Source organism: Streptomyces sp. NPDC031418, from assembly GCF_055581605.1.
In genome coordinates this window covers 54,409-111,005 of the sequence record NZ_JBVIJC010000023.1, presented here as the reverse complement: position 1 = coordinate 111,005, position 56,597 = coordinate 54,409, and the positions used below count along the sequence as shown (strand labels likewise).

At 69.9% G+C, this 56,597-nt stretch carries 51 protein-coding genes and 5 pseudogenes (1 of these 56 running past the window's edge); 35 read left to right on the top strand and 21 right to left on the bottom strand.

The annotated features are described in order from the left end of the window. Positions 1–957 carry the final stretch of an alpha-L-fucosidase gene (locus ACZ5CZ_RS30295; RefSeq protein ID WP_468947468.1) on the top strand. It extends 1,350 nt beyond the left edge of the window, so only the last 957 of its 2,307 coding nucleotides appear in the window; the start codon falls outside the window, past its left edge; the stop codon is at positions 955–957. Between the two features lie 505 nt (positions 958–1,462). On the opposite strand, the pseudogene ACZ5CZ_RS30290 reads toward ACZ5CZ_RS30295, so the two are convergent. Continuing rightward, positions 1,463–1,558, bottom strand: a pseudogene (locus ACZ5CZ_RS30290) (transposase); the annotation flags it as partial. A gap of 450 nt (positions 1,559–2,008) precedes the next feature. Between ACZ5CZ_RS30290 and ACZ5CZ_RS30285 the strand changes: the two are divergent. Continuing rightward, positions 2,009–4,963, top strand: a complete 2,955-nt coding sequence (locus ACZ5CZ_RS30285) for an MGH1-like glycoside hydrolase domain-containing protein (protein ID WP_468947466.1) — start codon at positions 2,009–2,011, stop codon at positions 4,961–4,963. An 846-nt stretch (positions 4,964–5,809) separates the two neighbouring features. Continuing rightward, positions 5,810–6,591 (top strand): annotated as a pseudogene (locus ACZ5CZ_RS30280) (ISL3 family transposase); the annotation flags it as partial. Between the two features lie 45 nt (positions 6,592–6,636). On the opposite strand, the gene ACZ5CZ_RS30275 reads toward ACZ5CZ_RS30280, so the two are convergent. From ACZ5CZ_RS30275 to ACZ5CZ_RS30250, 6 genes are all read right to left on the bottom strand, one after another. Continuing rightward, on the bottom strand, positions 6,637–7,032 hold the full coding sequence (locus ACZ5CZ_RS30275; RefSeq protein WP_468947465.1) for a PIN domain-containing protein: 396 nt from the start codon (positions 7,030–7,032) through the stop codon (positions 6,637–6,639). Next, complete coding sequence (locus ACZ5CZ_RS30270) at positions 6,914–7,282, bottom strand: hypothetical protein (RefSeq protein ID WP_468947463.1); 369 nt, start codon at positions 7,280–7,282, stop codon at positions 6,914–6,916. The genes ACZ5CZ_RS30275 and ACZ5CZ_RS30270 overlap by 119 nt, the downstream gene beginning before the upstream one ends. Positions 7,283–7,945: 663 nt before the next feature. Beyond that, positions 7,946–9,361, bottom strand: a complete 1,416-nt coding sequence (locus tag ACZ5CZ_RS30265; protein ID WP_468947462.1) for an NAD(P)/FAD-dependent oxidoreductase — start codon at positions 9,359–9,361, stop codon at positions 7,946–7,948. After that, positions 9,358–10,533, bottom strand: a complete 1,176-nt coding sequence (locus ACZ5CZ_RS30260) for an MAB_1171c family putative transporter (protein WP_468947460.1) — start codon at positions 10,531–10,533, stop codon at positions 9,358–9,360. The genes ACZ5CZ_RS30265 and ACZ5CZ_RS30260 overlap by 4 nt, the downstream gene beginning before the upstream one ends. A 1-nt stretch (position 10,534) precedes the next feature. Continuing rightward, the gene (locus tag ACZ5CZ_RS30255; protein WP_468947459.1) at positions 10,535–11,110 is read right to left on the bottom strand and encodes a toxin-antitoxin system, toxin component; all 576 of its coding nucleotides are present in this window, start codon (positions 11,108–11,110) and stop codon (positions 10,535–10,537) included. Next, complete coding sequence (locus ACZ5CZ_RS30250) at positions 11,107–11,733, bottom strand: hypothetical protein (RefSeq protein WP_468947457.1); 627 nt, start codon at positions 11,731–11,733, stop codon at positions 11,107–11,109. Before ACZ5CZ_RS30250 ends, ACZ5CZ_RS30255 begins: the two co-directional genes overlap by 4 nt. Positions 11,734–12,435: 702 nt before the next feature. Between ACZ5CZ_RS30250 and ACZ5CZ_RS30245 the strand changes: the two are divergent. From ACZ5CZ_RS30245 to ACZ5CZ_RS30225, 5 genes and pseudogenes are all read left to right on the top strand, one after another. Beyond that, positions 12,436–12,528 (top strand): annotated as a pseudogene (locus ACZ5CZ_RS30245) (IS5/IS1182 family transposase); the annotation flags it as partial. 1,178 nt (positions 12,529–13,706) lie between these two features. Further along, entirely contained in the window at positions 13,707–13,970 is a 264-nt protein-coding gene (locus ACZ5CZ_RS30240; protein ID WP_468947455.1) for a hypothetical protein, read from the top strand. Positions 13,971–14,163: 193 nt separating this feature from the next. Beyond that, positions 14,164–14,697 carry a phosphoribosyltransferase family protein gene (locus ACZ5CZ_RS30235; protein WP_468947453.1) on the top strand — a complete coding sequence of 178 codons (534 nt, stop codon included), beginning with the start codon at positions 14,164–14,166 and terminating at the stop codon, positions 14,695–14,697. A 73-nt stretch (positions 14,698–14,770) separates the two neighbouring features. Continuing rightward, positions 14,771–14,989: pseudogene (locus ACZ5CZ_RS30230) on the top strand (transposase); the annotation flags it as partial. Between the two features lie 351 nt (positions 14,990–15,340). Then, positions 15,341–15,742 (top strand): hypothetical protein, encoded by a 402-nt coding sequence (locus tag ACZ5CZ_RS30225; protein WP_468947452.1) that lies wholly within the window; start codon positions 15,341–15,343, stop codon positions 15,740–15,742. A 458-nt stretch (positions 15,743–16,200) separates the two neighbouring features. On the opposite strand, the gene ACZ5CZ_RS30220 is transcribed toward ACZ5CZ_RS30225, so the two are convergent. Continuing rightward, on the bottom strand, positions 16,201–17,154 hold the full coding sequence (locus ACZ5CZ_RS30220) for a helix-turn-helix transcriptional regulator (protein ID WP_468947450.1): 954 nt from the start codon (positions 17,152–17,154) through the stop codon (positions 16,201–16,203). 132 nt (positions 17,155–17,286) lie between these two features. Between ACZ5CZ_RS30220 and ACZ5CZ_RS30215 the strand changes: the two genes are divergently transcribed. From ACZ5CZ_RS30215 to gltX, 6 genes are all read left to right on the top strand, one after another. Then, positions 17,287–17,628, top strand: a complete 342-nt coding sequence (locus ACZ5CZ_RS30215; RefSeq protein ID WP_468947449.1) for an ANTAR domain-containing protein — start codon at positions 17,287–17,289, stop codon at positions 17,626–17,628. A 56-nt stretch (positions 17,629–17,684) separates the two neighbouring features. Then, positions 17,685–17,918, top strand: a complete 234-nt coding sequence (locus ACZ5CZ_RS30210; protein WP_468947448.1) for a hypothetical protein — start codon at positions 17,685–17,687, stop codon at positions 17,916–17,918. A 76-nt stretch (positions 17,919–17,994) separates the two neighbouring features. After that, on the top strand, positions 17,995–18,360 hold the full coding sequence (locus ACZ5CZ_RS30205; RefSeq protein ID WP_468947447.1) for a nuclear transport factor 2 family protein: 366 nt from the start codon (positions 17,995–17,997) through the stop codon (positions 18,358–18,360). 204 nt (positions 18,361–18,564) lie between these two features. After that, on the top strand, positions 18,565–19,155 hold the full coding sequence (locus ACZ5CZ_RS30200) for a hypothetical protein (RefSeq protein ID WP_468947446.1): 591 nt from the start codon (positions 18,565–18,567) through the stop codon (positions 19,153–19,155). Between the two features lie 501 nt (positions 19,156–19,656). After that, positions 19,657–19,851 (top strand): hypothetical protein, encoded by a 195-nt coding sequence (locus ACZ5CZ_RS30195; protein ID WP_468947445.1) that lies wholly within the window; start codon positions 19,657–19,659, stop codon positions 19,849–19,851. A gap of 179 nt (positions 19,852–20,030) precedes the next feature. Further along, positions 20,031–21,407, top strand: a complete 1,377-nt coding sequence (gene gltX, locus ACZ5CZ_RS30190; protein WP_468947503.1) for a glutamate--tRNA ligase — start codon at positions 20,031–20,033, stop codon at positions 21,405–21,407. 18 nt (positions 21,408–21,425) lie between these two features. Here gltX and ACZ5CZ_RS30185 read toward each other — a convergent pair whose 3' ends face one another. The 3 genes from ACZ5CZ_RS30185 to ACZ5CZ_RS30175 form a co-directional block, all read right to left on the bottom strand. Further along, entirely contained in the window at positions 21,426–21,947 is a 522-nt protein-coding gene (locus ACZ5CZ_RS30185) for a hypothetical protein (RefSeq protein WP_385847625.1), read from the bottom strand. A gap of 166 nt (positions 21,948–22,113) precedes the next feature. After that, positions 22,114–24,006 (bottom strand): hypothetical protein, encoded by a 1,893-nt coding sequence (locus ACZ5CZ_RS30180; RefSeq protein ID WP_468947442.1) that lies wholly within the window; start codon positions 24,004–24,006, stop codon positions 22,114–22,116. Then, positions 24,003–25,826: a non-ribosomal peptide synthetase gene (locus ACZ5CZ_RS30175; RefSeq protein ID WP_468947441.1), complete on the bottom strand. Its 1,824-nt coding sequence runs from the start codon at positions 25,824–25,826 to the stop codon at positions 24,003–24,005. Before ACZ5CZ_RS30175 ends, ACZ5CZ_RS30180 begins: the two co-directional genes overlap by 4 nt. Before the next feature lie 457 nt (positions 25,827–26,283). Here ACZ5CZ_RS30175 and ACZ5CZ_RS30170 point away from each other — a divergent pair, with 457 nt between their 5' ends. The 8 genes from ACZ5CZ_RS30170 (at position 26,284) to ACZ5CZ_RS30135 (ending at position 34,468) form a co-directional block, all read left to right on the top strand. Then, positions 26,284–27,054: a TauD/TfdA family dioxygenase gene (locus ACZ5CZ_RS30170; protein ID WP_468947440.1), complete on the top strand. Its 771-nt coding sequence runs from the start codon at positions 26,284–26,286 to the stop codon at positions 27,052–27,054. Between the two features lie 95 nt (positions 27,055–27,149). Then, complete coding sequence (locus ACZ5CZ_RS30165) at positions 27,150–28,721, top strand: aminotransferase class I/II-fold pyridoxal phosphate-dependent enzyme (protein WP_468947439.1); 1,572 nt, start codon at positions 27,150–27,152, stop codon at positions 28,719–28,721. Beyond that, positions 28,714–29,529 (top strand): BtpA/SgcQ family protein, encoded by an 816-nt coding sequence (locus ACZ5CZ_RS30160; protein ID WP_385847616.1) that lies wholly within the window; start codon positions 28,714–28,716, stop codon positions 29,527–29,529. Before ACZ5CZ_RS30165 ends, ACZ5CZ_RS30160 begins: the two co-directional genes overlap by 8 nt. Then, positions 29,526–30,650 carry an SIS domain-containing protein gene (locus ACZ5CZ_RS30155; protein ID WP_468947438.1) on the top strand — a complete coding sequence of 375 codons (1,125 nt, stop codon included), beginning with the start codon at positions 29,526–29,528 and terminating at the stop codon, positions 30,648–30,650. The genes ACZ5CZ_RS30160 and ACZ5CZ_RS30155 overlap by 4 nt, the downstream gene beginning before the upstream one ends. Before the next feature lie 57 nt (positions 30,651–30,707). Next, entirely contained in the window at positions 30,708–31,130 is a 423-nt protein-coding gene (locus ACZ5CZ_RS30150) for a cupin domain-containing protein (RefSeq protein ID WP_385847613.1), read from the top strand. Further along, on the top strand, positions 31,130–31,447 hold the full coding sequence (locus tag ACZ5CZ_RS30145; RefSeq protein WP_385847611.1) for a phosphopantetheine-binding protein: 318 nt from the start codon (positions 31,130–31,132) through the stop codon (positions 31,445–31,447). Before ACZ5CZ_RS30150 ends, ACZ5CZ_RS30145 begins: the two co-directional genes overlap by 1 nt. Beyond that, on the top strand, positions 31,440–33,044 hold the full coding sequence (locus ACZ5CZ_RS30140; protein WP_385847610.1) for a class I adenylate-forming enzyme family protein: 1,605 nt from the start codon (positions 31,440–31,442) through the stop codon (positions 33,042–33,044). The genes ACZ5CZ_RS30145 and ACZ5CZ_RS30140 overlap by 8 nt, the downstream gene beginning before the upstream one ends. 83 nt (positions 33,045–33,127) lie before the next feature. Continuing rightward, positions 33,128–34,468: an aldehyde dehydrogenase family protein gene (locus ACZ5CZ_RS30135; protein ID WP_385847608.1), complete on the top strand. Its 1,341-nt coding sequence runs from the start codon at positions 33,128–33,130 to the stop codon at positions 34,466–34,468. A gap of 99 nt (positions 34,469–34,567) precedes the next feature. On the opposite strand, the gene ACZ5CZ_RS30130 is transcribed toward ACZ5CZ_RS30135, so the two are convergent. From ACZ5CZ_RS30130 to ACZ5CZ_RS30110, 5 genes are read right to left on the bottom strand one after another with little or no spacing between them, the layout of a single operon-like run. Next, complete coding sequence (locus ACZ5CZ_RS30130; protein WP_385847607.1) at positions 34,568–35,905, bottom strand: nucleotide disphospho-sugar-binding domain-containing protein; 1,338 nt, start codon at positions 35,903–35,905, stop codon at positions 34,568–34,570. Between the two features lie 8 nt (positions 35,906–35,913). Continuing rightward, complete coding sequence (locus tag ACZ5CZ_RS30125) at positions 35,914–37,134, bottom strand: 4Fe-4S cluster-binding domain-containing protein (protein WP_385847605.1); 1,221 nt, start codon at positions 37,132–37,134, stop codon at positions 35,914–35,916. Beyond that, positions 37,131–37,646 carry a GNAT family N-acetyltransferase gene (locus ACZ5CZ_RS30120; protein WP_468947434.1) on the bottom strand — a complete coding sequence of 172 codons (516 nt, stop codon included), beginning with the start codon at positions 37,644–37,646 and terminating at the stop codon, positions 37,131–37,133. Before ACZ5CZ_RS30120 ends, ACZ5CZ_RS30125 begins: the two co-directional genes overlap by 4 nt. Next, positions 37,643–38,293, bottom strand: coding sequence for a Type 1 glutamine amidotransferase-like domain-containing protein (locus ACZ5CZ_RS30115; RefSeq protein ID WP_385847602.1), 651 nt, complete (start codon positions 38,291–38,293; stop codon positions 37,643–37,645). The genes ACZ5CZ_RS30120 and ACZ5CZ_RS30115 overlap by 4 nt, the downstream gene beginning before the upstream one ends. Next, the gene (locus tag ACZ5CZ_RS30110) at positions 38,290–39,276 is read right to left on the bottom strand and encodes an aldose epimerase family protein (RefSeq protein ID WP_468947432.1); all 987 of its coding nucleotides are present in this window, start codon (positions 39,274–39,276) and stop codon (positions 38,290–38,292) included. Before ACZ5CZ_RS30110 ends, ACZ5CZ_RS30115 begins: the two co-directional genes overlap by 4 nt. Before the next feature lie 166 nt (positions 39,277–39,442). Between ACZ5CZ_RS30110 and ACZ5CZ_RS30105 the strand changes: the two genes are divergently transcribed. Genes ACZ5CZ_RS30105 through nudC form a run of 8 tightly spaced genes read left to right on the top strand, consistent with a single transcriptional unit; the run spans position 39,443 to position 47,864 of the window. Continuing rightward, positions 39,443–40,405 carry an LLM class flavin-dependent oxidoreductase gene (locus tag ACZ5CZ_RS30105; protein WP_385847600.1) on the top strand — a complete coding sequence of 321 codons (963 nt, stop codon included), beginning with the start codon at positions 39,443–39,445 and terminating at the stop codon, positions 40,403–40,405. Beyond that, entirely contained in the window at positions 40,402–41,448 is a 1,047-nt protein-coding gene (locus ACZ5CZ_RS30100; RefSeq protein WP_385847599.1) for a hypothetical protein, read from the top strand. The genes ACZ5CZ_RS30105 and ACZ5CZ_RS30100 overlap by 4 nt, the downstream gene beginning before the upstream one ends. 11 nt (positions 41,449–41,459) lie before the next feature. Next, positions 41,460–41,690, top strand: a complete 231-nt coding sequence (locus ACZ5CZ_RS30095; RefSeq protein ID WP_385847598.1) for a phosphopantetheine-binding protein — start codon at positions 41,460–41,462, stop codon at positions 41,688–41,690. Positions 41,691–41,702: 12 nt separating this feature from the next. Next, positions 41,703–43,019, top strand: a complete 1,317-nt coding sequence (locus ACZ5CZ_RS30090; protein WP_385847596.1) for an ATP-grasp domain-containing protein — start codon at positions 41,703–41,705, stop codon at positions 43,017–43,019. Beyond that, entirely contained in the window at positions 43,010–44,236 is a 1,227-nt protein-coding gene (locus tag ACZ5CZ_RS30085) for an MFS transporter (protein ID WP_385847595.1), read from the top strand. Before ACZ5CZ_RS30090 ends, ACZ5CZ_RS30085 begins: the two co-directional genes overlap by 10 nt. 21 nt (positions 44,237–44,257) lie before the next feature. Further along, on the top strand, positions 44,258–45,739 hold the full coding sequence (locus tag ACZ5CZ_RS30080) for an AMP-binding protein (protein WP_468947430.1): 1,482 nt from the start codon (positions 44,258–44,260) through the stop codon (positions 45,737–45,739). After that, complete coding sequence (locus ACZ5CZ_RS30075; protein ID WP_385847592.1) at positions 45,736–47,025, top strand: condensation domain-containing protein; 1,290 nt, start codon at positions 45,736–45,738, stop codon at positions 47,023–47,025. Before ACZ5CZ_RS30080 ends, ACZ5CZ_RS30075 begins: the two co-directional genes overlap by 4 nt. Further along, entirely contained in the window at positions 47,022–47,864 is an 843-nt protein-coding gene (gene nudC / locus ACZ5CZ_RS30070) for an NAD(+) diphosphatase (protein WP_385847590.1), read from the top strand. Before ACZ5CZ_RS30075 ends, nudC begins: the two co-directional genes overlap by 4 nt. 232 nt (positions 47,865–48,096) lie before the next feature. On the opposite strand, the gene ACZ5CZ_RS30065 is transcribed toward nudC, so the two are convergent. Next, positions 48,097–48,447 carry a hypothetical protein gene (locus tag ACZ5CZ_RS30065; RefSeq protein ID WP_468947428.1) on the bottom strand — a complete coding sequence of 117 codons (351 nt, stop codon included), beginning with the start codon at positions 48,445–48,447 and terminating at the stop codon, positions 48,097–48,099. A gap of 450 nt (positions 48,448–48,897) precedes the next feature. Here ACZ5CZ_RS30065 and lspA point away from each other — a divergent pair, with 450 nt between their 5' ends. Next, the gene (gene lspA / locus ACZ5CZ_RS30060; protein WP_468947427.1) at positions 48,898–49,401 is read left to right on the top strand and encodes a signal peptidase II; all 504 of its coding nucleotides are present in this window, start codon (positions 48,898–48,900) and stop codon (positions 49,399–49,401) included. 302 nt (positions 49,402–49,703) lie between these two features. Here lspA and ACZ5CZ_RS30055 read toward each other — a convergent pair whose 3' ends face one another. Both ACZ5CZ_RS30055 and ACZ5CZ_RS30050 read right to left on the bottom strand, forming a co-directional pair. Then, complete coding sequence (locus ACZ5CZ_RS30055) at positions 49,704–49,886, bottom strand: transposase (protein ID WP_385847586.1); 183 nt, start codon at positions 49,884–49,886, stop codon at positions 49,704–49,706. Between the two features lie 146 nt (positions 49,887–50,032). Continuing rightward, entirely contained in the window at positions 50,033–51,610 is a 1,578-nt protein-coding gene (locus ACZ5CZ_RS30050; RefSeq protein WP_468947425.1) for a nitrilase-related carbon-nitrogen hydrolase, read from the bottom strand. Between the two features lie 137 nt (positions 51,611–51,747). Between ACZ5CZ_RS30050 and ACZ5CZ_RS30045 the strand changes: the two genes are divergently transcribed. The 3 genes from ACZ5CZ_RS30045 (at position 51,748) to ACZ5CZ_RS30035 (ending at position 54,456) form a co-directional block, all read left to right on the top strand. Beyond that, entirely contained in the window at positions 51,748–52,971 is a 1,224-nt protein-coding gene (locus tag ACZ5CZ_RS30045) for a sensor histidine kinase (RefSeq protein ID WP_468947423.1), read from the top strand. Next, on the top strand, positions 52,968–53,678 hold the full coding sequence (locus tag ACZ5CZ_RS30040; protein ID WP_385847581.1) for a response regulator: 711 nt from the start codon (positions 52,968–52,970) through the stop codon (positions 53,676–53,678). Before ACZ5CZ_RS30045 ends, ACZ5CZ_RS30040 begins: the two co-directional genes overlap by 4 nt. Positions 53,679–53,910: 232 nt before the next feature. Next, positions 53,911–54,456, top strand: coding sequence for a transposase family protein (locus ACZ5CZ_RS30035; protein ID WP_468947421.1), 546 nt, complete (start codon positions 53,911–53,913; stop codon positions 54,454–54,456). A 329-nt stretch (positions 54,457–54,785) separates the two neighbouring features. Here the strand turns inward: ACZ5CZ_RS30035 and ACZ5CZ_RS30030 are convergent. Together ACZ5CZ_RS30030 and ACZ5CZ_RS30025 are read right to left on the bottom strand one after the other, a co-directional pair. Continuing rightward, positions 54,786–55,768 (bottom strand): annotated as a pseudogene (locus tag ACZ5CZ_RS30030) (IS5 family transposase). Between the two features lie 59 nt (positions 55,769–55,827). Continuing rightward, complete coding sequence (locus ACZ5CZ_RS30025; RefSeq protein WP_385847579.1) at positions 55,828–56,007, bottom strand: hypothetical protein; 180 nt, start codon at positions 56,005–56,007, stop codon at positions 55,828–55,830. Between ACZ5CZ_RS30025 and ACZ5CZ_RS30020 the strand changes: the two genes are divergently transcribed. Then, positions 56,006–56,470, top strand: a complete 465-nt coding sequence (locus ACZ5CZ_RS30020) for a transposase (protein ID WP_385847577.1) — start codon at positions 56,006–56,008, stop codon at positions 56,468–56,470. The two genes, ACZ5CZ_RS30025 and ACZ5CZ_RS30020, sit on opposite strands and share 2 nt — an antisense overlap. The last annotated feature ends 127 nt before the right edge of the window (positions 56,471–56,597 follow it).

Genomic DNA, 56,597 nt, shown 5'->3' with positions numbered 1-56,597 from the left:
GGCAACAACCTCTCCTTCACGGTCGGCGCCGACGGCCGGGTCGCCATCAGCGGCATCGACCGCACCACCCACCCCCAGGACAGCGTCGTCGGCGTCACCCTCGACCGCAGCGTGCAGCCCGCCGACATCGCCGCCGGCAAGACCGCCACCGCCGACAGCGAGGAGACCACCCAGGGCAACACCGCCGGGAAGGCGGTCGACGGGGCCACCAACACCCGCTGGTGCGCGAACGACGGCAGCACCGGCCACTGGCTCAGGGTCGACCTCGGCTCGACCCGCTCCCTGACCGGCACCCGCATCGCCTGGGAGAAGGACAGCACCAACTACCGCTACAGGATCGAGGGTTCCACCGACAACAGCACCTGGACCCTCCTCGCCGACCGTACCGCCACCACCAGCACCAGCCAGGTGCAGGTGGCCGTGTTCCAGGCCCAGGCACGGTACGTCCGCGTCACCGTCACCGGGCTGCCGTCCGGCGTGTACGCGTCCATCCGCAACCTGGAGGTCTACGACCGGCCCTTCGGCGTCGCGGACCTGGGCAGCTACAAGCTGGTCAACCGCAAGAGCGGCAAGGTGATGGACGTCGCAGGCGCCTCCACCACCGACGGCGGCTCCGTCATCCAGTGGCCCTGGACCGGCGGCACCAACCAGCAGTGGAACCTCGTGCCGAACACCGACGGCTCCTACCGGCTGGTCAACGGCCGCAGCGGCAAGGTCCTGGAGAGCCCCGGCGGTTCCGCCCAGGGCGCGAGCCTGGACCAGTGGACCGACAACGGCGCCGACAACCAGTGGTGGAAGCTCGTTCCGTCCACCACCAGCGGCTACTACCGGCTCGTCAACGTCCGCAACGGATGGTGCGCCGACGTCAAGGACGCCTCCACCACCGACGGCGCCGCCGTCATCCAGTGGCCCACGACCGCCGGCACCAACCAGGACTGGCAGCTCGTCGCCCTCTGAGCCACGGCACTCGGGGCCGGGCCGCACGGCGGTCCGGCCCTTCCCCGCAGTGCCACGTCCTCCAGCCCCTGAAACGCGTTGGAGTCAGCGCCATGGGACTCTACGACCAACCGCTCGACCGCAGACGGTTCCTGACCGCTGCGGCACCGCCGCCGCCGCACTGCCCGGGTTCTCCGCCGGCAACGCGGCCGCCGCCGTTACCTCCCCTCCGACCACCTGGCGCGGATGGTCGCTACGGCCCGTGCCAATTGGCGGCGACCGACACTGCCGACCCCGCCGGTCACGCCGACGAGGTCTTTGCCTTCACCCGGAGGTGTATCCAGCGCGCCAAACAGGGCCAGCAGGGGAGGACGCCGGATGCGGTCGTGGAGGCAGGCCAAGGATTGTCCCGCTATGTACATGAGGTGGCAGGGGAGGCGTGGGAGCAACAGCCATACTCGACGTGTGACGATGACGGATGTTCATGACCTGCTGCCAGACCCACGGGATCTGTCGGCGTGGGCCGACTGGGGTGCGCGGCCTTCCATGTGGTAATCACCGGCTCGACCAGCGCCCACTGCTCGTCGGACAGGTCGGTCCTGTAGAGCTTGCGCTCGCTCAAGGGGACCAGCCCAGCACGCCCACGGCCGCCGACCGGCCAGGATGCCGTCCTGCCACACGTTCAGGTGACGACAAAGCACCGATGCACTCACATACTGCCTTCTGAGAATGCCGAATTCTGCGTCCACCCGGGATCAGCTTTCGCTTCGTTCCTACAACCGTCGATCGCCTTGCCGGGCGACTGAAAGGGTGGACAGACAAAAGCCTGTCAAGCGCGGCCCCCGCCTATGAGCCAAACTTCAACCAGAAAACCCGGTGACAGCCGGCCCGCCGAACACGGAACCGGTGAACTGCGTGACCACTGCCATTAGATCGCGTCCTGTGCATTGACCAGCCATACCTCGCCGCGCACACTGTTGCGAGCTCAAATGTGAGCGCTAACAAGTCCGCGGGAGGCCTTGCGCGTCGGCATTCCTGTAAATCTTATAGAGTATTTCTTTCAGCCCTTTCCGTGGCGCTGGCCGCCGTCCTGCTGCCCGGTCTGTCGCAGAACGAGGCGAAGGCGGCAACGGGTGCCTCGGTCCTCAACGAGGATGCCATCCTGGCCGCGCAGGGTCTGGCCGATCCGCAGTGGTACAAGGACAACATCCCGTTCCTGGACACCCCGGACGCGAACATCAACGGCGTTTACTACTACCGGTGGGGCAGCTACAAGCGGGCTCTGCGCTACACCACGCCGGGCACCGGGTACATATCCACCGAGTACGACCAGCCTGTCTGGTACTCGGGCAAGGCCTCGTACAGCGGACTGCCGGACGCGGCCGGGTACCACATCCTCGACGGCCGCTGGCTGCGCAACCCGACGTACATGGACGACTACCTGAACTACTGGCTGCGCGGGTCGGGCGAGGCGTCGGCGCGGAGCTACAGCGAGTGGATCACCAGTGCCGCGTACCAGCGGTATCTGGCCACCGGTGACGCGACGCACCTCAAGGCGGACCTGCCGCAGCTCATCGCGCTGTACAACAAGTGGAACTCCAACTTCACCCAGAACATCACGGTCAACGGGACCCAGACGAGCGACAGCCTGTACTGGCAGACACCGGACCGCGACGCCACCGAGTTCACCGAGACGTCGATGCGCAGCACCAACTGGGGCTCGGGCGGCGCCGGCTTCCGGCCGACCATCAACAGCTACATGTACGCGGCGGCCCAGGCGATCAGCAAGATCGCGACGATGACAGGGGACGGGGCGACCGCGAGCACGTTCGCTGCGAAGGCGAGCGCGCTCAAGGCCGGGGTGCAGGATGCCCTGTGGGATCCGCAGCGGCATTTCTTCATGCACGTGTACAACGACAACTCCACCAACAGCGGCCTCGTGGGGACCCGCACGACATGGCGGGAGGCGATGGGGTACGCACCGTGGGCGTTCGGACTCCCGGACGCGCAGTACTCCTCGGCCTGGCAGTACGTGAACGACTCGCAGCGCTTCGGGGCGCCCTTCGGGCCGACCACGCTGGAGCGGGTGCACGACTTCGAGGCCGAGCAGGCCGCCATCGTGCACGCGAACGTGCACAGCAGCTCGAGCGCCTCCAACGGACAGTACGTCGGGCAGATCGACTACTCCGACAGTTCCGCCACGTTCACCGTGAACGCCCCCGGCGCCGGCACCTACCCGGTGACCGTGTACTACGCCAACGCCACCGGCGCCACCTCCACCCATTACCTGACCGCCAACGGGGCCGCCACACCGATCACGGTGAGCTACGCGCCCACCAGCGCGTGGGGCTCGTTCTCCAAGGCGCAGGCCGTGACGGTCCAGGTGCCGATGAAGGCCGGCGCGAACACGCTGAAGTTCGCCAAGGGGACCGGGTTCGACGAACTCGACAAGATCACCGCGAATCCCTACTTCGACTACCAGGCGTTCCCCGCCACCCAGAACCACGACGACACCAACTGCTGCCACTGGGACGGGCCGAGCTGGCCGTACGACACCTCCGCGATCCTCACCGGAATGGCGAACCTGCTGCAGGACTACCCGGCCCAGAACTACGTCACCAAGGAGTCGTACGACACGATGCTGAGCCGGTTCGCCACGCTGCAGCACAAGAACGGCAAGCCGTACGTCGCGGAGGCGGCCGACGGCGACACCGGTGACTGGGTCTACGACGCGTCGGACTTCAGTGAGAGCTGCAACCACTCCAGCTTCAACGACCTGGCGCTCACCGGCCTGCTGGGCATCAAGCCCCAGGCGAACGACACGCTGGTCCTCAAGCCGCTGGTCCCGGACAACTGGAACTACTTCGCGCTCCAGAACCTGCCGTACCACGGCCACACGCTGACGATCCTGTGGGACAAGGACGGCACGCACTACAACCAGGGCTCCAGCCTGCAGGTCTTCCAGGACGGCACGCGGATCTACCAGTCGGCCGGTCTCGGCAACGCCACGATCCCGGTGGCGGCCCCGGTGCTCCCGGCGACGACGACCCGTCTGGAGAACGTGGCCGCCAACGCCTGGACCGCCGACCAGGAGTGGTTCAAGGCCTGGGACAACCGCACCTACACGGCGACCTACCCCAAGGCGTTCGCGTCGTACACCAGCACCACCTCCAACGGCAATCGCTGCCGCAGCGCCAACAACCCCCGCTGCGTACAGGCCTACGACTCGCCGCTGAAGGCGATCGACGGGTACATCGGGTACGACCGGATGCCCGACGACCGGTGGACCAACACGGGATCCACGAACAGCACCGACTACCTCGGCGTGGACTTCGGCTACACCCGACCGGTCAACGAGGTGAAGATCTACACGTACGACGACGGGCAGAACGTACGTGCGCCGCAGAGCTTCGACGTGCAGTACCTGTCGGGCAGCACGTGGACGTCGGTACCGAGCCAGACCAAGGCTCCCGCCACGCCTGCGGCCAACGGGCCCAACGAGGTCACCTTCCCGGCCGTCAACACCTCGCAGCTGCGGGTGGTCTTTACCCCCCAGGCGGGCAAGTCGGTGGGCGTCACGGAGCTGGAGTCCTGGTACCCGCAGAAGACCGTGCAGATCGTCAACAAGAACAGCGGTCTGAACCTGAGCGTCAAGGGCGCAGCGACCACCGCCGGCGCCACGGTCGACCAGGAGACGGCCGACAGCAGCCTCAACCAGCAGTGGCAGCTGGAGCCGGCCGAGAACGGCTACTACAAGATCATGAACCGGAACAGCGGACTCGTCCTGGGCATCTCCGGCGCCTCCACGACCGCGGGCGCCACCGCCCTGCAGTGGGGTGACAACTTGACCCCGGACCACCTGTGGAGCGTCGTCGACGCCGGCGGCGGCTACAGCAAACTGATCAACAAGAACAGCGGCCTGCTCCTGGGAATCCAGAGCGCGTCCACGGCGCCTGGAGCCACCGCTCTCCAGTGGAGCGACAACGGCACCGCGGACCACCTCTGGAAACTGGTGACGGTCGGGTGACGGTCGGTCAAGCGGGCAACAGCCCGTCACAAGCGGGCTGACAGGTCCGGGATCAGCGGCGCGCGGGGCCCGCGCGCCGCCGGCACCGGGGCCGGCGGCGGTAGCGTCCTCGGTGAGGCGATCGGATCACGTCACCCAGAGGAGTTTGTACGTCTCCTCCTCCCGCAGACATGGCAAAGGCCCCGCCGCTCAAGCGACGGGGCCTTTGCCCACATCGGTGAAGGAGGCTCGGGAGCCTCCCCGATCGTGGAGATGGCGGGAATCGAACTCGCGTCCCACGGTGCAGAACCAGGGCTTCTCCGTGTGCAGTTCGCCGTGATTTTCTCGGCCCCGGCGATCACGCGAACAAGTCGCCGACGGCCCCAGTCACTGTTTGGTTTCCCTCTTCACCCCGTGACCGGGATCAAGGTTTAGTTCCCTAGCTGATGCCAGGATCCGGGTCGGGAACAGCCCCGGGCTGACACTCCCTTAGGAGGCTCGCTCTAGCTGCTTATCAGGCAGCGAGGGCGTAAGCCTGGGAGTCGTCGGCCGCAGCTGAGGCCAAGAGGCGAAGACAGGACGAGGCTGAGCGCAAGCACGCCCTGGAGCAGGCCAAGCGTAAGCGCCGGAAGCGCGGGCGTTGAGAGGACAGATGCCGATGGGACGGGCGACCAGTTTTCCAGAGTGCTGGATTTGGTGATCTCCCTTGCGGGATGATCCCGGTGTGCGTGATGGGGATCGGCGGTTCCCCGTCAAGTCCTGCGTGTTGAGTGCCGCTGCGGTATTGACCTGGATCGTGGTGTCCTTCTCGGGGCAGTGGGGGAAGGCCGGCTGGAGAGGTCAGGGAGTTGGGCGGGGCTGGCAGTGCCGTGTCCGGTGTGCGGGACGCCGACGGCGAAGGTGCACGGCTATCACCACCGAACGGTGAGGGACGTGCCTGTCGACGGCCGCCAGGTCGTCGTCCACCTGCGCGTACGGCGGCTGGCCTGTCCGGTCCTGGGCTGCCAGCGGCAGACCTTCCGCGAGCAGATTCCAGGACTGCTGGAGCGCCATCAGCGCCGCACGGTGCGTCTTGTCGGGCAGCTATCCAGGTGACGGGGGAGTTATGCGGCCGGGCGGCCCGACGCCTGGCTGGCCTTCTGGCCGTGCCCGTCTCCCGCAGTACCGCATTGCGCCTGCTGCGGCGCCTGCCGTTGCCGCAGCAGGCGGTCCCGCGGGTGATCGGCGTGGACGACTTCGCCCTGCGCCGCCGCCACCGCTACGCCACGATCATCACGGATGCCGAGACCGGCAGACGCGTCGCGGTCCTGCCCGACCGCGAGGCGGCCACCCTGGAGTTCTGGCTGCGCGATCATCCTGGTGTCGAGGTCGTGTGCCGGGATGGTTCGGCCACGTATGCCAAGGCCGTCCGCCGAGCCCTGCCCGACACGGTGCAGGTCAGCGACCGATGGCACCTCTGGCGAAATCTCTGCGACAAAGTCCGGCTCGAGGTCCACGCCCACGCCGGCTGCTGGGCCACCATCAACCCGCCCCGCCCCGGCGGAGTACGCGAGCAGACCACCCGCGAACGCTGGAACAAGGTCCACGATCTCCTTGGCCGGGGCGTCGGCCTGCTCGACTGCTCCCGCCGCCTCGACCTGGCCCTGAACAGGGCAATCGAGGGCACCTCCTTCTCCCGCCGGGGCGGCGGACGGCTACTGGTTGGGGTGGACGGCCTGGACGGCGGTCCCCGCGTAAGCCTTGGGGGTCAGGGCGAGCAGATACCCCCGGCGGGATGGGCAGCGGAGGGGCGGGCAGCGTGGATGGCGTGGACGGCAGCCCAGGAGTGCCCGAAGCGCAGCAGTGCGGTGGCGGTGACGGCGGCGTCGGTCGAATGCCTCGATCCGGATGAATCGCAGCCCCTTGATGTAGCCGAGCAGGCCGGGCCGCTCGGTGTCGCTGGCCGTCAGCGACAGCACCGGCGCATGCAGGTCACCGACTCCGCCAGAGGCCTGGACGTAGAACGCGGCGACCGCCTCGTTGAACGGACCCTTCGGGCCGAACAGCACTGCGGCGGTGGTGTGGTCCAGGACGACCGTGACCGCTGCCACTACGCGGCCTCCCGGCGTGCTTGCGGAAGGTCGGGACATACCGCAGGTCACGGAAGTGCGCTCCGGGAAGGCCGAGTTCGGCAAGATAGGGGGCCAGCCGCCGCGTCGACGTACGGCGTCCCGACGATCTCGAAAGGCTGCGTCGTACCGCGCCGCGGCCCTCCGAGACGTTGGTGCCCTCGGACAGACAGGTGCCGGGTAGACGGCGGCGGTCGCGGGCGTCGGGATGTTCGGCGAGGGCACGACCCACGGCAGACCGGTGGCGCCGGCGCCCACGGTCCCCGTGACGACGGTGGCGTTGTCGGACCCGTCTGCAAGGTTGGTCGGTGTGCGGCAGAGTGCCGTCGGGCGCTCGGGAGACGACATGGGGCCGGGGCCCCGGGGGACGGCTGGGAGGGCGGCGTCGACTGGGAGGGCTGGCGGGACCACCGGGACATCCGGCGACGGCTCGACCAGGGCGCCGATCCGGAGGCGCTGCCGTGCGGGGAACGGCCCCTGCACCGGGCCGTGGGGTTTGGCTTGCCCGAGGTCGTCGCGGAGCTGGCCGGGCGCGTACGTCGACGCCCGGGAGGACGGTACGACCGTGCTGTGGGAGGCGGTGGTCGGCCACCGGCCGGAGATCGCACGCGTCCTCGTCGCCGCGGTAGGCCGGCGGCGCATCGCGACCCTGGCCAACGTCGGCTACTACGACGGCACGGGACTGGCCTGCGTGGCCGGCATCGACGCGCAGGAGGCCGTACGGCGCCTGGCAGCGCACTGCAGGCCGAGCACAGGGTGCCAGTATCCGAGCGGGCGAGGCACATGGTGCAGCTGGCTGGTGGTGAGCGAGCTGGTGACCAACACCCGCACATACGCTCCGGGCCCGTCTTTGCTGACACTCGAAAGTCTCTCAGACGGGAGACAAGCCTCTCGGTCAGGCGTAGCCGACGGCCTTTCGCTCCTCCGGGGTGAGGGGCGGTTCCTCGAGTGGTGGTTTCACCGGGCCGATCAGGGCGCGGATGAGGACGTCGGGCCGGGCCAGCCGCTCGGGGCCGTCCCGGAGTGTCATCACGTCGGTGACGGCGCGTGCGACGGGGCCGGAGCCGGTGGCGGTGTAGATGAGGCGGTTGACGAAAGCGGCGGCCAGGCGCTCGCCGGCGGTCGGGCCGGTCTTGGTGGCGCCGGCGTAGAACACGTCCGTTCCGGTAGCGAAGGCCCAGGCTGTGGCGACCGGCCGCGCGATGGCTTGCTGCACCCGGCGGGTGAGACCGAGTGAGCCCCACCCGTGCTGCCGGACGGTGTCGCGGAGGATCACGGCGGCCTGGGCGGTGACTGTCATGCCGTGTCCGTACGTCGGGTTGTACGAGGCCACGGCGTCGCCCATGACCAGCAGGTTGTCAGGGAGCGATGTCTTCTCGTAGAAGTGGCGCCGGTTGGCCGTCATGTGCGTCACGCTGATGGCGGTGAGAGGGGTGGCCCTGCTGATCAGATGTCCGACGATCGGGTGGCGCAGTCTCTGGGCGAAGTCCTCGAATTCGTCAGGGTTCTTGGTCGGCTGGCCCCCGCGGGTGCCGGTGAGAGTGACGAGCCAGCGGCCGCCCTCGAGGGGTGTGATGACACCAGACCGCCCGGGACCGTGCCCCGGCGGGTCGGCCTGGACGTTGATGATGGGCCAGTTCGCGGGGAGGCCGTCGGGGGCCTGGTAGACGCGGCTGGCGTAGACGAGTCCGGAGTCGACCTCGCGGACGGCCGGTGGCTGTGTGCCCAGGGTCCGCAGCCAATGGGGGATGCGTGAGGCGCGGCCGCTGGCATCGACGACCAGGTCGGCGAGGAGGGTGTCGTGCTCGCCGGTGTCCTCGTGACGAGTGGTGACGCCGGTGACCGCGGTGGCGTCGCCGGTCAGGCCGATGACGGCGGTGCGCTCCATGACGGTGATGCTGTTTCCGGCCTTGCTCAGCACACGACGCCGGACCACCCAGTCCAGGAGGTCACGGCTGCAGGTGATGGCGTAGTGGCTCTCGGCCCAGCGGCGGAACCAGCCTTTGGGGCTGTAGGCCACCATGCCGGTCGTGAGGGGGATACGGTGGGCGCCGGCCTCGTCGAGTTCCTTGAGCGTGCCTGGCAGCAGCGACTCCATGGCCTCGGCACCGCCGGACCAGAGGATGTGGGTGTGGGCGGCCTGGGGCAGGCCGGTGCGGGGTGCGGGCCGGTCCGGCAGGACGTCGCGTTCGATGACGAGGACGTCCGTCATCTCCGACAGGACGCTCGCGGTGAGCATCGCCGTCAGGCCTCCGCCGATGACGATGGCACGGCGGGGGCGAGTGGGGCTACCTGGAGCGCTGCTGGTCATCTGACTGCACTTTCGTCTGCGGCAGTCCGGTGGACCGCGTCGCTGGGGAGTTCGCGCAGGGCGCGGGAGATGGATACGAGGTCAGCGGCGCCGTCTGCCAGCGGCCGCGCCGGGGCCGCTGGTTGGGTGTCGCCGGTTCGGAGGCGGCCGACGGCTGCCTTGATGGCCGCGGCGTCGGCAAGGGCTTCGGCCTCAGAGGGGGTCTTGCCCTGGGACCGATGGGCACGCAGGTCCTGCTCGCGGCGGTCGTAGTCGATGTAGGCGTGCAGCTGTCGCACCGCGTCACGGACGAAGGTCCTGCGGTGCGTCAGGCGCAGCTGAAGCGAGGAGAACCGGCTGATCGTGACCGGACTGGACGCGGCCGGCACCTGCTGCAGGGCCTGGGCGAGGGGGGCGAGAGCCCGGTACTCGCGGCTGGCCGCCAGGCGTTGCGCCATGCGTTCTCCGGCGTGGGGGACGACGAAGCCGAAGCCGATCAGCAGGCCCACCACAGCGGCGATGGGCGGGGCGAGGTCGGTGCTCATCCAGTTGAGGTCATCGCGGCCGTTCCACCGCGCGATGACGGGGATCAGCTTGGCGATGTCGTAGAGCAGGTTCATGGCATAGCCGACGGTGAGCATGACGACGCCGACGTGCAGCCACCCGGTACCGCGGACCCGGCTTTCCCAGGTCCACAGCAGGGCGGAGGTGAGCAATACGGCCACGGTGTGCGCGAGCAGGTAGAGCAGGATCATTTCGCGCGACCACGGGGTGGTGGCGTAGTACGTGTCGAAATCCCGGGTGCGTTCGACGTGGTGGTCGCCGAGTGCGAAGCAGATCCACAGGCCGAGCGCCACGGTGCCGTAGCTTCCGTAGACGTACCAGGTCGCGCGCCGGATGCTCTCCGGCGTGCCGCCGCGCCACTTGATGATCAGCAGCAGGCACGAAGCGCTGAAACCGGTGAGGAGGCTGTAGACCCAGGGAGCCGAGAAGTTGGTGATCCCTGTCAGGTCGTTCATGGCGGCGATGACGGACGGTGCAGCGAAGAAGAAGACCCCGACTGCGGCTATCAGGAGCCCGCCGACCTGCCGTGCGAGGGGGTTGCGGCCTCCGCGCAGCACGGCCGGCACCTTGTAGAACAGCCCCACGCCCAGCACCACGGCTGTGATCCAGAAGGTGTCACTGATCGTCATGTCAGGCTTGCGCTCCCGGGTAGCCGAGCGAGACGCCGATGCGGCGCGCCACGTCGTCGAGCCGGCGGGCGCCCGGGACCGCGAGCCAGCCGGCCATCCGGCTGCTGAGGAGGAGACCGAAGCCCTCCGCCTCGAGTTCGTCGTCCTGGTTGGAGTGGGAGCGGGTGGCTATGTGGCGCGCTAACTGGGCCCATTCGATCTGGTCGCTCAGCGCCGCGCGGGCGGCGACCGCGGCGTTGCCGAGGTCGTGCCCGCAGTGGCCGGCGTGCATGTGCCACAGCTCGTGCCCGAGGACAACCAGTTGGTGGTCGGGGGACAGGTTCTCCTCGATGACGATGAGGTCCGCGTCCTGCACATCCAGCCACAGGCCTGTGGTGTCCGCCATGTTCTCAGGGAACGCGCGCGTGATCAGCGTGACCGGCCGTCCGCCCCGGCGCTCGCTCATGACCTCGCACAGAGCGGCGAACACGGCGTGCGGTTCGGCGGGAACGTCGACTTTCGCGGCAACGCCCGCGCCGAGGTCAGCCATGAGTTTGCGCTGGTCCTTGGCGGTCTTGCGCGCTGTGGCTCTCTTCAACTGGGGTCCTCCTGGTTGCCCAGGCGCTTGAGCTCGCCCCGGACTGTGTCCAGGTCCGAGACGATGGATGCGACGAGTTTTGCGAGTTGGGCCAGTTCGGGCTTGTTGTAGCTGCTCCTCCGTCCATTGACGCTGCGCACGTTGAGGTCGGCGAGCACCTGCCCCGGGTTGGTCTCCACCTTCAGGTCGAAGACGATCCGCCGCAGTTCCCGCCGAAGTGCGTCGGCCGGCTGAGCGGTCAGGAAGTCAGCCGGGACGCCGTACGCCTTGCACAGGGCGGCACCGACGATGATGTTCGGCTTGGCCTCCCCGGCGACGAGTTTCCTGGTCCACGTGGTGGTTTGGTCGATCGCGGCGGCGATGTCGTGGATGTCCCGCGGAGTACCGTCGGCCGTGGTATGACGTTCGTACAGGAAACGCACGCGGTCGCGGACCATGACGTCGGCCTTGACCTCCGCAGGGGCGCCGCCGGCGAGCAGGGTCCGCACGTCCGCCTCGGTCAGGCCGGTCGTGAGGGAAAGCGCCGTGACGTCCAGGACGTCGTCGGCGCTCTTCCCGCTGACCACACACAACTCCTCCACGGATCTGAGTAGTTCCTCGATCGTGGGCTGGGGCTCAGTCACAGGCGTCTTCCTCGCGGCCGGAACGTGGTGTGGGGCGACAGGGGCCACCGTATGCCCCTGACCGCGCACAGCCTAGAGTCAACGAACATTCGTTGCACGGCTTGAACGTTCGTTGACACGCTTCGCATCGGCGTAGCAATATCCGACCCTGGAACGCTACGCATCCACGCGAACGCAGTGGGTGAAAGTTCAAAAGTGCACGTTCCGTCATGAACGGATGTCAGCACCCTGGGAGTCGCAGACCCGCACTCCCGGCCGGGTGCTCAACGGAATTGAGACCAGCCGTGACGATCTCAGACGCAACGTCACACCCTCGCTCGTCGACGGCAACCCCTGCACGACACGCGTTGGTGACGATCGGCCAGGCCGGGAGCGCCAGTCCGAGCACCACCCGGACCACCCCTGACCCGGCTCACCGCGTGCCCGTGAACGGTCAGGTCCGCGACGGCGCAGAGGGAGCCTCGACGTGACCATCAAGCACATCGCGATGGTGCTTGAGGCCGAAGGGGTGGACGGGCCGGAGAAGTTGCTCCTGATCGCGTACTGCAACAGAACCGATGGCCACGGGTCCTGCCGGCCCGGCCAGCAGTGTTTGGCGGCGGGCTGCGGACCCTCACGCTGCCGACGGGCGTTCGTCCCTGGCTCGTCGGATGCTCGGAGGTTTGCGAGAAGCGGACTGGGACGGTGTGCTGACCCGGTGCGGAAGGTCGGCCCGAGAGAGTGCTGCTGGAAGACCGTGTGTTCCTGGTCGCCGCGTACTGGTGCACGAACCTGACCCAGTGCCAACTGGCCCCATCCTGATGAGCCTCCGGAAGCCCCCAGACTCTGATGGGGTCCGGCTGGTGCCATGCGCATCGGCTGGCCTGAGTCACCGGCGCTGGAATCGCCCCTTCGGCTCGCTGAGAAGACGTCAGGCCCGTTCTGTGCGAGACCACGCAGTTCGCCAACTGTGCGAGTCGGGCATCTGTCCTCCGCTCCGATGCTATCGGCCGACCCTGGCACATCCTCATCCGTTCAACCCGAACCGCCCTGTCAACGATCGTTTCCTAGCCGAAAATGATCGTTGACACTTCGCGCCTGCTCGTAGCACCATCCTCGCGATACGACGTCCTCGATGGATACCGGATGAACTTTCAGCTGGGGTGATAGGCGGCCTACCGGAAGTACGCCCATGGACTCCTATCCCACATTCCTACTTCAATCAACTGGAGGTCTGGGTATGCGCGTGCCAAGAACGGGGGAGGCCCATCGGCTGACGGAAGGCGACTTCACCGAGGGGGATCTGGCCGAGTTCCACCGCCTCATGACGGAGCTCATCACCACGTGCAAGCAGGCAGTAGAACAACATGCCCCAGAAGGCGTGTGGGCCCCATCCACTTCCGGAATCTTCGATCAGTTCGGAGAATCCATGCAAGTGATCGCAGATATGGCCCGAACACTCAACAAGACACGCGCCGGCATACGCAAGATCGGTGGCAGGGCACGCGCACGATTGAACGAGCGTGCCGCAAGGCACACCCCACCCGTGGAAACCTGCCCAATGGGCCAACGGCCTCATCCGGCTGTGCTACGCGGGGGCGGGTCGTGACCTGGCCAAGGGCCGCATCGACGAAGCGAACAACAGGCGTCCGCCGTGCGCTCGTCGGAACACCGCTGACCTTCGTACACAGGCTCCTGCGAACAGCGCATCCACGACCGCACTCAGAAGGCATCTAGTGTCGCATCAGCTAACGTTCGCCCTGTAGGACCGCTGGAAAACTCGTCGGAATAATCTCCCCGCGGCGGCCGAGGATGGCCCCTTTGCGGACCTTGACGACTGGCTGGGCGGACGCGGAGTCGAGGTCTGGGGTGGGTTGCGCGCCGGCGATCCCCAGGCCCGCAGCAGCCCATTCCAGCCGCCGCCATACACCGCCTGACCTGGTCTCTTGTCATCCTCGCTCCTATGATCGGCATCGGTCGAAAGGGAGGGGTGGATGGACCGGACCGTACGCACCGTCAAAGACGTTCTCGCGCTCTTGGACGGGCTCTTCGCATCTGAATCCGAGGCCGGCCGCCTGGTGACAGGGGACGGCAAGGGCTTCTGGGACCGCGTCCGGGGCGGGGATGCCGGTGTGTTGGGCCCACCGGAAGGCGGCTGCGGGCACATTCAGGCGCTTGGCGGCCTGGCTCGCGTCGTATTCGGTTCGTCGTATGAGATCACCTCTCGCTCGTCGCTGGAAGCGGCGGACAGAACATGACGGACAGGTGAGAGGCAGCCAATGGCGCAGCGAAATAGGCAAGTTGGGTGTACGTCGACGAGGTTCTGTCTCTTTGGTCAGCGTCGGGACCGGATGAGGATTACGGCGAACGGGGAGTGCCGCTTGCCTGTCTGTGTTTCCCGAGCGGAGAATCCGGTTGCCCGGCTGCCAGTTCGTCCGCACACTCGCGATCATGATGTCTCACGCGCGCGGTCTGGTCCTTGAACGCTTCCGCTGGATCGGCGGCCACGCTGACGTCTGGCAGTTCTTCCGTGACCCCGAGGCTCTTGCTGCGGTGGTCCGTGCACTGGCCGAGCTGTTCCGGGAAGAAGACGTCACGGCAGTCTGCGGCATCGAGTCGCGCGGGTTCCTGCTGGGCGCGGCAGTTGCCGTCGAGCTCGGCGTCGGCTTCGTCGCGGTACGCAAGGGCGAGGGGATCTTCCCCGGGGAGAAGGTCACCAGGTGCAGCGACCCCGACTACCGGGGTACTCGCCAGGAGCTGCGTCTGCAGCGGATGGTGGTGCACTCCGAAGACCGGGTGCTGCTGGTCGATGACTGGATCGAAACGGGCAGCCAGGCGTCGGCTGTGCGGTCGATGGTCGAGGAATGCGGCGGGCAGTGGGCCGGCTGCTCCGTCATTGTGGACCAGACAGCCCCGGCCCGGCGGGCGGATCTGGGTGTCCGCAGCATTGTCACCGCAGCCGAACTTCCGGCTTGGGGTGGGTAGTCCTGACACGTGTCCGCCTGGCTGGTTACCCGGTTGACCGGATGTGCCTGTCGGATGAGTGATCACTGATGCGATGTGGGGCAGGATCGCGCCACTGATGCCGGCCGATCCGGTTCGCGGGAGGCGGTGGGCCGACCGCCGCCGCCATCGCATGGAGGTACCGCACCAACTCGCCGTGGCGAGACCTGCCGGACGAGCTCGGCCCGTTGCAGACTGCTCACCAGCGCCTCATCAGACGGGCCGTCAACGGCAGGAGCGTATCCTCGCTGCTCTCCTGGCCGCCGCCGATGCCGAGGGCGGCATCGACTGAACCGGACGGCAGTGGCCTGGAAGTCGGAACCCCGGATACGCATCAGGCAGCCACGGCGCCCCACATGTCCCTCGTTGGCGGGCAGGGCCCAGTCAAAATCCGGTTCGTCAGAACAGCGGCGGTCAAGCCGACAGCCTGGCGGGACACCAAACCGACATGCTCGCGATCGGCTACCAGGCCGTCCTGCACATCCAATTCGAGTAAGAGATCTCATGCCGGTGTGGACGTGACCGACTTTCCCGACGACCTGGTCCATGACCCGTCTCAACGAAGTTTGACCGTCCGGGATTCGTCTCATAGAACTTTGCGTCGCAGGTCAGGTACGGTTCGGACGTGACTGAGCACCTTCCTCCCGACGTGGCTGAGGTGCTTGACGCCCTCCTTGGCGACGATGACCCCGTTCACCTTGCGCTCCGCGCCCAGCTGCCGCACCTGCGCGTGCAAGGACGTTGTACGTGCGGATGCGGCACGGGCTACTTCGACCTCGACACGGCCTCGGTTCAGCCGGCACCGTCCGGGCCGGGCACGGTGGTGGCCGCCGACGCCCAGATCTACACCGAGAATGGCGACTGCCCTGGCGAAGTCCTGGTCTTCGCCCAGGCCGGGTACCTCTCCTGGCTGGAGGTCTGCTCTTGGAGCGACGACATGGAGATCACCCTCGCCATGGCTGCTGGGCCGTCTGATGGCGGACCCGCCTGTGGTCAATCTTCGCTGAGACTGATCAAAGTTCGATGAGACGGGTCAGCTGGTTTTGTCCGTACGGCTGTGGTGGCACCCCTACGGGGAGACCGTCCCGGTGCCGGCGGCACGCTCCGAGCTGCGCCACCTGGCCCGCGCCCTCGGAGCCGTTCGGGCCGCGTGACCGGTCGTACCGGACGGCCAGGAGCACGACCCCGTAGTCGTGCAGTTTCTGCAGTCTTGCCGTGTGGTCTTGGAGGAAGAGCGGTGAGTCCTCGGCTGCGGGGCTGCGGCGGTGGCCGGGAGGGTCGACAGGCGCTCGTCGTCGACGCTGAGCCACAGAGGGATCGGCCCGGCCATGCACACGATTCGAAGGCGGCGTCCGCTGTTGCTTGTCAGCTGGCGTTCCTGCCCTCAGTAAGGGCAACCGCCGCTTACACCAGCGCGGTCACCACCGCGGCCTGCACCACGCCCAGCCGGTCACTCGCTGACGGCGGTTGCTGCTACGCCTGTGCTCAGTCGCCGGTCAGGGTGGCGTGGGGCGTGCGCCGGTAGGTGTCGCGGTACAGGGCAGCGAAGCGGCCCGGGTGATGGAAACCCCAGCGGGCCGCGATCGCCGTGACGGTCGCTCCGCTGTCCGGTGTGGCGGTCGCCAGTTCCTGGTGGGCGTGGGCGAGCCGGACTCGGCGCAGGTGGGCCAGCGGGGTGGTGTCCAGGTGCCGCCGGAAGGCGTACTGCAGTGCGCGCACGGTCACATGGGCCGCGGCGGCGATGTCGGCGACCGTCATCGGCTGGTCGGCGTGGTCGTCGATGTAGGCGAGCGCCCGGCGCAGTACCGCGGGATGCGCGTCGCGGCGGTCGGCCGCGGTCGGCTCGGGCAGGGCCGTGTTCGGGAAGGCGTTCAGGACGCTCGCCGCGAGGTACTGCGCGGCGGTTGCGGCGATGAGCGGCTGGTCGGCGGTCTCCGGGTCGGCCAGCACCGAGTCCCGCAGGTGGGCGATGGTCCGGCTCAGCTGACCGGCCGCGGCCGCCGAGCGTGGCCGGTGCCCCGTCAGCCGTACCGGCCGCGCGTCGTCGGCGCCGGCGGCCACCTGGCCCAGCAGCGCTGGGTCCAGCATCGTGATGTTGTAGCGGGCGTTGCAGATGCGCCCGGAGTACGGCAGGTCGGGCGGGGCGAGCAGCACTACGTCACCCGGTCCGAAGGTGTCCTCCACGCCCTGGAAACGATGGTCCCGCACGGTTCCCTCGTACACGTGGCACAGACAGATGCGCCCGAGCGGCGTGACCGAGTAGCTCATCTCGAAGTCGAGGACGAGTTCGTCGACACTCACCGGCGCGATGGCGGTGCGCCGGATCCTGGCCCGGCTGGCTTCCGGGGTGCTGCTGCCGATGCGCATTCGGGCGTAGGCGCGGCTGAGGAAGTCCTCCGTGACCTCCAGATCCGCGCTGTCGAAAGTGAGTGTCTCCACGCCTCGCCCATGCCCGGGCATCACCCGATCATGCCGGGCTGAGCAGGCCGTTTTCGCTTTTCGGCCGGATGCGTGCCAAGTCGTTCGCTTGGTGGCTGGCGCAGGTGTGGCGCCGTGCCGAGGGTGGGCGGCATGACCGGAGACGACGAGGAGACGGACCAGCTGGCGGCGCTTCAGCAGGAGGTGACCCAGCTGCGCACGGCCGTGGTTTCGCACGCCGTGATCGACCAGGCCATCGGCGTGGTCATCTGTGTCGGCGGGCTCCGGCCCGAGCAGGGCTGGGATGTGCTCAGGGAGGTCTCCCAGCACACGAACATCAAACTCCGCCAGGTGGCCGACTGCCTGGTGCACTGGCCGTCCAGCGGGCAGCTGCCCGCTGGAGTGCGCCGGGCCCTGTCCGCGGCGGTGGCCCGGGCCCGGGAGTCCACTGCGACCGGAGAGGACGACGCGATGAGCGGGGTGCCCGTGCGCTGAGGTGGCAGGGCGTTCTCACGTGTGATCTTCAAGGCGCTGTTGGGCGGGTTTTGCGCATGGCGTCGGTGAGGGCGCAGGACGGGAAGGGGCTGCGGGTCCGCCAGGAGGCGGAAGCGGTCACGGTGAGGTGGGTCCCGGCAGCTCAGTTGGATGTCGTCGGGCGGCCGGACGCGGATTTCGAGGGCATCCGCGCCGTTCTGCGGCAAGCGCTGCGTTTGGCGGCAGCACTTGTGCATGAGTTCCGGTATCAGTTGGTGATCATTGCGCCGAGATATGTTCGCGAGTTTTGACGGCGCCACCGTGCCGTCGTCGCATCGGGTGATCAATTCACTGTGCCGTGGCAAGCAGCGTCCGTAGGGTTTGCGTATGACGGATGAGAGTCAGCGGGCTGTGCAGGCAGCCATTGATGGGGAGATGCGGCTTCTCGATCCCGAGGTGCGCGCTTCCCCGGCCCGTGTCCTGGAGCTCTTGGATCCGGAGTTCACCGAGATCGGGGCTTCTGGGCGCCGGTGGGACGTGGAGTCGATCCTCACGGTGACGAGTGGCGGCTCGGTGTGCCCGGAGTCTCCGGTCAAGGTCAGCGAAATGTCCGGAGTCGTCCTTGCTCCGGGCGTCGTTCATCTGACGTACTTCGCCGACAATCAGGGTCGTCGGGCATGGCGGAGCTCTTTGTGGCGTCTGACGGAGACGGGCTGGCGGATGTACTTCCACCAGGGCACTTTGACCGGTTGAGTGGGTGGGACCGCCGCTCGCAAGGGCGGTGATCGCCCTTACCACCCAGGCCATCCGTACCTGGAAGGAACGCCGAGAACAGCTCCAGACCAGCCTCCCGCCCACCGGCGCCGACCCTCTTCCCGCTCTCACCCACCGGGAGGAGCCATGTCAGTACGCGCTGGTCGCTCACGAGGTCCTCGACGCCACCCGGGCCCGGCGGGCGTGGCCGTCTACCTCGACCTCCCCGACGACGTTGCGGCCCTGCCTCCGGAGGCTGTCAAGGGGGCCGTCGACGACCTCGACATGGACACGCTGGACGGCTTCGGAGCCATCCCACAGCCCAACCCTGCCCTGGCCACACCCACTGCAAGACCTCGTCGCACAGTCAACCGCGGCAAGCTGGCACGTTGGCTATCGCCGCCGCGGCTTCAGGCGGCTGTGTACACGCGTTCTCCAAGCCGGCGTTGTAGTCGACATGCCTTCTCGGGGCAGTATCAGCGCATCAGTGGTCTGCTGGTGAGGAGTCGTCATGCCAGCTGCTTGTGCTGTGTCTTCCGGCCGGATCAGAAGCCCACCCCAGGCGCTATCTCTCCGGCGGTGACGCAAGCGAACCTGAAGCAGACAATCTTGCAGAAAGGCGGCTGTGCGGAGGCAGTCCGGCCACCAGCCTCGGTCACGGACCGGGAGAAGAAGCTGAACGCCGGCTCCTACGGCTATACCGGCCGTCTTCTGGACGCTGCCGACCACCTGGTCGGCCCGGAGCCGGGCTGTGACCCGAATGACGCCCGCAACCTGTGGGCAGCAGGAGCCTGAGTCGGGGCATCGGGCGCGGTCACCGGGCCTTGGGCTTGGAATGGTCCCGTGTGGTGTGCGACGGGACACGGGACCACTTCGCTGGCCGCGGCGTCATCCCGCCGGTGGTGCAGCACCGCGGTCTGGGGCTTTGCCTGCGGGGTCAGGGAGTGGGGCCGAGAAGCAACCTACAGCTTTCAGTGCGGCGCTCCTTGGTGGACCAGGTCTCCCGCCAGCGTGCGGCCATACGGTCCGCAGGCGTGTTGTTCGGTGTGGCGGGTCCGGCGTGCCGAAATCCTTCTGGGGGCCGGACTACTGAGGCGGAAGACTTCCAGCGTCCCGCACCATACAGGCCAGATCGGACACCGTCCTGGAGGGCCGGCGTCCGCCTCCGGCGCGTGGGCCGACCGACACTCGCGGGTGTGGGCTGAACCAGGGTTGGGGATGACTGGCAGGCCACCGGCGGAGGCGAATACCCGCGCGTGCGGGCTGAACAAGGGAAAGTCGTCGAACGGCACCACCATGACCGACGACACCCGACGCGCCCTGAACCGTTGGGGGAGCGAGGAGCTGGCCAAGGCGGCCGAACTTGTGGCGGCGTACAAGGGCGTACGGCACCTTGTGCAGATGGGAGAGCAGTACCGTCTATGGCCGTCCGGGGACGGTGAGTTGAGCGCCGTACAGTATCTGGCGCCCGACGGCCTGCGGAGTGCCTAGCGATTCTCGAACCTGCTGCAAAGGGCCATTGATCCGCTGGTTCTTCCGGTTTCCGGCACAGAGCCGTGCCGCCTGGCACCGATCTGCCGGTTCACCGGGCGGGGGTCTTACCGTCGGGTATCGTCGGGCCCATGGCTGCTGCCCCGGTTCGCGTTCGTTTCGCCCCGTCCCCGACCGGCATGTTTCATGTCGGGGGTGCACGGTCCGCTCTCTACAACTGGGCGGTGGCACGCCGCTCCGGCGGCGCGTTCGTCCTGCGGGTCGAGGACACCGACGCGGCCCGGAACAAGCCGGAGTGGGTCGACGGGATCATCAACGCGCTGGCGGCGATCGGCATCCACGAGGAGGACCCGGCCTTCGAAGGCCCGTACTTCCAGTCGCACAACGCCGATCGGCACCGGGACGCGGCCCAGCGGCTCTTCGCGGCCGGCCGGGCGTACTACTGCGACTGCACCCGGGAGCAGCTGAAGGAGCGTACGGGCTCGGACCACCTCGGGTACGACGGGTTCTGCCGGGACCGGGGTCTGGCCTTCGCGGCGGGACGGGCGCTGCGATTCCGGACGCCGGACGAGGGCGAGACCGTCGTGGTCGACCTGGTCCGTGGGAAGCCGGCGTTCCCGAACAGCGCGATCGAGGACTTCGTGATCGCTCGCGGTGACGGGTCCCCGGTCTTCCTGATCGCCAACGTGGTCGACGACCTGGACCAGGGCATCACGCAGGTCATCCGCGGCGAGGAGCACCTGTCGAACACGCCGAAGCAGCAGCTGCTGTGGGAGGCGCTGGGCGCCGAGCCGCCGGTGTGGGCGCATCTGCCGGTGATCGTCAACGAGAAGCGGCAGAAGTTGTCCAAGCGCCGGGACAAGGTGGCGCTGGAGGACTACCTCGCCGAGGGCTTCCTGCCCGAGGCGATGGTGAACTACCTCATGCTCCTGGGCTGGGGCCCCGGAGGCGACCGGGAGATCATGCCGTACGAGGAGCTGGAGCAGCTCTTCCGGATCGAGGACGTCAACACTGCGCCGGCCTTCTTCGACGTGAAGAAGCTGACGGCGTTCAACGGCGACTACATCCGCGCTCTCTCGCCGGAGCAGTTCGCCGACGCCTGCGCGCCGTGGCTGGTCGCCCCGTACGCGCCGTGGGGCCCGGAGGCGTTCGACAAGGCCCTCTTCGAGGCGGCGGTCCCGCTGGCCCAGACCCGGCTGGCGCTGCTGTCGGAGATCACCAGCTATGTGGACTTCCTGTTCCTCGACGAGCCGGCCTGGGACGAGGCGTCGTGGAACAAGGCGATGAAGGCAGGCGCCGGTGACATCCTGTCCGACGCCCGTGCCGCGCTGGCGACCGTCGCGGACTGGAAGGCGGGCGGCCTGAAGGACGTCCTGCTCGCCGTCGGCGAGAAGCACGGCCTCAAGCTGGGCAAGGCCCAGGCACCCATCCGGGTCGCGGTCACCGGCCGGACGATCGGACTCCCGCTGTTCGAGTCCATGGAGTTGCTCGGCCGGGATCGCGTGCTGGCCCGTCTGGACGCGGCGGCCGAGAGGGTGGCCGCCGCGCAGGCATAGCCTGCGGGCCTGTCCCGATCAGATGAGCGTGTACCGCCCCCGTCCGACCCTCCGCACCAGACCCTTCTTGCACAAGCGGTCGAGAGCCGACGACACGACGGAATCAGGCCGCCGGGAGTCGCGCAGCAGGTCCGTTTGCCCCTCGTCACGCAGGCGCTCGATGATCGTGACGAGGTCCCGCGTGCGCAGTGCCTCCGTCGTGGACAGCACGTTGAGGAGCATCTCCTGAATGGAGAAGGGCTTGCTCGCGCGGAATCCGGTGGGGTGGACGATCACCGTCGCGGGCGCGGTCGGCTCCGGCGGAGGGGCCTGCGTGGAGTTCTTCGACGTGACGGCGCGCACGGCGGAGGCCGTCTCCACTAGGCCCGGCTGGAACTCGTCCAGCGAGGTGTTGAGGGTCTCCAAAAGGTTCAGCTTCCGCTTCGCCTCTTCCAGTTGCGTGCTCAGCGACTGGACCGTTTCCGTCTGCGCCCTCAACTGCTGGCGTACCAGCAGCAAGGTCTCGCGCACGACGGCATGACTGTCCGATGCTCTGTCCATGAACTCCTCCGCTGTAGGCGTCCTGCGGATTCCGGTTCAACTTATGCCTGCTGGAACGCAAGGATCGCAAGTCTTGCCGAGTTTGGACAGAGCACGCCCGGAACGCAGAAGCATGAACCCACCGGCCTTTTCCTTGCGCATTCGATGACCGGAAACCGATTCCGGGTCAGGAGACGTGATCGGGGTCGCCCGACGGAGCCGGAGCCAGTCGCATCATGGAGGACGAGGCGATGTACACCCCGTTCACGATGGCGATGAAGACTCCGGTGTGGACGTCCGGGCGCGGCTGATGACCGACCAGATCGATCTCTGCCGTGAACTCCTCCTTCCCGCCCGGAGGCACGCAGATCGGGGCGCTCACCTCGGGCGGCAGACCCAGGAATCGGCGCATCGCGAAAGCGAATCCGATTCCGCCGCGCAGGAGATGTTCGGAGTCGTTGCGCAACGTGCGGGACAGGCCGATGACGCGACCCGACACGGCATCCGTGTCCAACATCCCTTCGAGTGCGAATGCCGGTTCGTCCGATTCCTCACTGGTCCACCAGAGGTCACCGCAACGCCGGCACTGCAGAGTCCGCACCGTCAGACCGGCGTGCACCACATGCGCCATGGTGATGAGGGCGGCCCGGTCCCGCGCACAGTTCGGGCAGGTCACAGGCGTTTGGGACACCTCGCGCAGGCCGTCGAGCGACGGGCCTCCGTAGTTCCAGCCGTTTACATAAATTTCATGGGCGATCGCAGCGGCTGTGGCGTGCTGAAATGCGGCGAGATCGGTCTCGATCCGGGCAACCTGCGAGGCCAGATCCGGCGCCTGCAAGTCCTCGGCGGCCTCGCGCACGCGGACCCGGAACCCTTCCACGGCGAGTGCGTCGACTCCTGGCTCCAGCCAGCACAAGCGTTCCAGGCGCGGCAGGACCACGTTGCTCAGATGGGCCAGGTCCCGGACCGCCCCTTCCTCACGGCGCGTCGCCGTGACCGCCGCCGTGCCCGGCCCGGTGCCCGCTGCCCGCCCGGCCGGCAGGCCGAGGACCAGGCCGGGATCGCCGAGCAGGCCGAAGCGGTTCAGCCAGCCGTTGATCGGATGGGCCCGCTCGTTCAGGCGCTCGACGGCGCGGCCGAGCGGCAGGTTCTCCGCGAGCGCGCTCTCCAGGTCTCCCTGCGCTCCCCGCTGTACGATATGGACGCCCAGCGCGCCCACGACCGCGACGGCGGTTCCTTCCAGCAGTCCCAGGCCCAGGGCCACATGGTGGGGGTAGGCGTTGGTGCCCACGGCGATGGACGAGCAGCTGTGGGTGAAGACCACGGTCGCGTGCAGTTCCGCCGCGGGAAGGCGTTGGTCCTCCGCCAGGTCGGCACGGTGACATCCTGCGCCGTACATGCACGGCATGTGACGGTACGCGGGGTCGACGGCGGGCAGCGGGGTGTCGATCGCGTCGGACCGGCCGCACAGGATGCCATCGGGCAGAGCCGCGCAGCACTCCTTGCCGAGCGCCTTGAGCACCAGCAGCTTCGGTCTGCGCCGGCCGAGTGCGATGACGTCCTCGAACTCGTTGGTGTCCGCCAGCTCGGCGTCTTCGAGCATGGGATGGGTGGCCACGAAGACGCGGTCCTCGGCCGCCGCGTCGGCGGTGAGGCTCCGGTAGACCAGGCAGGTCAGCGCTGCCAGGTCACGAGCGGTGACGACGCCGACCACCGGGCCGTGGGCGCCCGGCCAGTCGCCGGACGCCGTGATGTCGTCCGCCAGGCCGACCACTGCGACGAGTTCGCCGGCCCGCGGGACGAGTTCCGCCGCAAGGGCGCCGGGCTCCACCACGCGGTGCTCACGGCCCGTGGCGACGGCCAGCAGCCGGCCGACGGCGCCCGCGTCCTCGCCGACGCTGATCACCGACCCCGCCCGCGGGGCGGTGTCCACCGACGGCAACCGGCCCTCTGGGAACAGGGACCGGTAGCGGTCCAGCGAGGGACCCGCCAGCACGGGGAAGGGCAGGCCCGGGGTCCAGGCGTTCGCCCGCTCGCGGTATTCGGCGACGTTGGCGCAGGGCACGACATGAGTGTTCACGCGCCGCTCTCCTTCCCCGCACCGGCCGCGAAGGCCGCGACGCGCGCCGAATCCGGGGCGTGGGTCGCCAGCATGCGTGCCTGCGCACCGAGCGTGGCGTGGGTGTAGAAGGCGCGCAGCGGCGGCCTGATCCCCAGGTCGCGGCGGATTCTGGCGCTGAGGCGCCCGAGGAGCATGGAATGGCCACCCATCCTGAAGAAGTCGTCCTCGGGCGTGACGGCGTCCACTTCCAGCAGGTCGCACCACATGGCCGACAGGACCTGCTCCAGCGGGGAGAGGCCGTCCGCGAGCGCACCGTGCGCGGAGTCCCGCTCGCGCTGGTCGCGCTGGGGAACGAACGCGGCCAGGGCCGTGCGGTCGACCTTGCCCATAGGGGTGAGCGGCAGCCGGTCGAGCACCGTCAACCGGGGCACCATCCACTCCGGCAACTCCCGCGCCAGCTCCTCGCGCACCCGGTCGGCCATGCCCGCCTCCGCCGAGGCGGCGGGCACCACGAAACCAGCGAGGCTCCGGTCGGCCTCCTCCCCGCGCACCACGACACAGGCGTTCCCGACCTCAGGGTGGGCGAGCAGCCGCGCCTCGATCTCACCGAGCTCCACGCGGTGTCCGCGGACCTTGACCTGGTGGTCGGTACGCCCGAGGTAGACGAGCACGCCGTCGGCATCCCGCCGGACGAGATCGCCCGTGCGGTAGAGCAGGAGGTCGGGGCGTTCCGGATGGGGCACGAACGCCCGGGCCGTCTGCTCGGGGCGGTTGAGGTACCCCAGGCTGAGGCAGGGGCCCGACATGTACAGCTCGCCGCGCCGGCCGTCGGGCACCGGGTGGAGATCCTCGTCCAGGACGTGGGCCTGTAGACCGGGCAGTGGCGTGCCGATCGGGATGATCCGGGTCTCGTCGGTCACGCCGGAGACCACGTGCCGGATGACGAAGGTCGTGGTCTCGGTGGGACCGTACACGTTGGCCAGGGTGCCGGACAGGGTCGCGAGCACGTCGCGGGCCCGCCGGGGATCCATGGCCTCGCCGCCGACGAGCAGCAGCCGCAGGGGCGCGAACGCGGCGGGGTTCTGCAGAGCGATCTCGTGGAAGACCGACGTGGCTGTGATCACGGCGGTGATGCCGTGGCGCCGGAACTCCTCGGCGAGCAGTCCGCCGTCGGTGAGCAACTCGCGGGGGAGGATGACGAGGGTGGCGCCGGACGTCAGCGTCGCCCATATCTCGTACGTGATCGCGTCGAACGCGGGACTGGTGAGCTGAGCCGTACGGTCGCCGGGGGAGAGGGACAGGTCCGGGTCGGGTCCCGCCACGTTCGTCAGGAAGTGGGCGATGCTCGCGTGCCCCACCAGGACGCCCTTTGGCGTGCCGGTGGTGCCTGAGGTGTAGTACACGATGGCCGGAGTGTCCGGTGCGACGGCGGGCGGCGCGACGAGCGGACCACCCGCGGCCGGAGCCATGTCGACGTCCGGGAGGACCAGCTCGGACGGGAATCGGTCCGCCAGCTCCGGAGTGGTGATCACGCAGGAGGCGCCGCTGTCGTCCAGGATGAACTGGTGGCGGCCGGCGGGCTGTTCGGGTTCCATCGACACATAGGCCGCACCCGCCTTCCACACGCCGAGGAAGGCGGCGACGCGCCGGCAGCCCTGCGGAAGGCACACGCCCACGAAGGAACCGGGACCCACGCCCCGGTCGATCAGCTGGCGGGCGACGCCGTCCGCGACCCGGTCGAGCTCTGCATACGTCAGTTGCTCGCGAGCATCCGGATGGAAAACGGCCACCGCATCAGGAGTCCGCTCGACCTGCCTGGTGAACAGAGCGCCCAACATCCCCTACACCACCCCTCGTTGAATCACGCCCGACGGGTCAGGCCGTGATCCCAGGACTGTAACCCCTGGTTGAGGCGATGAGGAGGCGGACAGGACGTCAGTCCGTCAGACGCCGGGAAATTTTCGGGAGTTGAACCCACCTGCCTGGTTTTCAGCAAGGAACCTTGTGGACATAGGACGTGAAATCTCTCCTGTGCAAGGTGGAGGTCTAGCCTCCGTCTGATCTTTCGGGTTAACTGACGGTCGGCCGAGCACCACGGCGTCCGCGCGTTCAAGTCCGCTCGCGACCGCCGATTCCACCGGAACGACCTTTCCCCGGTTGGCGGTTCGCGCAGTTCCCGGCCCCTCGGTCGCACATCATGTTCAGCGGGGGTAGAAAATGCTTGAAGGCAGCTTCACCGAGGATTCCTCGGACGACCACTGTCGACTCAGAGATCAACTCCTCTCTCCTGAAACCGTGTTGGCCGAGCCCGCCGTGGGCTTCCCGGCCAAGGCGGCAGACTTCCCCGGGGAGATCCTCGACGGACTCGACGGAGACCTCCTGCGGCACGGGCTCGGAGTCGTCCGGCTGGACGAGCCGCTTCCCAACGACGCCTTCAGGAAACTGGGTTCGGCACTGGGAACCGCCATACCCGAGACCGCCCCGGCCGTGCAGCCCTACGTGGAGGACGGCGTCGTCCTCAATCTCCGGGCCGACGCCGGGACGACGCAGGACGTGTCCCTCCAGCCCTTCGCCAGTAATCGCCTGTCCCTGCACAGTGAGGGCAGCGGGCGCTCCGTCGCGGACCAGCCCCGTTACATCGTGCTCATGTGCGTGGAACCGGGCGACGCCTCCGCCTCCACCGTCCTCGTCCCCATGGACGAGGTCGCCGCAGGCCTGAGCGGCGAGGACCTCCGCCTGCTCCGTGCCACTCGCTACGCCGACGCCCCCGGCGTCCCTGCCGTCGTACGGTCCCGCGGGGACCACACGGTCTTCTCCTTCCGCGACTTCCAGCAGGACACCCTGCGATGGGTCTGCGAGGCGGACGGCGCTTCGCCGGAAGCCGTCAACGGCGCCCTCGGCCGCCTGCTCGCCCGCATGTACGAAGCGAGGGGCGCCTCGGGCGTGGTCTGGTCCCGCGGGCTGCTCGTCGTCATCGACAACACCCGGTTCTTCCACGGACGCACGGCGGGGCTGCCCCGAGCCGCGGCCCGGACGCGCCACCTCAAGAGGCTCCGTATCCGCTGAGGCGTCCCGTCTCGTCCCGTCCCGCCCGTGGGTACGCACGCGCAGCGTCCGGAGCGCCACCTACCGGGCTCCTCTTCTCTCCCCTTGGAGACGGTATGCCCCTGTTCGACATCTCTCCGCCGGTCCGTCCGATCAGCCTGCCCCGCGAGGTGCACGACGAGGCCATGAACGCTCGGCCCACCACCCCTCCGGCCGGCCTGTTCACCCCGGTCGTGGACGACGCCACGCTGGAGGTCTTCCAGCGGGCCGTCGACCCGGAAGACGCCTACGAACTGCGCGACCTCTGGCTCGGCCGGGTCGAGCACCGCCTCGGCACCCGGACCCTCCGCCCCGAACAGGCCGAACGCTGGCGGAACTCGACCGTCCGCCGCCAGGTGACCGCCGAGGAGGTCCTCACCTCGCGGGCGACCGTCCGCTTCGTCAAGGAGCTCTTCAACTCCTACTTCCGCGACGACCTCTACGGGCGCCTCCGGCCGGACGCGCGGTACATCCTCTCCGGCGGCTCCGTCGACGAGGAGCAGTGGGGACTTCCCGAGACCATCAAGGACACCCTCCGCTACGCCCTTTCCCGCGACTGGTACGGATACTCCGACTCCTGCGGACGCACCCCGGCGCGCGAGGCCGTCGCCGCCTACGAGAGCGCCCGGATCGCGGACGTCACGTACACCGCCGAGAACGTCGCCCTGACCATGGGCGGCACCTTCGCCGTCAGCTCCCTCGCCGACTTCGTCCTGTCGGGCTCCACGCACACCTCCCCGGCGCTGTGCGCCATTCCCAACTACCCGCCGCTGGTGGAGGCCATCGCCCGACGGACACCGGTGCGCCTGGTCCCGGTCTCCTCGGACGGCGGCGTCATGTCGGTCGACCCGATCATCGCCGCGCTGACCCCCGACACGCCGTTCGTGATGCTCCAGACGGCGGCCAATCCCACGGGTGCCGGTGTGCGCGAAGCCGACCTGGAGCGGCTCATCCGCGCCGCGTCGCCCAACACCATGATCCTCCTGGACGAGTGTCACGAGTGGCTGGGCCCCAAGCGGGAGTTCGGAAAATTCCGTGCGGCCTCCAACGTCATCCGGGTCTCCAGCCTGTCCAAGAACTGGTCGGCCCCCGGCGTGAAAGCCGGCTGGATCGTCGCGGACGCGGCGTTCATCGCCTCCTACTACGAGTACGCCTCCACCAGCTTCGGCGGCCCTCCGTCGTTCCTGTACACCGCCATCGAGGTCCTCGCCCGCATGGAGCGCTGGTTGATCACCGGGGTCACCGAGGTGGGCGCGGCCGAACTGGCCGAGTTCGAGGAGACCTACGAACTCGGGCGCGCAGGGCTCCAGTCCGCCTACGACAGCTATCGCCAGGAACGGGACTCCCGCGAATCCGCGCTCACCACCCTGCGCGACGCCAGCGTTGGCCGCCTCGTCGAGGTCGCGCACGTCCTGCGGCCCGAGTACTCCATCAACACGGCCGCCGTGTTCGACCGCTGGGACGACTCCTACCTCTGCTTCCGTGAACTCCTTCGCGAGACGGGCGTGTCGGTCTACCCCGGCATCCTCAACTTCGGCTTCGGCAGCGGCGTCGTCCGGTTGACCACCGCGCGCTCCTGGACGGACCTGTCGCCCGCCTTCGACCGGATCCGCGCCGTCGTCCGACGGGACGAGGTCGTCCATGCCTGAATTCCACCTCCCCGCCGGGCGCAGGACCGTCATCGGCATGATCCACCTCCAGCCGCTCCCCGGCACCCCCTTCCACGAGGAAGGAACCTTCCGGGACATCCTGGAGACGGCCGTGGCCTCCGCCAGGGCGCTCGCCGACGGCGGCGCGGACGGCTGCCTGATCCAGACCGCCGACCGCGTCTACACCGTCGAGGACGTCAGTGATCCGGCGCGCACGGTCGCGATGGGTCTGATCACCGACGCCGTCGTCCGGGCCGTGGCCGACACGTCTGGTTTCCTCGTCGGTGTCCAGATCATGCGCAACGCCATCAGCGCGTCCCTCGCCGTCGCCAAGGTGTCCGGAGCCCACTTCGTCCGGGCCACCGCACTCGTCGGAATGACCCTCAGCCCGCACGGCATGGTCACCCCCGACCCGCTCGCGGTCGCCGAGTACCGCAAGCGGATCTCCGCCGGGGCCGTGGGGGTGATCGCCGACGTCGACTCGATGCACTTCCGCTGGTTCGGCGGGGAGAAGTCCACCGGAGAGGTCGCCCGCGCGGCCCGCGGCGTGGGGGCCGACGCCGTCACCCTCGCAGACCCCGACGAGGCACGTGCGCTGGAGCTGATCGCCTCCGTCCGCCGTGCCGCCCCCGGCCTCCCGGTCGTCCTCGCCGGCCACACCGATCATGACAACGCCGCCCGGTTGCTCGCCGAAGCGGACGGTGCCTTCGTCGGCACCTGCCTCGAAAAGGGAGGCTGGGGAGGCCGGATCGACGTTGACCGGGTCCGCGCCTACGTCGACATCGCCCGCTCCCTGGAGTCCCGATGACCGCCCCGGCCGGCCCGCCCGCGGTACTGGACCCCATGGACAGCGCCGTCCTCGTCCGCCAGAGCGGGCGCCTCGCCGCCGACCTGCGTGACCTCGTCGGGTTCCTCCCCGACCGCGTGGACACCGCGTGGCGCGAGCTGTACGACCCGGACGGCGCGGCCGGGACCGTCCGCTCCGTGTGCCTGGTCGGTGACGGCGACTCCCTGCACGCGGGCACGGCCGCCGAGGCCGCGTTCGAGTACCTCGCGGACCTGCCCTGTGAGGTCCAGCCCGCTCAGCGCTTCCTCGGATACCACGTGCGCACGGCCGCACCGGGCACCCTCGTCGTGGCCGTCTCCGCCTCCGGCCGTACCGAACGCGTCCTCCAGGGCGTCGCCGAGGCCCGCGCCCGGGGCCTTCGCACCCTCGGGATCAGCGGATCGGCCACCAGCCCGCTCGCCGACGCCGCCGACACCCACGTCACCGTCGGCCTGCCCGACCCCGAGCCGTCCCCCGGCATCCGCACCCACCAGGCGAGCCTGGTCGCCCTGCTCATGCTGGCGCTTCGCCCCGCGGAGACCACCCGCGGCGCGGACTGGGCCGCCCGGGCCCGCGCCGAACTCCTCGGCCTTGCCGATGGTGTCGCCGCGACCGAGGCCGCCGTCCGCGAGCGGGCTTCCGGATGGGGACGGACGCTGACCGACGCCCCCGTGATCGCCGTCCTCGGCACCGGCCCGGCCGAAGGCACGGCCGGCTACGCCGCAGCCAAGATCGTCGAGGGCGCCGGAGTCCACGCGTACGGCCGCGACCTGGAGGAATGGTGGCACGTTGAACGCTTCGCGGGCCCCCTGGACACCCCTGTCGTGGTACTCGCTCCGCCCGGCCCCTCAAGGGCCCGCGCCCTGGAACTCGCCGAGCGCGCCCTCGCCCTCGGCCGGCGGGTCGCCCTCGTGACACACCCCGAGGGGACGGAGCACCTCGACGACCGGATCGTCCTCCTCCCGGTGCACGGCACCGCCCGCGAGGAGTTCGCCCCGCTGCTCCACCAGACCTTCGCCGCCCACCTGGCTTTCGGGCTCGCCCGCGGGCTGGGACGCAGCCCGTTCCAGAGGCACCGCCCGACCGGTCCCGCCCTCCGCTGACACCGCGTCCGCCCGACCCCGTCGACACGTTCACCAGCACACACCGAGGAGACACCGATGGACACCGTCTTCGATCCGAACAAACACGTCCGGAACATCTACACCTCGCCCGAGGTCAAACTGGTCAACTCCCGTAACGAGATCATCCCCGGCATCCTCGGCACGGTCGGAGCCGGCGAACTGATCGAGGGCGGCGTGCCCATCGGAGCCGACCGCATCATCATGGAGACCGGCTCCCGCTTCGACCTGCACACGCACCCCGGCGCACACATCCTCTTCGTCCTCAGCTCCCGCGGCTACATCCACATCAACGGCGTGGACTACGAGATGGGCGCCGGCGACACCGTGTTCGTCCCCGCCAACTACGCGCACGGCGTGAAGACCAACCTGCACGTCCCCGAGCCGCTGGAGATCCTGGCCTTCGGCGTGCCGCACATGCCGCTGGAGTCCGCCGAACGCATGACCCTGGTGGAGGAGTGATGACCGAACCCCGTGGCGACCGGGCCACGGCGCACGGAGGGCTCCCGGCCGACCCTGACCTGGCAGAGGTTCTCGACGTGGTCTTGGACGTGGTCCGCGGACTCCTGCCCGAACCGGTGTCGCCCTGGGGCCCCGAGCAGGCCGACGTCTCCCTCGCGGACCTCGGCTTCGACTCCCTGCGCACCGTGAAGCTCCTGGTCGCCGTCGAGAACGCCTTCGACATCGAACTGCCCCAGGAGCAGATCACCGCCGACACCTTCCGCACGGCGCTCACCCTCGCCCACGCCGTGGACAAGACCCGGCACGCGCATGGGTGACCCGACCAGGACCGATCAGGACCTCGCCCGCCGGTACAGGGGAACGCCGTTCCCCGCCGCGGCGGGTGGGCTCCGCTCGGTCCTCGACCACCTCGACCGGCACGCCCGGGAACGCGGCGGGGAACCGTACCTCACGACCCCCGCCGCCGACGGCACCGCACGGACGCTGACGTACGCGGAGCTCGAACGGTACAGCCGCCGCACCGCCCACTGGCTGGACACGGTCCTCGAGCTGCCGGCCGCCGGGCCCGTCGGCCTGGCCCCGGTCAACGACATCCCCTCGGTGATCGCCTTGTTCGCCGCGCTTCGCTCCGGCAGGCCCGTCCTCGTGCTCAACCCGGCGGACCCGGTCGCCCGGGTCGCCGAGCAGACGGCGGCCCTCGCCGTCGAGGCGATCGTCACCGGTCCCGGCACGGCCGCCGACCGGTTCCCCGGCACCGCCACCGCCCCCGACCCCGAACGGCTGCCCGACCCGCCCCCCGGCTGGTCCCCGCCGCCCCCGCGGCCGGACGCCGACATGCTGTACTTCGGCACCTCCGGGTCCACAGCGGCCTCCAAACTGGTCGCCCAGACCCACGCCAACGCCGTCGCCAACGCGGACGCCATGATCCGGCACCACGGACTGCGCCCGGGTGACACCTTCCTCGGCTGCCTGCCCATCCACCACGTCAACGGCGTGCACCTGACGCTCATGGCCACCTTGGCCGCGGGCGCCCACGCGGTGCTCGCCCCGGGCTTCGACCCGTTCCGCTACCCGGAGCTCCTGACGCTCTACCGGCCGCGGGTCGCCAGCGTGGTCCCGAGCATCCTCGACGCCCTGTCCGCCGTGTGGCGCCGCCGGACCCTGCCCGGGGGCTTCTCGCACTTCGTCACCGCCGCCGCCCCGCTGGCGGCCGAGACGGCCCGTGCCGTCCACACCAGGATCGGCGCCCGCGTCCTCCAGGGATACGGCCTGACCGAGACCACCAACTTCTCCACCACCATGCCGCGCGACATCAGCGACGCCGCCTACCGGCGCCTGCTGCTCGACGCCGACATCCCGACCGTCGGCGTCGCCGTCCCCGGCAACGAGGTGGCCGTACTCGGCCCGGACGGCCGCCGCGCCCGCCCCGGCGAACCGGGGGAGATCTGCATGCGCGGCCACAACGTGATGTCCCGCTACGCGGGCAACGCCGAGGCCACCGCCGAGGCGTTCGCGGGCGGCTGGTTCCACTCCCAGGACCTCGGCCACGAAGTCCTGGACGAGGAGACCGGGCGTACGTACTTCGTCCTCACCGGCCGCAGCAAGAACATAGCCAAGGTACGCGGCGAGGCCGTGTCGCTGGAGGAGATGGAACGGGCTCTGCGGCGCCTTCCCGGTGTGCTGGACGCGGCCTGCGCCGCGGTCCCCGACCCGCTGCTCGGCGAGACCGTGGCGGTGGCCCTGCACGCCCCCGACACGATCGGCGACGACACGGTCCGCACACACCTGCGGGCGCACTTCGCCGAGGCGGTGCAACCCGGCCGCATCCTGCGGGTGCCAGAGGTCCCCCGGACGGCCACCGGAAAGATCCTCCGGCCGGCCCTGCGGGACCTGCTGGCGCCGCCCCCGCACTGACCCGCGCCCGCCTCGCCTTTCGCTTCCCCTCCGTCCTCCGTTTTCCCGACCCCGACTTTGGATCCCGAGGCACGACCATGACCATGCTGACTCCTCACGACCCCCAGACAGGCCAGCCCCGCCCGGCCTACCAGGCCGCGCGCGAGAAAGAGATCACGGCCGCGGTCGAAGCCGCGGCGGCGGCACAGCGCGGCTGGGCCGCGCTCCCCCCGGGGCAGCGTTCCCGGCGCATGCTGCGACTGGCCGACCGCATCGAGGACCGCGCGGAGGAGTACGCCGCCACTCTGCGGGCCGGCACCGGGAAGCCCTGGGAGGAGGCGCGGGGCGAGGTGGCGGGCTGTGCCGACGTCCTCCGCTTCTACGCGGGCGCCGCCCGCACCGAGGTCTCCCCGGCGGCCGGCCGGCGCATGGCCGACCGCGAGAGCTGGGTGCGCTGGGAACCGCTCGGCGTCGTCGCCGTCGTCGTCCCCTGGAACTACCCGCTGATGATGGCAATGTGGCGACTCGGCCCGGCCCTGGCCGCCGGGAACACCGTCGTCCTCAAGCCGGCCGAGACCACGCCGGACACCGCGCTCCTCCTCGGCGAGGACGCCGCCGGACTCCTCGGTGACGACGTCGTCCGCGTCGTCCCCGGGGACCGCGAGACCGGCGTCCTGCTCGTGGAGTCCGGCGTCGACGCCATCGCGTTCACCGGAAGCACCGTCGGCGGCCTGGACGTCGCCTACCGCGCCGGACTGCGGCCGTTCAGCCTCGAACTCGGCGGCAACTGCGCCGCCTTGGTGCTGCCCGACGCCCCCGCGCACACCTGTGCCTCGCTGGCCGCCGCCTCGGTGTTCAACGCCGGCCAGAGCTGCGCCGCCCCCGCACGGGTGATCACGCTCCCCGAGAACCACGACGCCGTGGTGGAGGGCCTGGCCCGGGAGATGGGCCGCAAGGTCGCCGGGGTCGACTTCGGCCCGCTCAACAACCCCGATCAGGCCGCCCGGTACGACCGCATCCTGGCCTCGAGCCGTGCGGGCGTCCGGCACACCGGCCGGATCGAGCCGGGGCCGGGGTGCGAGGGCGGCTACTGGCGGCCGTCCGTGGTCCTCGCGGACCTTGCCGAGGACGACCCGGCCGTGGTGGAGGAGGTCTTCGCGCCGGTGCTGACCGTGCAGCGGGCCCGGGACGTCGCGCACGCGGTGGAGCTCGCCAACGGCGTGCGCCAGGCGCTGGCCGCCAGCGTGTGGTCGTCGGACGTGTCCTCCGCCCTGACGCTGGCGGGCGAGCTGGACGCGGGAGAGGCTTGGGTCAACTGCCACCTCGACCAGACCCCCGAACTCCCGCACGGCGGACGCAAGTCGTCGGGTCACGGCACCGACTTGAGCGTGCTCGCCCTCACCGAGTACCAGCGGCCCAAGTGTGTGACCGTGCGTGTGGGGTGAGCGGCTCCGCCCGCTGGGCCGCCCCATGCTGAGGGGGGCCACCGGAGATGATTCGGTGGCCCCCCTCGCGGTGTCTCCTGCGCGATGTTCCCTGCGGGCTCAGCGGGCCGGGGCGAGCAGGCCGGCAGCGAGCTCGGCCGCTCGGGGCGCCCCGCCCTCGGCGAGCATCGCGTCCCGCAACCGCGCGCAAGCGGCCCGGTGCGCGTCGTCGGTCAGGACCCGGTCCACGGCCTCGCGCAGCAGCTCCGCCGTGACCGTGCCGTAGGGGTCCCGTATGTCCCAGAGGGCCACCGCGGCACCGCCCTCGACCGCTGTGGCCGCGTTGGCGAACTGGTCCCCGGCACCCGGGACGGACACCATCGGGACGCCCGAGAGGATGCTCTCGGTGGTCGAGTTCATCCCGTGGTGCGTGATGAAGGCGTCGGCGTACCGCTCGAGCAGCTCGCGCTGCGGGACGAAGTCCCGGACCAGGAAGTTCGCCGGCCAGTCGGGCTCGTCCTCGGCGGCCAGCAGCGAGCCGACGGCCGTGACGACCAGGAGATCCTTCCGATCGCCCAGCGCCGTGGTCAGCCGGTCCAGCATCGCCATCAGGAACTCACGGCCGGTGGCCGCGCCGCCGACGGGGCTGCGGAAGCGGAAGTCCGTCAGGACCGTGCCCAGGGAGAACAGCACCACGGACCGGCCGGCCCGCCGCGCCTCGTCGAGCCTCCCGAAGGGGAAGCCGGAGGAGTCGTGCCGGACCCGCGCGTCGTTTCGCACCGGCCCCGTGAGCGCGGTGCCGGGCATGTAGCGGCCTGTTCCCACGGAGGCGCCGACGTGCACGCAGGTGCCCCGATACGGCTCCAGCACCTCCGCCAGGCGCGGGGTGTCCGGTCCCGGCTCGCGGGAGAGCTCCCGCGCGGCGGTGACTACGGAGAGGTCCCGGGACGGGAACAGCACCGGCAGCAGGCCCTCGCCCAGCGGGTCCACGCCGTACCGCGCCCGGTACTCCCCGTTCGCCCGTACCAGTTCCGGGTGCGGGCGTCCGTGCTGCACGGCGAAGTCCTCGCCGAGGGCCCCGTAACCGGGGAAGGTCACCAGGGAGACGGACGGGACACCGTGGATCCGTGCCGCGAGCATGCCGTGGATGCCGAACACGTCGTAGAGGATGACGTCCGGCCGGAAGGCGGCCACGGCCCCTTGATACGCGTCGCTCACGGTCAGCGGGTGGACGAAGCTCTTGAAGGGAAGGTCCCCGAGGCCATCGGGTGTCGGCGGCAGGGGCACCGAGGGGACAGGCGTGTAACCGGCCCCCACGGACGCGAAGGCGTCCGCGAGGGAGTCCGGACCGAAGCCGCGGACTTCGGTCACGTCCGGCCGGAGGACCAGCTCCTCCACGATCGCGAGCAGGGGGTTGACGTGCCCGATCGCGTCGATCGGGAGTACCGCTATCCGCATGGTCCGCCTCAGCCGACGACGGTCAGCGGCAGCGGGCGACGGGTCTGGATCGCCGCCTCGATCCGGGGCGTCCGGTAGTCGCGGCCGGCGCAGGAGCCGCAGGCCGTCAGGTGGGTGTCACGGGCGTACAGCGCGCGGATCTGCTTGCGCAGCTCCGTGCCGGACAGGTCGCCGGTCAGGTCGATCACCTCCTCCGGCGCGTCGGGGACGGCCTTGAGGTTGTGGGCGTTGGCGGAGAAGGGACAGCGGTACAGCTTGCCGTTGAGGAGGGTGACGATGTCGTTCACGCAGCAGTTGCGGAACATGTCGTCCAGGACCTCGGCGCTGCGCGGGACGTAGCGGATCCGGCCCGAGTCCGTCCATACGGGGATCTTCGAGAAGTGCGTGATCCCCTCGGCGGTGAGGGTCTCCTGAAGCGCGTCGAGCTTCTTGGAGTGCTCGCCGTAGTTCGTGATCTCGACGACGACCTTCTCGTCGCGCAGGCAGTCGAGGTTGGCGCCGCGCGGCACGATCGTGCCGTTGGTGTAGACGACGACCTTCTCGACCACCTCGTAGGCGACGAGTTGCTCGATCACCCGGTGAACCCGGGGGTTGACGAAGGGTTCGCCGCCCAGGACGCGGAACTCGTAGATGCCGTCCACGCTTTCCATGATCCGGTCGACGGCGCTCGCCAGCAGCTCAAGGTCGCTGTGGCGCGGCTTGGTGTAGTACTGCATCAGGTTCGAGCAGTCCTGGCACTTCATCGAGCAGGCCTCGGTGACCACCACGTCGAGGTACTTGAGGATCAGGGTGTCCTCGGCGTGCTCGCGGTCCTTGCGGGTCTCGTGCTTGTGCAGTGCGGCCTTGCGCTCCATCAGCACCGGGCTCATACCGGTGTCCGCCTCGGAGCCGGAGAAGTCGAACCCGTCGAGGAGGTCGACGCAGTCCTGGATGCGGGTGAAGCCGGCGCCGCGCACGCGGTCGGTCATCGTCTTCAGATAGTTTCCGCAGAGGAACACGATGCCGTCCTCGGCCAGTTCGGCGATGTCCGCGACGGACCGCACGGGGAGGCCCCGCAGGACGGTGCCCTGCTTGGACTTCCGCCCGTCCGCGAAACAGGTGACGGTCACTCCCAGGCGGGTCAGGACGTGGTGGGCCAGGACGCCGATGTCTCCCGCGCCGAAGAGGACGACGGGTCGAGGATCGGCCAGCAGGCTCCGGATCACGGGCGGGGGCGTGTACTCGATCATGGCGCGGCCTTCCTCACGGCAAGGGTTTTGTGGAGGTGTACGAAGCGACGACCCGTGTCGTCGGAGTGCACCGGGCCGCACTGCTCGAAGCCGAGCGATGCGAGCAGGGCACGGGTGTCCCGAAGGTCCGGGTTGGCCTCTGCCCGGAGCGCGTCGGCCCCAAGCGACGTGGCGAGGCGGATGGCCTCCCGTAGGCAGCGGACGCCGACCAGGGAGCCGGCGACGAGGTGGTCGGGAGCGACGGCGAGTCGGCTCAGATAGGCGGGGCGGTCGGCGTGTGGCTGCCCCGGGGGCTCCACGGCGCGCGGCCTGGTGCTGAGGGTGAACATGCCGACGGCCCGGCCGTCCTCACGCAGCAGCCGGACCCGTCCCCCCGCCATGAGGGCCGCGGTGGTCTCCATGCGCCGCACCGGCCGGGGGGTGCCCGTGGCCTCCGCCTGGTGGGCGTCGCACGCCTCCAGGAGGGTGTGCACCTCGACGGCGTCGGTGGCGTCTTCCCAGTCGGCGGTCATCCGACGACGGTGCGGGTGTCCCCGTCCACGACGATGGCCTGTCCGTCCTTCAGGGCGACGAAGGGCACGTGATGCTCGATGTAGTACTCGACCAGCCGGTCGATCTCCTCGGACTCGGGGTGGTCCGAGCGGTAGTGGGGGGCGATGGCGAAGGGCAGCAGGCCGAGGCACTCCCAGTCCATCGTCGTGCCCTCGTAACCGGCTGGCACGAGCTCTGGGTCGTCCACATCGCCGCGGATGCCGTGCAGGTCCGGCCCGAGCAGGCAGGGGCCCGCGCTGTAGCCGGCGTAGACGACGGCCTCCTCCTCGATCAGCCGCTTCAGGACGTGGTCGGCGCCGCTCGCCTGGAAGGCGCGCCGCAGGACGAACACGCTGCCGCCCCGGACGTAGACGCAGTCGGCCGTGGAGAGCACCTTCTCCAGTTCCTCGGCGCGCCCGAAGTAGTCGCGGAGGTCGACCTCGAACGGGTCGAGGCCGATGCCGGAGAGCTCGTCCAGCTCGCGCTGGAGGGACGCGGCCCGGGCCTCTTCGTCCTTGTAGTCGTCGGCGTTGAGGATCAGGGCGGTGCGACGGCCGCCGTCGCCCAGCAGACGCAGCAGCTCCTCGGGCCTGTTGCCGATCCGGAAGGAGGACAAGTAGAGCTTCATGCGGGCACGTCTCCGATCGTGTGGAACTCGTGGATGGTCCGGTGACGGTAAGTCTGGCCCGGATCCAGGCGCGCCGAGGGGAAGTCGGGACGATTCGGGGCGTCCGGCCAGGCACCCGTCTCCAGGCACAGGCCCGCCCGCGGACGGTGGAAGTGATCGCCCGAGTAGACGCCGACGCCGCTCTGGTCGGTACGGACGCGCATGGCCCGGCCGGACGGCCGGTGCACGACCTCGGCGGCCCAGGCGGGGTCGTCGAGGACGAAGAAGTTGTCGAGGCGGGAGGCGTCCAGCCGGCGGCCGCGTGTGTGGTCGAGCGGGGTGCCCGCGACCGGTCGCGGCGGGCCGGCCAGCGGCATCAGGCGCTCGTCGAAAGCCACGTACCGTGTGGAGTTCAGGGTGAGCTCGTGGTCGTCCACGGTCCGCCCCTGGCCGCCGAGGTTCCAGAACGCGTGGTTGGTGAACCCGACGATCGTGGGGGCCGTGGTGGTCGCCCGGAAGTCGAAGGTCAGCCGGGACTCGGCGTCGATCTCGTAGCGCACCTCGGCGGCGAGCGCCCCGGGATAGCCCTGGTCGCCGTCCGGGCTGTCGAGGCGCAGGGAGAGCACGAGGCGGTCCGGGAGCACCCGCGGCTCGGCCCGCCAGACGTGCTTGTCGAAGCCCAGTGAACCGCCGTGGAGGTGGTGCCCGTCGTCGTTCCGGTCCAAGTCGTAGACGTGTCCGTCGAGTTCGATGCGTCCGCCGGTCACGCAGCGGCAGTAGCGTCCGACGGTCGCGCCCACGTAGGCGTTCAGGGCCGGGTCCTCGTAGGACCGCAGATCGGGCAGCCGTACGACGACGTTCTCCGAACGGCCTTGCCGGTCGGGCACGTTGACCTCGACCAGAGTGGCTCCGTACGTCCACACCGTGATGGCCAGGCCGTTGCCTGAATCCAGCGTGTAGGCATCGACCTCGGCGGGTCCTTGCATCGCGTGTCCGGTGGTCATTCCGACTCGCTCGCGCAGGATCCTCAAATGCTCCCCCTGGCCTGGATTAATGGCGGCGACGGCTGATTGGATCACTCAACTCGGGCCAAGGCAAGGGTCTTTCAATATCATGATCGGTCTCGTACAGTTGCCGCCAGCACACGCTGTGGGCCGCCAGGGGGAACAAGTGATCAGATTCGGGGTCCACTCCGGACAGCAGTACGAGAAATTCGACGACTGCCTGGAACTGTGGACCCGGGCCGAGGAACTGGGCTACGACTGGGTGTCGCTCTTCGACCACCAGCGTCCCCCGCTCGGTGGCCCGGACGGTCCTTGCTTCGACGGTCCGACCCTGCTGGCGGCCCTCGCCGCGCGTACCCGGCGGATCCGCTGCGGCATGCTGGTGTCCGCGGTCACCTGGCGCCATCCCGCGCTGGCCGCCTCCATCGCCGCCACGCTCGACCACGTATCCGGCGGACGCCTGGAGTTCGGCGTCGGCGCGGGAGGCGCGGACCTGGCGTACGAGCAGTACGGCCTGCCATTCCCGGGGACCGGCGACCGCCTGGACATGCTCGACGAGGCGTGCGAGATCATGCGCGGCCTGTGGACCCACCAGCGCGTCGACCACACGGGCAGGCACTATCACCTCACCGGCGCGTGCCTGGAACCCAAGCCCGTGCAGAAACGCTTGCCCTTGGTGATCGGCGGCGGGGGCGAGAAGCGCACCCTGCGGACCGTCGCACGCCATGCCGACGTGTGGAACACGCTCGTCACCGACATCGACACCTACCGCCGCAAGCAGACCGTCCTCCAGGGGTACTGCAAGGAGATCGGCCGGAACCCCGACGAGATTCGGCTGTCGATGACCTTCCGGGTCGTCCTCGGCGCGGACGAGGCCCGAGCCGAGGAGCGGAAGCGGGAGCGCATGGCCCTGCTGCCGGCCGGCTCGCCCGACATCGGCGAGTACCTGACCTTCGGAACGGCCGAGCGGTGCGTCGAAGCGCTCCTGCCCTATGTCCGCCTGGGCGTGAGCGACTTCCTCCTCGGGCTGCGGCCGCCGGTGGACTGGGAGACGATGCGGATCTTCGCCGAGCAGGTGGCGCCCGCGCTCCGGCAGACGGCCGCCGAGCTCGACGGTCCGACATCGTGACCGGAACGGACTTCCAGGTCGTGGAGCTGGCGGATCTCCTGGCGGAGATCGACGCGGACCCCGGGGCCGGGCCGGTGCACACCGCCTGGGACGCGGTGTCCGTCGCGCTGCTGCCGCCCCGGCTCGGCCGCCCGTACCTGCGCCCGGGGGCCTGCCGCGTGGTCGTCGCCTCCGCGGCGGGGCGCCCCGTCGGCCTCCTGCCCCTGCTGCGCGGCACCCCCGGCCAGACCCCTGCCGTCCTGCACGACGCCGGGCCGGAGACGGCCGCCTTCCTGCCCGTGAACCCCGGGGACCTGCTGTTCGTCGGCGGCTGCGTCGACCTGGTCGCCGGCGCCGCCGTGGCAGCGGACCTGACCGACGAGGAGCGGCGCACCGTTCGCCGCGGTCTGGTGGACCGGGCCTGGGACCAGGCCCGCGGCGACGGCCTCGTCCCGCTGTCCCTGCACGTGCGGGACGCCGAGGTGGCCGACTTCCTCGGCCCCGGCCGGCGGGCGGCCGAGATGGGCGTGTCCTGCGTGCTCCGCCTGCCCGCCGACGGGTCCGACGCTTCCTACCTCGCCGGCCTCGGCCAGAACGGCCGCCGCACCGTCCTCAAGGACCGTCGCCAGGTGCTCGAGGCCGGGCTCCGCTCCGAGGTCCGGCCGGCCGAGGCGCTGACGGCCGCGGCCGCGGACCTCGTCGTCGCCGTCAAACGGCGCTACGGCATCGAGGAGCACCCCCGGCTCGTACGCGCCCGGCTCGACCGCTGGGCCGCCGACCCCGCCGGCGAGCGCATCGCCTTCGTCGTGTCCGACAGCACCGGCCCCGTGGCCGTCACCTTCGGCTGCGCACGCGGTACCGGACTGGAGATCTACGAGACAGGCCTCGCCGCCGCGCATCCGCACCGCCACGAGGCGTACGTCGAGAGCCTCTTCCAGGCACCGATCGCCTTCGCGCAGGCCCGCAAGATCACCACGATCGACCTCGGCCTCGACGCGGCCACCCCCAAGACACGGCGCGGGGCGACCCTCGCGCCGACCTGGGCCATTGGGCCCGACCGATGAGGAGACGGACCATGGACATGACGGTTGACGACATCGTGCGGGCCGAGTGGTGCGAGGTGCTCGACGTCACCTCGCCCGCCCCGGGCGACGACTTCTTCGAGGTGGGTGGCAACTCGCTGCTGGCCGTCACCCTGGTCGAGCGCGTCGAGACCCGGCTCGGGGCGGAGGTCGCCCTGGAGGACTTCTTCCTCGACGGCCGCCTGGACACCCTGATCTCCGTGGCCCGCGCCGCGGTGAAGTGAGTCCGCGGAACCATGTCTGCTCCCGCACTGCCCCGGCTCGGGATCTGCCACGCACCGGACGGCGCGGCCAACCTCCGCGAGGTGCTCCGCGCCGCCCGTGACCTGTGCGTCCCGGTGCTCCTGCTCGACGCACGGGTCGCCGCCGGACACCCGGACCTGGTGGCCCTGGCCTCCCGCATCCTGGAGTGCCACATCCTGCCGGCGACCGACGACCCGGAGGCGAACGCCGCCCTGGTGACCGGTCTCGGCCTGGCCGGCGTCACCACCTTCCACGACGACGAACTCGAACGGGCCGACGCGCTGGACCGTGCCGTCCGCCAAACGCCCGCACCGGCAGTCGCGGCCCCCTGGGACAAGCTGGTGCAGCGGCGGGTGCTCCACGCGGCCGGGCTGTGCGCCGTACGCGCCGAGCCCGTCGACTCGGCCGACGACCTCCACCGGGCCTACGCGCTGCTGGGCGGCGCCTGCGTCCTCAAGCCCCGGCGGGCCGCCGGCGGCCGGGGGATCGCCTTCCTGGACGGCCCCGACGACGTCGCCGCCCACGCCTCCGCACGCCGGGTATGGGACGGCATGCTCCTGGAGACCAGGATCCCGGCGGCCCCGCATCCCGCCGGAACTCCCTGGCTCGGCAGCCTGATCTCCGTCGAGACCGTCAGCGTCGCCACCCGCCGGACCCACCTCGGGATCCTCGACAAGCTCCCCGTCGCCGTCGGCCGCCGGGAGGGGCCGGAAGGCACGGACGCCGTGAACGTCCAGGGCGACATCCTGCCCTCGGTGCTCCCCGCCCCCCTGCTGGACCACGCCCGCGAGCTCACCGGCCGGGCCCTGGACGCGCTCGGGGTACGCGACCGCGTCACGCACACCGAACTCCTCCTCACACCCTCCGGCCTGGAGGTCATGGAGGTCAACGGACGCCTCGCCGGACACACCGCCCGCCTGTTCCGGCTCGTGGGCGCCCCCGACCCGGTCCGTACGGCGCTGGCCGCCGCACTCGGCGTGGAACCGGCCGACCACGGGTCGCCCGACGGGACGGCCGCCGGACTCTTCCCCACCTTCCGGCACCGCACCGGTAAGGTCCGCACCGGCCTGCGCCCCCGCGACCTGCGCGAGCTCCCCGGCGTTCAGGCCGTGGACGAACTCGCCCGCGACGGCGACGAGAAGGCGGCCACGCACTACCGCATGGCCAACCTCACCGTACGCGCCGACGACCGCGCCGGCCTCGACCGCGCCGTCTCCTGCGTCCTCGACACCCTCACCGCGGGGTTCGCCGCCCCGGCCGACCCGGACCCTGGCCCGGACAGCACCACGGAGCAACCGACATGCGTCTGAGACAGTCCCTCGAACCGTTCAGGCACCGTCGGTTCACCTACCAGTACGCGGGTTTCACCGTGTCCGTCATCGGCAACACCCTCAGCCAGGTCGCGATCACCGTCGGCCTGCTGGAGGTGACCGGCTCCGGCGCCACCGCCGGCCTCGCCCTCAGCGCCTCCACCGTCGCCCTCGTCGTGTGCATCCTCTTCGGCGGAGTCTGGGCCGACCGCCTGCCTCGGCACCTGGTCATGGCGACGATGGACTGCGTCCGCGCCGGCGCCCAGATCGGTGTCGGCGTCATGCTCCTGACGGACCGTGTCAACGTGCCCGGACTGCTCCTCCTCCAGGTGTGCTTCGGCGCCGCGCAGGCCTTCCACCTGCCAGCCTCCTCCGGCCTCACCCGCTTCACCGTCCCCAAGGACCAGCTGCAACGCGCCAACACCCTCCTCTCCTTCTCCCGCAGCATCTCCGGGGTGCTCGGACCGCTGCTCGCGGGAGCGCTGATCGCGGCCGCCGGCGCAGGCTGGGCGCTGATCGGCGATGGTCTGTCCTTCCTGGTCAGCGCCTCCTGCGCGGCCCTGATCAAGCTGCCCCGCCGGGAGACCCCGCGCGAGAAGGACGGCACCCTGCGTGAACTCGCGGCCGGTTTCCGGCTGGTCCGCACCACCCCCTGGATCTGGACCAGCATCGTCGGGTTCATGTGTACGCACGTGGCCGTGGCCGTCTTCATGGTCGTCGGACCAGTGCTCGCCGCAAAGAACGGAAGCGGCGTCTGGCAGTGGTCCCTGCTCATTGCCGCCCTCGGTATCGGCGACGTCCTCGGCGACCTGTTCCTGCTCCGCTACCAGCCCCAGCGGCCCATGCTCGTCGCACGGCTCGCCGAACTCCTTCTCGTCCCCATGCTGCTTCTGATCGCCTGGGGCGCCCCGCTCCCGGTCCAGATCGTGGGCGTGGTCCTGGCCGGCGCGGGGATGACCGCCGCCGACTCCCTGTGGTTGACGACCATGCAGCACGAGGTGCCCGAGGACTCCATGTCGAAGGTCTCGTCCTACGACTGGCTCAGCTCGGTCGCCCTGCGCCCCGTCGGCTTCGCCCTCGGCGCCGCCTTCGCAGGCGGCGGCCTGGCCGTCGTCCTCGGCTGCCTGGCCGTGATGGTCCTCGCCTCCCGCCTCGTGAGCCTCGCCTACCCGGGGGTGCGGTCCCTGCGCACCCCGGCCGACGCCATGGCGCACTGACCCCACACCCCGGAGAAACCCATGCATGACGTCGTGTCCGCGATCGAGGAACAGGCCGGACGCGGTCCGGACCGGATCGCCCTGCGCGTGGCCGAGCGGGAGTACACCTACGCCGAACTGTGGCGAGCCGCGGGCGGTGTCGCCGCACGCCTGGGCCCGCGCCCCGGCCGCGTCGGGCTCGTCTTCCGCCGGGAGTTCCCCACCTACGCCGCGTACCTGGGCATTCTCCGGGCCGGTGGCGCCGTGCTGCCGATCGGTCCCCGATGGCCGGAGAAACGGGTCCGGGAGGTCCTGGACCGCGCTGCCCCCGCGAACGTCCTCGTGGACGGCGTCACGGACCCGGCGACGTATGGGGGCGTACGTCTGCTCACCGCGGCCGATCATCTGGAGGGACCCGCTCTCGCCCCGGCGGACGGCGCGGCAGCGCCCGACCAGGAGGCGTATGTGCTGCACACCTCCGGCTCCACCGGACGCCCCAAGGGAGTCCCCGTCGACCACCGGGCGCTCGCCGCCTACCTCACCCACGTCATCGACCGCTACGAGCTCGGCCCCGGCTGCCGGATGGCCCAGGCGGCCGACCTCACGTTCGACGCGTCGGTCTTCGAGATCCTCGCCGCGTGGGCGTCGGGAGCCACCCTCGTCGCCGCCACCGGACGCTCCTGGCGCTCCCCGGTCCGCTTCCTGGCCGAACACGCCATCACCCACCTGGACACGGTCCCCTCGGTGATCGGTCTCGCCTGCCGGATGCGCACGCTCGGGCCCGGAGCCCTCCCCGACCTGCGGTGGAGCATGTTCGGCGGCGAACAGCTCACCTATGACGCGGCCTCGGCATGGCGCGCGGCCGCTCCCGGCTCCGTGGTGGAGAACAACTACGGTCCCACCGAACTGGCCGGCGTCTGCGTCAGCTACCGGCTGCCGGACGACCCCGCGCTCTGGCCCGACACCGGCAACGGCACCGTCCCCATCGGCACCGTCTACCCTCACCTGGAGGAGATCGTCCTCGGCCCCGGGGGATTCCCCGCCGCCGATGGCGAGCTGTGCGTCCGGGGTCCGCAGCGGTTCGCCGGCTACGTCGATCCCGCGGACGACAGGGGCCGGTTCCTGCGTGGCCAGGCCCCCCACGCCCCCGTCGAGGGGCGTCCCGCGCCCGACGACTGGTACCGCACCGGTGACCGCGTCCGACGCCAGGACGGCCTGCTGGTGCACTGGGGCCGCATCGACCGGCAGGTCAAACTCCGCGGCCACCGGGTCGAACTCGACGAGGTGGAGGCGGCCGTGCGCGCCCGGCCCGGGGTCCGCGAGGCCGCGGTCGTCCTCGTCGACTCCCAGCTCGTCGCCACGTACACCACCGATACGGCGGACGGCGTGACCGGCGCCGACCTGCGCGCGCACGTGGCCACGCTGCTGCCCGACTACATGGTGCCCGCCGTCTGGCGGCAGGTGGACGAACTGCCGCTGACGCAGAACGGCAAGCTCGACCGCGCCCTCCTGGAGCGCGCGTGACCGGGCCGGGGGACGTCCGCCTGTCCCACGCCCAGCAGAGGTTCCTGTGGGACGAGGAGATGGCACCGGGCCAGGACGACAACAACGTCGTCCTCGCCTATCACCTCACGGGCCCCGTCGACGCGGACGCGCTGAGCGCCGCCTTTGAGGACGTGCTGCGCCGTCACGAGGTGCTGCGCACCGTCTATCTGTGGGACGTGGCCGCCGAGCCCGTCCAGCGGGTCATGACGGCCGAGGCCGCCGGGATCGCCCTGGAACACGTCACGGTGACCGACCCCGCCCTTTCCCCGGCTGACGTCGCGGCGCGCGTGTGCGCCGACTGGTGGGACAGCCCCTTCGACCTGGAGCTGCGCCCGCCCGTCCGCGCCCGCCTGGCCGCACTTGCCCCGGACTCCTGGCTGCTCTGCCTGAACGTCCACCACATCGCCTTCGACGGACAGTCCGAACTGCTCCTCGCGGCGGACCTCGGCACCGCCTACGAAGCCCGGGCGGACGGCCGGGCACCCGTGTGGGACGCCGTTCCCGGATACGTGGAGTACGCCCGCTGGGAGTCCCACCGGATCCCGGTCTGGGCGGAGAACGACCTCCCGTTCTGGCGGCGGGTGCTCGAGGACCCCGCCCCGGCCCTGCTGGCGCCCCCCGAGACCGACCAAGGCACGCGGGGCGAGTACGAGATCGCGCTGGACACGGCCACGACGGACCGCATCCGGGACGGGGTCCGGGCCGCCCGGTCCATCGTCCTGTCGGCCCTGCTCCATGAGGCGTCCGCCACCGTCGGTGACGTCTTCGGAGTGGACGCCGTGAACCTCGCAACCGTCTCGTCCGGCCGATTCGAGAAGGCACACGCCCCGATCCTCGGCTGCTTCGTCAACCCCCTCGTCCTGCCGCTGCGCGGCCTGAGGACGACGGACTCCGCCGCGCGCCTGACCGAGGTGAACCGGCTGGTGCTCCAGGCGCTGCGGCGGGCCCGCCTCCCCTTCGACCTCATCGCACGCGACCTGGGCATCCAGGCCGCCGACGCGGGCCTCTTCGACGTGATGGTGGCTCTCCAGGCCCCGGAGCCCGGGGGCGTGTTCGCCCCCGGGGTGACGTACCGGCCCCTGCGCGTCAGCGCGCCCCGGGCGGGCTTCGGCCTGATCGTGGAGCTCGAACAGAACATCGCGGGCCACTGGGTGGTGGCCGGCCGCTGGCGGGAGGATCTCGTCGAGGAGCCGGTCGGCCGCAAGGTCGTGGAGTCCCTGACGGAACGGCTGCTCGCCCTCCCCGACCGGGCAGGCATCCGATGACCCGACGGACCGACGGTGCGCGGGTGATCGCGGTCGACGGCGACACGATCCTGCTCCAGGACGGCGCCCGCGGCCCCGAGCTGGCCGACCTGGTGCCGCCGCCCCCGGCCGAGGGCCAGGTGAGGGGAACGGACGCCCAGGGCAGGCCCTACCTCGCCGTGCCGTGCGCCGACGTCCTCCCCGGCACCCGCCGCGCCCGCCTGATCGACGTTCTGGACGAACTGCCCCCGGCGCAGGCCCGCCTCGCGCTCCGCGCCGTCGGATTCCACCAGTGGGTACGCGCCTCCGCGTACTGCCCGCGGTGCGGCACCCCTGCCGGCCTCAGCACCGACGGCCGCTCCCGCTGGTGCGCGTCCTGCGCGACCGAGCACCACCCGCGCACCGACCCGGCCGTGATGATGTCGGTCACCGACGACCGGGACCGCCTGCTCCTTGCACGCCGGGCCGTGGCGCCGCCGGGCCGGATGTCGCCCCCGGCCGGATTCGTCGAGCCCGGCGAGACCGCCGAGGAGGCGGCGGCCCGGGAGCTGCTGGAGGAGGTGGGGGTGCGTACGACGGACGCCACCTACGTCGCCAGCCAGCCGTGGCCCTTCCCCGGCAGCCTGATGCTCGCCTTCGCCCTGCGCGCCACCTCGCCGCGGATCACCGTCGACGGAGAGGAGATCGTCGCCGCCCGATGGTTCACCCGCGAGGAACTGGCGACCGCGATTCGCGAGGGCACCCTGATCCCGCCGCCCCCGGGCTCCCTCGCGGTGAAGCTGGTCAAGCGCTGGTACGGCCCTGGATACGACGCGCTCGCCGGGCGCACCGCGGAGCGCGGTCCGGTGCCCGGGGCGTGAGGTCTGGAGGGGGGCCGTCGGAGAGCCAGGGGTGAACTTTCCGGCGATCCGTCCTCCTTATACGGCGGCACGCTGGGCGTCGGTCGGTGGGCTGCTCGACTTCGTAGACGACGTGGGCGGTCTGCCGGGGCTGCCAGCCCGGGCGAGGTGTCATTCGCGCATATGCACACCCCCGTCATGCATGCCCGTCGGCATGCGCGGGACTACAAACGGCTCATCCACAACTTCGGTCTCACAGCCACCGCTTGGCTGATTCGACGCTGTCTCCGCCGCTCGTGTTGAACGCGATCGCAGCCTTCGGCGCATGACGCCGGACCAGATTCACGACCTGCTCAAAGAGCGGCAGAAGCGGTTCCGGCTTGCGGATCCCACCCCCGATGACGACGACGTCCCAGTCGTGCTCGGACAGTGCTGCGACGATCGCCTGCTCGGCCGACTCATCCAGCTCGATCAGCGTCATGGACGCATCGATGGCGTGTTCGCCGAATCGGGCCAGTTCCTGGTCGAGGGCCGCTCGAAGGGCGTCTCCGTCCAGACCGGGCACGGCATGTGGGTCGATTCCAAGAATGAGAACGCGAGGCATGCCCAGTAGGACGATCAGCCATCCCTCCGGGTTCCCACGTCGCGCGGCCGGTGCCCGATCTCAAGGACGACACCCTGGGGAATTGCGCCGTGTATCGGGAGCACACGTGCGCGGTCACCAGCTGGCGACCGCGCAATGTGATCGCCGAGTGCCTCGCGCGTGACCTGCCGATGTTGATCGTGGCCCTGACTGCCCCGCAGGCGTGTGAGGAGGCGAGCCTGCACGTTCTGCCCGGGCCGGCAGCCAGCCTGGGTATCGCCGGGGGCGATGACCGGCTGCCCCTGCATGACGATGCGTCGACAGCACTCGCCGCCGCCCGTTCAGTAATGTGGGCTTGTCCAGGGCGGCTCGGCATCCAGGGAGCAGATCATCTCTACCGACAATGCCTCACAATCCCAGCCCGAGACAGCAACGCCTGGCGTTGAGAAGGGTGCACGGGCTCAGGGTTCTGTGACCGCTCTGCTGGTGGCGGCCGCTCTCACCTATGCCGTGGACCTCGGCAGCAAGGTTGTGGCCGTCTCGCGGTGGGAAGGTCGGGAGCCCGTTGCCATAGCAGGCCGCGTGCTGACGCTTCAGGTGTTCCGTAACGCGGGTGCGGCTTTCAGCTCGGGCCAGGCTTTCACTGCCGTGTTCACGGCGATCTCGGCCGCGGTCGTCCTGGTCATCGCGCGCGTCGCACGCAGGCTTCACAGCTTTCCGTGGGCTGTCGCTCTGGGCCTGTTGCTCGGGGGTGCGCTCGGCAACCTGACCGACCGGATCTTCCGGGCGCCCGGCGTCTTCCGCGGCCACGTCGTCGACTTCATCTCCGTCGAACACTTCGCGGTGTTCAACCTCGCCGACTCGGCCATTGTCTGCGGCGGTGCCCTGGTGGTCCTCCTGTCGTTCCTGGGCACTTCCCTGGACGGCTCGCCCCCGCACGACCGGCAGAACCGGAGCACTCTCGCTCCGCGATGAGATGCTCCCAACCCGAGAGCTCGACTGCCGCGTAGCGCAGGCCCGGTGCCCCCTTCGGTAAGGGCCCCGGCTGCATGCCCATCCCGCGGCATTCTCGAAGTCCGCCGAGGGATGCTGCGGCACACCCTCTAGCTGGAGGAATTCACCCACCGACTCGCCAGCGAGTGGCTCGCCTACCGTCACCACCGCTGGCCGGCATCAACGAACCCCTACCTGATCGTCCGGCCTGTCGGCGTACAAGTGAACGTGCACCACCGCGTACGGATGAAGGGGCCGTGTCGCTGATCTTGTGATCGGGCGGGTCATGATCTGTGCAGGATACGGGTGCGGAGGTGGTCGAAGTTGGCCCGGCCGTACCCGTCCCTTTTGATCCGTTTGACTCTCGTGTTCTGACCCTCGACCTGGCCGGAGTTCCAGGGGCGGGACAGGCCAGCGATGACGGCGTCCTGGTCCCGGCGAAGTAGACATTCGGACGGTGCACCCACTCCAGCGCGTCGCCGCAGTCCAGGAACGCGGTCACCTCCTCCGGGGGCCAGCCCGCGTTCGCCTCCGATGGCTCACGCGGCTGGGGCCCCAGGCAATCGGGCCCGCCCAGGGGCGAGTTCGGGGCTCTCGCCACCTGCCCCGCTCCTCAGCCGTCAGTCGTACGACGCCAGGGTCGCGTCACCGCGATGGTCGTGAGCGCGGCGAGGCCGGTCAGGCAGAGCCAGGCGAACGTGTCGCCGATCCGGTCGTAAATCGTGGTGGTGCCGTGCGTGGGCACGTAGGCCACCATCGTCTGCTGGTCCGTCGTGAAGTAGTCGGTGGTGGCCAGGACATGGCCCTTGTTGTCGTAGGCGGTCGAGACTCCCCGCGCGTCCTGCCGTACCAGTGCATAGCCGCCCTCAATGGCTCGCAGACTCGCCTTGGCGGTGTGCGCGCCGCCGTACTCCTTCCAGTCGGCGGAGGGCACGAGCATGATGTCGGTCCGCGTCCGCATCATGGCGGGGAAGTCGGCGTCGTAGCAGATGACATTGGCGATGCGGCCGTACGGGGTGTCGGCGACGGGCACACTGCCGTCGCCCGGCGTGAACTTCTCCGAGCCGGGGATGGGGTGCGCCTTCTGGTAGGTCCACAGCACCTTGCCGTGGGGGTCGATGAGCAGCGCCTCGTCGCGGCCGTAGGCGGGGGCGATCGTGCTGTAGACGCGGACGCCGATCTCCAGATAGATCCGGGACCGGCGGGCCTGTTCCTGTGCGGCCGCGATGGCGGCGGGTGCGTGGGACTCCTGGGTCCTGACGGCCTCCTCCGGCCAGATCACGATCTTCGCTCCGGCGGCGGCTTCGCGCCGGGTGGCTTCCAGCAGGTCGTTCTCGACGGCGGTCATGGCGGGCTCCACCTGCGAGGCGGGGGCGACGGCGATGTCGGCCGGCCCGCCGTCGATTCGCCCGAGCGCGGCCTCGAGGGCGTCGGTGACGGTCCGGCTGGGGCTCACCCCGGCGATCCGCACGGTCGTACCCACCGACGAACCGAAGGCGAGCCGGGCTCCGCCGGCGAGCACGACGGTCAGCAGCACCGTCCCGTAGACCACGCCACTGCGCCACGCGGGCCGCTCCCAGATTCGGTTGGCGGTACTCGCGAAGAAGCCGATCAGGAACCCGATCCCCCAGGGCCCGGTGACCGAGACGACCTGCAGGAGCGGGAGGTCGCCGTACTGCGTGACGGCCAGGCAGCCGTACGCCGTGCCGAGCGGGGTCACCATGGTGATCAGGAACTCGGTGGCGGCGAAGGCCGCGGGGAAGGCGAGGGCCGCCACCGCCGGGCGCAGCCGACCGGCCAGCAGCCTGTCAGCCAGGAACGGCAGTGTCTGCAGCGCGGCGAGTGCGATCGCACCCACGACGGCGACGGGGGTGAAGCCGAGCTCCGACTCCTGGATCCAGAAGACGGCGGCAGCGATGTGTGCCAGCCAGATCCACAGCGTTCCTGACCACACTCGGCTCAGGCGGGCGAAGCGCAGCAGGAGCATGGGGAAGATCCAGGCCGCGGCCGCTATGTCCCACCGGCCGCCCACCGCGAACAGCATCGTGCCCATACCGAGCACCAGTAGCCCGTACCGGAGGAGCGCCTTAGAACACCCTTTATTTTTAAAGGAGTTGGCCATGGGAATCTCGCCCTGGAGGGGCGGTGCGGTCGAGACGGCGAGGGGGTTCACCGACGGGAGGTTCGTCATGGCGAAAACGCTAGGCGGGTGCCTCCACGTGGCACGTCCGTCTCCACGGCGATCTCCCGCACGCCCACGCAACTATCGGTGCGCGACCGAGGGACGATCCGCCGGGCGCCCCCGTTCGTCTAGCCTGACGGACCGAGATGGTCATCAACAGGAAAGCCGCGCCACGAGCCGCGCGGCGATGGATAGCCGACCGGCCACGTCTGACGGACGTCGCACTGGGCGGCGGTCTGACGTTGTTCGACGTGGCCACCGTGCTGGACCGCGCACCGGAACCGGCCAGCTGGGGAGTGGCCCTGTGGGGAGCCCAGACCGTTCCGCTGCTGTGGAGGCGGACGCGTCCGCACGCCGTCCTGGCGGCGATGACCTGCCTGTACGTGGCCTTCCAGGTGCTCAGTCCGATTCAGGGCCGCATACCCGGCCCGTTCCTGCTCATGATCGGCGTGTATGCCGCGGCCCGCTACGCGCCGGTCCCGGCGAGCCTGCTGGGAACGCTGCTGTGCCTGGCGTCCACCACCGCCGCCGATGAGCTCACCGGGCACTGGGAAGTCCCGCGCCTGGGATCCCTGGAGCCGATCAGCACCACGACGTTCGTCTTCTTCTTCGGCCTCGCCTGGCTTCTGGGGTGCGGCAGGCGCAGGATCGGCGCCGACGCGGAACGTCTGCGTGAACTCAATCGACGCCTCAAGGCCGAGCAGGAACTCAACGCCCGGCAGGCCGTGGTCACCGAGCGCGCCCGCATCGCCCGGGACCTGCACGATGTGGTGGCCCACCACGTGAGCGCCATCGCCGTTCAGGCGCGAGCCGCCGAGGACGTCATGACACCCGAGTCCGTCCCCGCGGAGGCCGTGCACTGCGCCGGTCTCATCGCGCGGGCAGCCGACACCGCACTCATCGAGATGCGGCGCGTCCTCGGGCTGCTGTCGTTCCACGAACGGGAGCTCACGCCCGAACCGTCCCTCGACCATCTCGAACCACTCATCGAGGCGGCGACGGCGGCGGGCTGCCGAGTCACGTACGCCTCGGAGGTCCGGGCGCAGACCGCGCTCTGCGCGGGCATACGGATCTCGGCCTACCGGATCGTCCAGGAGGCGCTCACAAACGTCATCAGGCACGCCGGTCCCGTCGGCGTGCGGGTCACCGTCGGCGGTGACGACTCCCGCCTCACGATCGAGGTCGCGAACGATCCGGCGCCACCGGGGCACTCACCCGTGCGGGGGACCGGGCGCGGGCTCATCGGCATGCGGGAACGCGTCGCCACCTTCGACGGGGTGCTGGAGGCCGGGCCGCGCGAGGACGGCGGCTGGCGGCTGCACGCGGTTCTCCTCGCGAAAGCACCCCAACCGGCGGAGGCGGACGCATGACCGTCAGAGTGCTGCTCGTCGACGACCAGGAGATGGTGCGGACCGGGCTCCGCCTGATCATCGACCGCCGCGAGGGCCTGTCGGTCGTCGGCGAGGCGGCCGACGGAGAGCAGGCCGTCGCCCGCGCCCTCGAGCTCCGGCCCGACGTCGTGCTGATGGACGTCCGCATGCCCGGCACGACCGGCGTGGAGGCCACGCTGCGCATCACCACTCGCTGGCCCGGGCCGGGTCCGGCGCCGCGCGTCCTCGTGCTGACCACATTCGACCTGGACGAATACGTGCATGCCGCGCTGCGGGCCGGGGCCGCCGGCTTCCTGCTGAAGAACAGCCCGCCCGATCAGCTTGCCCAGGCCATCCGCTCAACTTCCATAGGGGAGGCTGTACTTGCCCAGAGCGTGACACGCCGCCTGATCGACACGGTCACCGCCCTGCCGGCCGCCCTGCTGCCCAACACCCCGGCTCCCGTCCTGCACGAGGGCGAACTCACGGATCTGCTGACCGAGCGCGAACTCCAGGTCCTCGTGCTGGTCGCCCAGGGCCTGTCCAACGCCCAGATAGCCTGGGCCCTCGACCTCAGCGAGGGGAACGTGAAGAGCCGCGTCAACCGCATCCTCACCCGCCTCGGCCTGGAGAACCGGGTCCAGGCCGCCGTCCTCGCCCATCAGAAAGGTCTGGCCGGAATCATCCGGATGCCACCCGGAACCTGACGTAGCCTCAACTGCCCGACAGACCCGGGTCAGGTCTGCCTCGCAAGCACAACTCGCATCACCTCGGCGAGTACCCGTTCCAGATCCACGGCACCCCGCTGACTCTGTCACTGATCTAGCGATCGAGCGGGTGCCGTCGGTGATTCCTGCCACCGTGTCCCGGGTGTCCTTCGGGGAGTCTTGAGGCGCTTCTTCCTCATCTGGCCGGTGTCGTGGTCGGGTTGAGCAGTCGGTGGGCGAGATCACCATGCATGCCCGCGTGCGCGCGGCCGAAGGGCGGTGCCCGCACTGCGGCAGGGCATCCCGTCGGGTGCACGGCCGGTATCTGCGGCGGTTGTCAGATGCGGCGATCAGCGGAGCCCGGGTGGTGATCGAGCTGCTGGTGCGCCGGTTCCGGTGTCTCAATGCCGCGTGCGCGGCCGTGACGTTCGCCGAGCAGGTCGCCGGGCTGGCCAGCCCGCATGCCCGCTTCACCCCGCTGTTGCGCGGGACGCTGATCAGCATCGCGGTCGCTCTGGCCGGGCGGCCGGGGAGCCGGCTCGCGGTGGCCCTGGGAGTCCCGGTGGCGAAGGACACGCTGCTACGTCTCCTGCGAGCCCTCCCCGAGGAGCCGGCCGGGCAGGTCAGGGTACTGGGTGTCGATGGTTTCGCACTCCGCAAGGGCGACTCGTACGCGACGATCCTGGTGGATCTGGAACGGCGGCGGCCCATCGACGTGCTGCCGGGACGCGACGCTGAACCGCTGGCCGCCTGGCTCAGCGGCCACCCCGAGGTGTAGATCATCTGCAGGGACCGCGGCGGGGCCTACGCCGAAGGCGCCCGGACCGGCGCCCCGCAAGCGAGGCAGATTGCCGACGCCTGGCACTTGTGGAAGAACCTCGGCGAAGCCGTCGAGAAGACCGTAGGAGCCCACCACGCCTGCGTCCGGACGGTATTCGCGAACACCCTACCGGCAACGCCGCCGCCCGGAGAGGACTTCTGGCAGACTCCACCACCCGTAGCCGACGCCACGCTCGATGCCTGCGGCCGGGAACGCCGCCTGGGGAAACGGACGAAAGAGCGGTACGCCGCCGTGCAGCAGCTCCTAGGGACTGTCTGCGGTTGTGATCAATCGGTTTTCAGGAGGCTGCTGATCCAGATGGTCGCTGCGCGGAGATGGAGTCCGGCGAGGTAGCTTTCGGGCTTCTTGTCGTAGCGGGTCGCGATGCCTCGCCAGTCCTTTAGCTTGTTGATGGCCCGCTCGACCGTGTTGCGATCGCGGTAGAGATCGGCGCTGTAGGTGACCGGCCTGCCACCCCGCCTGCCTTTCTTTCTGCGGTTGGCTGCCTGGTCCTTCTTCTCGGGGATGACCGCCTCGATACGGCGTTTGCGCAGGTGGGCACGGTTGGCGCGGGAGGAGTAGGCCTTATCGCCGGCCACGGCGGCGGGTCGGGTGCGGGGACGACCGACGGGCAGACGGACCCGCACCTTGCTCAGGACTGGGACGAACTGGGGGCTGTCGGCGGCCTGTCCGGCGGTCAGAAGGAGCACCATCGGCCGGCAGCGCCGATCAGCGGCCAGGTGAATCTTGCTGGTCAGCCCGCCGCGGGACCGCCCGAGCAGGGCGGCCTTGAGCCGGGCCCGCCGTCGTAAGCGGATGCGTCGGCGTTCGGCGCGGACCGGATCGATTTCTCCGTCCTGTCCGCCTTGTTCCTCGGACGCTCCCCCTTTTGCGAGGCCGCCTCTTCGAGCGCGGCCAGGGTCTCTTCACTGACCCGCATGCCGGCTGCGTCGTGATGAGCCCGCGTGGTTGTGGAATCCACGCTGACCAGTGACATGTCGATCTCGTCCCGGCGGGCGGCCTCGGCGATCGCCTCTTCCAGCAGGGCCTGGAAAACGCCCGCGTCCCGCCATCGCATGAAGCGGTTGTAGATGGTCTGCCAGGCGCCGAACTGCTCGGGCATCTCCCGCCACTGACTGCCGGTGCGGAACCGCCAGATCACGCCCTCGAACTGATCCCGCAGCCGCTCGGGGTACGGGCCGAACCTGCCGACCGGCAGGAATGGCCCGATGAACTCCCACTCTTCGTCGGTCAGTTGCGTACGCGTCACACCACAGTCCTACCGGATCGGCAGATACCGTCGAACTTGATCACAACTGAAGACGGTCCCTAGCCGACGGCAGTTCGCTGGAGGGTATCTGCCGCACTCTCGTGCTGGACCGGTCCACCGTGCGCCGCTTCGCCCGCGCCGCCGGCATCGACGAACTGCTCGTCAAGGCGACGAACCGAGCCAGCATCCTCGACCAGTACACAGCCCACCTCCACCAGCGATGGCACGACGGCTGCCATGACAGCGCACAACCCCACGAAGAAACCGGGCCCTGGGATTCCGGGGCAGCATCCAGACCACCCGCCGCTACCTCCGCCGCTTCAAATCCTCCACTGCCGCACCACCAGCGCCTCGCGTGGCTCCGCGGCCCCGCCGCATCGTCCGATAGATCATGACGAACCCGGCAACCTCTCTGACGAGGACGCCCTCACGCTCAAAGAGATCCGCGCGGCCTCTCCCGAGCTGGACGCGGCCACCGGGCACGTCCGCGACTTCGCCACGATGATGCGGGACCTGACCGGCAGCGAACTCCCCGCCTGGATAGAACGCGTCGAAAACGACAACCTCCCCGCACTGCACTCCCTACTCAACGGCCTGCGCCGGGACCAGGACGCCGTCATCGCCGGCTTGTCCAGCTCCTGGAACTCCGGCCAGGTCGAGGGTCAGAACACGAGAGTCAAACGGAGCAAAAGGGATGGGTAGGGCCGGGCCGACTTCGACCTCCTCCGCACCCGCATCCTGCACAGATCCTGACCCGCTCGATCACAAGATCAGCGACAGAGCCGATGAAGGCGCACCGTTCTTGATGCGGTGAGGTTAGTGTCGCGCG

Bases quoted from the DNA above. Each gene is read 5' to 3' on its own strand.
- ACZ5CZ_RS30175 (WP_468947441.1), bottom strand. From the start codon at position 25,826: ATGTTGGGCGCTCTGTTCACCAGGCAGGTCGAGCGGACTCCTGATGCG.
- ACZ5CZ_RS30185 (WP_385847625.1), bottom strand. From the start codon at position 21,947: ATGGACAGAGCATCGGACAGTCATGCCGTCGTGCGCGAGACCTTGCTG.
- ACZ5CZ_RS30080 (WP_468947430.1), top strand. From the start codon at position 44,258: ATGCATGACGTCGTGTCCGCGATCGAGGAACAGGCCGGACGCGGTCCG.
- ACZ5CZ_RS30235 (WP_468947453.1), top strand. From the start codon at position 14,164: ATGATGTCTCACGCGCGCGGTCTGGTCCTTGAACGCTTCCGCTGGATC.
- ACZ5CZ_RS30150 (WP_385847613.1), top strand. From the start codon at position 30,708: ATGGACACCGTCTTCGATCCGAACAAACACGTCCGGAACATCTACACC.
- ACZ5CZ_RS30165 (WP_468947439.1), top strand. From the start codon at position 27,150: ATGCCCCTGTTCGACATCTCTCCGCCGGTCCGTCCGATCAGCCTGCCC.
- ACZ5CZ_RS30115 (WP_385847602.1), bottom strand. From the start codon at position 38,293: ATGAAGCTCTACTTGTCCTCCTTCCGGATCGGCAACAGGCCCGAGGAG.
- ACZ5CZ_RS30155 (WP_468947438.1), top strand. From the start codon at position 29,526: ATGACCGCCCCGGCCGGCCCGCCCGCGGTACTGGACCCCATGGACAGC.
- ACZ5CZ_RS30045 (WP_468947423.1), top strand. From the start codon at position 51,748: ATGGTCATCAACAGGAAAGCCGCGCCACGAGCCGCGCGGCGATGGATA.
- ACZ5CZ_RS30265 (WP_468947462.1), bottom strand. From the start codon at position 9,361: ATGACCAGCAGCGCTCCAGGTAGCCCCACTCGCCCCCGCCGTGCCATC.
- ACZ5CZ_RS30110 (WP_468947432.1), bottom strand. From the start codon at position 39,276: ATGACCACCGGACACGCGATGCAAGGACCCGCCGAGGTCGATGCCTAC.
- ACZ5CZ_RS30025 (WP_385847579.1), bottom strand. From the start codon at position 56,007: ATGGCAGCCGTCGTGCCATCGCTGGTGGAGGTGGGCTGTGTACTGGTC.
- ACZ5CZ_RS30240 (WP_468947455.1), top strand. From the start codon at position 13,707: ATGGACCGGACCGTACGCACCGTCAAAGACGTTCTCGCGCTCTTGGAC.
- ACZ5CZ_RS30195 (WP_468947445.1), top strand. From the start codon at position 19,657: ATGACCGACGACACCCGACGCGCCCTGAACCGTTGGGGGAGCGAGGAG.
- ACZ5CZ_RS30050 (WP_468947425.1), bottom strand. From the start codon at position 51,610: ATGACGAACCTCCCGTCGGTGAACCCCCTCGCCGTCTCGACCGCACCG.
- ACZ5CZ_RS30260 (WP_468947460.1), bottom strand. From the start codon at position 10,533: ATGACGATCAGTGACACCTTCTGGATCACAGCCGTGGTGCTGGGCGTG.
- ACZ5CZ_RS30120 (WP_468947434.1), bottom strand. From the start codon at position 37,646: ATGACCGCCGACTGGGAAGACGCCACCGACGCCGTCGAGGTGCACACC.
- ACZ5CZ_RS30135 (WP_385847608.1), top strand. From the start codon at position 33,128: ATGCTGACTCCTCACGACCCCCAGACAGGCCAGCCCCGCCCGGCCTAC.
- ACZ5CZ_RS30145 (WP_385847611.1), top strand. From the start codon at position 31,130: ATGACCGAACCCCGTGGCGACCGGGCCACGGCGCACGGAGGGCTCCCG.
- ACZ5CZ_RS30215 (WP_468947449.1), top strand. From the start codon at position 17,287: ATGACCGGAGACGACGAGGAGACGGACCAGCTGGCGGCGCTTCAGCAG.
- nudC (WP_385847590.1), top strand. From the start codon at position 47,022: ATGACCCGACGGACCGACGGTGCGCGGGTGATCGCGGTCGACGGCGAC.
- gltX (WP_468947503.1), top strand. From the start codon at position 20,031: ATGTTTCATGTCGGGGGTGCACGGTCCGCTCTCTACAACTGGGCGGTG.
- ACZ5CZ_RS30210 (WP_468947448.1), top strand. From the start codon at position 17,685: ATGGCGTCGGTGAGGGCGCAGGACGGGAAGGGGCTGCGGGTCCGCCAG.
- ACZ5CZ_RS30125 (WP_385847605.1), bottom strand. From the start codon at position 37,134: ATGATCGAGTACACGCCCCCGCCCGTGATCCGGAGCCTGCTGGCCGAT.
- ACZ5CZ_RS30205 (WP_468947447.1), top strand. From the start codon at position 17,995: ATGACGGATGAGAGTCAGCGGGCTGTGCAGGCAGCCATTGATGGGGAG.
- ACZ5CZ_RS30065 (WP_468947428.1), bottom strand. From the start codon at position 48,447: ATGCCTCGCGTTCTCATTCTTGGAATCGACCCACATGCCGTGCCCGGT.
- ACZ5CZ_RS30095 (WP_385847598.1), top strand. From the start codon at position 41,460: ATGGACATGACGGTTGACGACATCGTGCGGGCCGAGTGGTGCGAGGTG.
- ACZ5CZ_RS30090 (WP_385847596.1), top strand. From the start codon at position 41,703: ATGTCTGCTCCCGCACTGCCCCGGCTCGGGATCTGCCACGCACCGGAC.
- ACZ5CZ_RS30040 (WP_385847581.1), top strand. From the start codon at position 52,968: ATGACCGTCAGAGTGCTGCTCGTCGACGACCAGGAGATGGTGCGGACC.
- ACZ5CZ_RS30130 (WP_385847607.1), bottom strand. From the start codon at position 35,905: ATGCGGATAGCGGTACTCCCGATCGACGCGATCGGGCACGTCAACCCC.
- ACZ5CZ_RS30160 (WP_385847616.1), top strand. From the start codon at position 28,714: ATGCCTGAATTCCACCTCCCCGCCGGGCGCAGGACCGTCATCGGCATG.
- ACZ5CZ_RS30140 (WP_385847610.1), top strand. From the start codon at position 31,440: ATGGGTGACCCGACCAGGACCGATCAGGACCTCGCCCGCCGGTACAGG.
- ACZ5CZ_RS30020 (WP_385847577.1), top strand. From the start codon at position 56,006: ATGACAGCGCACAACCCCACGAAGAAACCGGGCCCTGGGATTCCGGGG.
- ACZ5CZ_RS30085 (WP_385847595.1), top strand. From the start codon at position 43,010: ATGCGTCTGAGACAGTCCCTCGAACCGTTCAGGCACCGTCGGTTCACC.